The organism is Paratissierella segnis, assembly GCF_014385195.1.
In the GTDB taxonomy this organism is placed as follows: Bacteria; Bacillota; Clostridia; order Tissierellales; family Tissierellaceae; genus Paratissierella; species Paratissierella segnis.
The window spans coordinates 57,672-110,482 of sequence record NZ_JACRTG010000020.1 but is presented as its reverse complement, the minus strand read 5'-3'; the positions used below and the strand labels follow the sequence as shown (position 1 = coordinate 110,482).

Genomic DNA, 52,811 nt, shown 5'->3' with positions numbered 1-52,811 from the left:
AATAAAGCTGCGCTAATCGGATATTATGCGTTATAAATACGTGAGCGGAATGCGGTGAAAGTCGCACGTTCCGTTCTTAGGAGGGGGAAGGATTGAGAAGTCACTCCCCTATCCGACAGCTAAAGTTTTTTTTTAGTGAAGGACTGAACAATTAAAGAGCACAATACAAAATGGATGTAGCTTGGATAGTTTGATTGATACAGGTGAAAACGTACAAGGAACCCAAGGTCACTAAATTAAGATGTTTCCAAGCGAGCGAAAAGGAGTAGAATGCACATTATGAAATTACTAGACAAAATACTTGACCGACAAAATATGTATCAAGCCCTCAAGAGAGTATGTTCAAATAAGGGTACAAGTGGAGTCGATGGGATAACCATCGACGAAATTGATGAGTACATTAGAGAAAATTGGCAAGAGATAAAAGTCGAAATAAAAGAAAGACGTTACAAACCACAACCAGTATTAAGAGTAGAAATCCCAAAACCTAATGGTGATACAAGAAAGCTAGGAATACCAACAGTCATGGATAGGATAATACAACAAGCAATAGTTCAAGTAATAAGTCCCATTGCAGATAAGGGGTTCTCAGACTTCAGCTATGGATTTAGACCATGCAGAAATTGCGAAATGGCTGTATTAAAATTACTAGAATATTTTAATGATGGTTATCTATGGATTGTAGATATTGATTTAGAAAAGTTCTTTGACACTGTCCCACAAGACAAGTTGATGAGCCTAGTACATGATATCATAGATGACCCTGATACAGAGTCATTAATCCGAAAGTTCCTTCAAGCAGGAATAATGGATAGAGGTAAATATCTACCATCAGAAACAGGTACACCACAAGGGGGAAATTTATCTCCTTTGTTAAGCAATATCATGCTAAATGAACTTGATAAAGAGCTGGAAAGTCGTGGACTAAATTTTGTACGCTACTGTGATGACTGCATCATAACAGTAAAAAGTAAATCAGCAGCAAAAAGAGTCATGGAATCCGTAACCAGTTGGATTGAAAGAAAACTAGGACTAAAGGTTAATGCATCAAAGAGCAAAATTACTAGACCACCTAATCTCAAATATTTAGGTTTTGGGTTTTGGAAAGACGGAAGAGTCAACCAATGGAAGGCAAGACCCCACCAAGACTCAATCAGAAGATTTAAAGATAAGCTCAAAGTCCTAACACAAAGGAAATGGTCAATCAGTTTTATAGAGCGATTAAAGAAATTAAATCAAGTGATAAGAGGCTGGGTGAACTATTTTCTAATAGGTTCAATGAAAACTGCTTTAGCAGAGATAGACTCAAGGCTTAGAACAAGACTGAGAATGATAATCTGGAAAATGTGGAAAGTACCTTCAAAAAGACAATGGGGATTACAAAAGTTAGGAATTAGCAAAGACCTAGCAAAATTAACCTCATATTGTGGAGATAGGTACTATTTTGTAGCAACAAAAACCTGTGTATCAAGAGCAATATCTAAGAAAATATTAATCCAAAGAGGGTTAGTCAGTCCATTAGATTACTACGAACACAGGCGTAATGTTAGATTTAATTGAACCGCCGTATACGGAACCGTACGTACGGTGGTGTGAGAGGGAAAATTTATTTTTCCCTACTCGATTTAGAATAAAATCTGTTTAGAATAGTCAAATTTAATTTTATTTGTTGAATTAAACAGAAGATTATTGATTTTAAAATACAAATTATATAATATGTTGTTCTATTCCACAAGATTTACTTAATGTTGTAATGCTTTAACAGTATGGATTATTTGAATGTTTATTCATATGCAATGTTCGGGTAATTTATGATTACAAGAAGAAATTATTGATATATCAAGAACTTACTTCCTTGTAAAGTATAAACCGATAGCAGGTGGTCATTATTGAATCATTAGAGATTATTGCTTTGGCTATAGCAGCATCCCTTGATTTATTTGCAGTTATGAATATTGAAGGTGCTATGTTGTATGAGATAGATAAGAAAAAAGTCTTTAAAGTTTCCATATTCTTTGGAAGCTGGATGGCATTGTCGCTTTTATTAGGGAATATTTTGATGAATAAGATTATCGATATTGGCATTTTTGAAACCAAGATAAGTACAACACGAATATTCTTATCAATTGTTGCATCTGCAATATTCTTAGGACTTGGCATTAGGATGTTTAAAAAGAGTTTGGAAGAGGACAATATATTTGAAAGACGCTTAGAATCCATTAATACTAAGAGAATAGCTTTACTTGCCACAATTACCAGCATTGATGAATTCTTGATAGGAATAGGAATTTCGCTTATGGACATGAAGCTGAATACTATCATTATTCCAATATTCGTTATAAGTATAGCTTCTGTTATTGCAGGAATATATATTGGCTACCATTTTGGCTATGAGCAGAAAAGGAAAGCTTATATAACAAGTACAGTGATACTTCTAACGGTTGGTATATTACTTGTTATAGATGTGTTGAAGATGATTTTTTAAAATAAATTGTGAAAGGGGGGATTAAGAATGACAGAAAATAATAAAGTTGAGAAAAAAGAAACAAAATTTAATGACAAAACCGGTAAATGGTTAGGATGGCTAGCCATTATAGCTGCAGTTATTGCTTTCTTCTGGCAACCAACTGCAATGAGTATTATTGGTATTGTATTGGGAATCATTGGCTTATTTTCACCTCAAAGGACTCTCAATGGAATAGCAGTAGCTATAGGTGTTATTGCCCTAATAGTGGGTCTGGTATAACATAGATAGCAAATGTTTACAAAAGCTCTCTGCAATATTTTTGCAGAGAGCTTTTGTTGATTTTATATCAATCTTTATGGGTATGAAGTTATTGGTAACCAATATAGTGAAAGGATTATAGAGGAAATGAGCCAAAAAAAGATTGATATAAAGAATAAATTGGCACAGAGCTTTAAGGAACAAATGCTAAAACACCCTTTTGAAAAAATAACCATAAAAATGATTACGGACGATGCAGGTGTGATTAGGCCTACTTTTTATAATTATTATCAAGATAAAAATGCAGTTTTTGAAAACATTTTAAAGGAAGAATTATTTGATCCCTTATATGCTCTTGTCGACATTGGTATGGAAAGAGAAGCAATACGTATGATTTTTACTTACTTTGGTAAAAATCAGGAATTTTATAATCGTGCTTTTAAAACAACAGGTCAAAATTCTTTTGAAGAAATTTTGGTGAATATGCTAACAGAATTTCTATTTCATATTTTTGATAAACGAAGTAAAAAGATAAATAATAGCGTTAAATCACTTTCAAATAAAGACATTGCCGTCTATTATACCGTAGGTCTTGTCTATGTACTGAAAATATGGATGCTTCAAAATTCCAATAACGATAATTCAATAGACAAGATAATAGATGCTTATCATTTTTTAGTAAGTCATTCACTCACAGATATCTTTGAAATAGATTGAAATACATATGACTATAAAAATAATTATTTCCATTATTGATAAATGAAATTGTTTATAGTAAAAAATAATTATATGAATTATTTAGCCTAGAAAATTAATAAGAAATAGATATTATATTGTGTTATTATAAGATTATTACAAGTGGAGGTGTTATTTTGAAAAAATCTTTATCAATAATTTTAATAATTTCTTTATCCTTAACCTTTCTGATGATAAGCATAGAAAATAATGCTTACAATAAAAGCTATTATATAAAATCTTATTACAAATACAATATAGAAAATGAAACAGGAAAAGATATAAATGAATTAGGGAAAATTACAGACAATATCATAGTATATCTAAAAGGAAAGGGTAATGACGGAATACTGAGCCCCTACTTCAACGAAAGAGAAGTTCTACATATGAGAGATGTTCAAACGTTATTTAGATATGAAAGAATAGCAAAATATATATTTGGCATCATTTCCATTATAATTATGGGTTATTTTGGCTATAGAAAAGAGAATGCATTATTAGGTAAGACTTTGTCATTGGGATTATTTGCAAATCATGTTGTTTTGTTAGCGCTTATTCTATTGATTATATCATCTGACTTTAATAAATATTTTACGATTTTTCATCAAATCTTTTTTTCCAATGACCTATGGTTATTGAATCCTGAAACGGATTTATTGATTCAAATGTTGCCTGAACAGTTTTTCATTGGAATGGCTATGAAAATAGGCTTATCTTTCTTAATATATTTGTCAATACTACAGATAGTAGGCATTTATTATATTAAGAAAGGTAGAGAGAAATGGAAGGAATAATTAAGAAGTTAAAGGGAAAATATTCTCAAAATAAACAAGAAACTATAATTAGAAATTATTATTCAAAAGAAATTAATAAAGGGAAGACATATAGAGCTCAGCACTTGGATCATGTTCTATTTATTTTATTGCTATTTTTTATACTTACTTTAGTTTTAATAATAAGATCAAATAGAATATTGTTGCCAATTTATATTAGCTTGATATCTATATTTTTTATTGCCAATAGTGTAAATGTCCTAAATAAAAAGAAGATGAAAAAAAAAGAACTAGCTATCAATGAAGACTTAAAAAGCAGAAGGGTTATTAGAGAGCTGACTCAGTTAAATAGAGAAGAATTTATACTGTATGTTAAGGATTTGCTAGATGAATTTTATTCCACTGAATTTAGATTAGGTGAGGATGGTGTTGACTTTTCAGGATATATAAACAACAAAAATTATGGAGTTAAATGTATCAAATCTTCTTTAGAAGACAGAATTTTATCCAAAAAGGTGGGGGAGTTTAGCAATTTAATAAATAATTTAAATTATGATGAAGGTATTATTGTTACTAATTCTTATTTTCAAGAGGACATAAAAGATAATACTTCATTAATATTAATTGATTTTTTGGGTATAAAAGAAATACTAAAAAAAATTGATAAATTTCCATCTGACGAAGAGATCAGAAATTACATTATACATAGATATGATGACAGAAAAAGTACTGTTACAAGTCAATTGAAAACTATCACCTTTGGGAAAATTGTCAGACTCTATGGTACATTTGCAGTTTTTTATTTTATATCCTTTTTCGTTAGGTATGGATTGTATTATAAAATTATGGGAGTGGTGGTATTTATTATTGCGACAATATTAGGTGGTATAAAGTTTACTGAATACCAAAGAGTAAAGAAAAACAATCTTTACATAAGTAAATAACTATTATATAATGATTTTGTCCAAACTGACAGAGTAGGTAAAGAGCGTCAAGTGTTAAGGGATGGGAAGTTGCCCTTAAACGAAAGAAACGCATTCTGCGATTCTTTACCGCGTCCGCTGAGCATTAAAGAACTCTTTTCTTTAGTGTGACAGTATTCTGTCAAAATAAGAAAGGAGAATAAAAATGAATAAAAAAGTTTTTATGGACACAAAGACTATGGTAAAAGCAGGATTCCTAACTGCTATTTCTATTGTACTCACAAGGTTTGCTTATTTTTATGTACCGCTGGTAGGGGGTATACCCGCATTAAGGATTAGCTTCGGCGAAGCCCCTATAATGATGTCAGGATTTTTATTTGGGCCTGTCGTTGGTGGTATTACAGGTGTTGCAGCAGATATAATTGGTGTATTAATCAATTCTCAAGGTGCATTTCATCCGGGGTTCACTCTCAGTTCAATGTTGTGGGGAATGATTCCCGGCATATTTTTATATCTTTTTAAAAATAAGAAAGCATATGAAAAGATATACTCTTTTAAGAATGTTTTAGCGGTAGTTTTTACTTGTTATATTATAATATCGTTAGGGCTAAATACATTATGGCTGTCTACTATGTACGGCAAGGGCTTTTTTATTCTGCTTCCTGGTAGGATTATAGGTGCCGTTTTTAATATTCCAGTTCAAACAATTGTAATTACGACCTTATTGAAATATCTTAAAGGATTTGTAAGGGCTTAGGTGATTGGATGAAGAAAGTTTTTGCTTTGATGGGTAGCCCAAGGAAAAATAAAAATACCGATAAATTATTAAATTTTTTATTAGAAGGAATTAGAACCTTGGATTATGATATTGAGAAAATATATATTAAGGATTTGGACATACATTCATGTACTGGATGTGATCATTGCGGAAAATATGGAAATTGTGTTTTTAAAGATGATATGTCTATAGTATATGATGGATTTGACAATAGTGAAATAGTGATATTTTCGGCTCCATTATATTTTAATTCAATTAATGGAATGTCAAAGAATATAGTGGATAGATGTCAAAAATATTGGTCTATTAAATATTCCTTAGGTAAAAATTATAAGAGGAATGAAAGAAGAAAGGGGATATTTTTGTCCGTTGGAGGGGCACCTTATACTCACAATCATTTTGATGGAACTGTCGGCGTTATGGATTTGTTCTTTAAGGCTATCAATGTTGATTATATTGGCAATTATTTTATTTCCAACACAGATGAAACTCCGATAGAGGAGAGAATAGATGTAATTAATGAGATTAAAGAAATTGGTGAGAATATTGATAAAGTGGGAAATTTCTATATACATAGATAGAATTTTCCTATTTAATTTTATTACTCATGAGCTCGAGGCGTGGATTTCTCTTTATTCATTCACTTTAAATCATTTGATTTAAAGTGAATAAATTGTATAATATATATAGTATAGAAAATAACGAGGAGGATTTTATGAAGACAAAATTACCAATTGCATTATCCAATAAACATATCCATTTAAGTCAAAATGACTTAAATATATTATTTGGAGAAGGATATGAATTAACAAGATTTAAAGATTTATCACAACCGGGTCAATATGCTTGTGAAGAAAAAGTTGATATAGTAGGACCAAAAGGCACCTTAAAGGGTGTTAGAATATTGGGACCTGTTAGATCAGATACACAGATTGAACTCTCAATATCCGATTCATTTGCTTTAGGAGTTAAGCCTGTAGTTCGAAATTCTGGAGATATTTTAGATACTCCCGGTGCAAAGGTAGTAGGACCAAAGGGAGAAATTGAAATAGATAAAGGAGTTATAGTAGCTGCTAGACATATTCATATGTATACAAAAGACGGAGAGGACTATGGAGTTAAAGATAAAGACATTGTAAGCGTTAAAGTTTCAGGTCCAAGAGGGCTTGTGTTTGACAATGTTTTAGTTAGAGTAGCTGAAAACTTTGCACTTGAAATGCATGTTGATATAGAAGAAGGTAATGCTGCAGGCGTAAGAAACGGAGATATGGTAGAAATAATTAAATAGGAGGGTATTATGAACAATATATCGTCAATGATTGATCATACATTGCTTAAAGCTGATGCTACGAAAGAAATGATAGAAAAACTTTGTAGAGAAGCTATGGAATATCAATTTAAGGCAGTATGTATAAACCCGACTTATGTGGAGTATTGCACTCACCTCTTAAAGGACTCAGACGTCAAAGTTGCTACGGTTATAGGATTTCCTCTTGGAGCAAGCACCAAAGAGGCTAAGGCTTTTGAAACCTCAGATGCTATAAATAAGGGTGCAGAAGAAATAGATATGGTAATAAATATAGGTGCCTTAAAGGATAGAGACTATAAAAAGGTAAAAGATGAGATTGAAGCTGTAGTCGATGCCGCTAAAAGCAAAGCTATAGTGAAGGTTATTATTGAAACATGTCTATTGACGGAAGAAGAAAAAATAAAAGCATGTGAATTGTCAATGGAAGCGGGAGCAAATTTTGTTAAGACATCAACAGGCTTTAGTACTGGCGGAGCAACAATTGAAGATGTTAAACTTATGAAATCTGTAGTTGGTGATAGTCTTGAAGTCAAGGCTTCAGGCGGTATAAGGGACTTGCAAACAGCAAAAAACATGATAGATGCAGGTGCTACAAGATTGGGAACCAGTTCCGGGATCAATATTGTAAAGTCAATCTAAAAATTTTTTCATAAATTTTTCAATCCCTGTTATAAAATACTAATTATTTGTAAAACTATAATTGGGAGGGATTATATGAAAAAGAAAATACTGATACTAATTGTTTTGACACTAATTTTAAACATTGGATGTACGAATGATCAAGGCAGTTTAAAAGAAGAGCCTTTAGTTTCTACAGAGGCTCAAGATAGAGGAATCATTGAAAAGTCTGAGTCTATTTCTGATTTAGTTGTAGAACTGTATGGTGTAGACGATGCAACGACAGTTATATTAAATAATGTGGCATTGGTTGGCGTTAAATTATCCTATGATAATAAATTAGATGATGACATAAAAGTAACAATAACTGATGCAATTAAGGGATTCGACAGCGAAATAACTTCAGTTAAGATTACTCAGGATAATAAATTATTTAGACAGATTGACGATATTATGACCCAGCTGATATTAGGCAAGTCCTATGATGAATTAGTAGATGAAATAGGTAGAATTTCTGAAAAGATAAAATAATGTTTAAGCGGAGTAAATTACTATCATCCTATTATAAAGTTGAGATAAATTCTCTTTTATCTAGGATGATTTTTCTTTATCCGATTTATTAATTGAACTTAATTTGGGTATAGTAAAGGTATTGAAGGAGGTTTTTAAATGGATTTAAAAGTAGATAAAATAAAGCTTGGAAATGGCATCAACTTAAATTTAATATATACTGATAAATTTAAGTCTAATTTGTTGAGCTATTATATAGTAAGACCTTTAAACAGAGAAGATGTCACTAAAAATGCATTGCTGCCTTTAGTATTGAAAAGAGGCAATCAGAAATTGAATACTACATTGGAAGTTGAACAAAAATTGGATGAACTCTATGGATCCAATTTGAGTTTAACTGTAAATAAAAGAGGAGAAAAGCATGTAATTAGATTTACTCTTGAATGGGCCGACGGTAGTTATTTTAACGATGACAGTTACAATTTAAAGACCATTGATCTGTTAAATGACATAGTATTTAATCCATACTTAGAAAACGATTCGTTTAGTAAGGAATATGTACGTCAGGAGAAAGAAAATTTAAAGGATAGGATAGAAGGAAAAATAAATTCTAAAAGGTCTTATGCAGTAGATAGATGTATTGAGGAGATGTGCAAATCCGAGGCATTTAGTTTATACTCTTTTGGCTATGTGGAAGATTTACCATCAATTGATGAAAAGAATTTATATGAACATTACAAAAATGTTATAAATAATAGTCCTATAGAGATAATCTATGTAGGTAAATATGATGAAAAGTTGATCAGTCATATAAAAGAAAGCAACAAAATGAATAGGCAAAATATTATTTATTTATCAAGAGAAAAAATTGATTATGACATTGAAGAAGTTAATGTAGTCAGGGAACGATTGGATGTTAATCAGGGCAAATTGGTATTAGGATATAGAACGGGAATACCTTTTGAAGAAAATTTGTATAATGGACTATTAATTGCAAGTGATATTTTAGGAGGCGGACCTAATTCAAAACTCTTTAGGCATGTACGGGAGGAAAATAGCTTAGCATACTATATAGGCTCTATGGTAATAAAGTATAAATCCATATTACTCATAGATGGCGGAATTGAATTTGAAAATTACGACAAAACTACTAAGATCATAAATGAACAAATTGAAAAAATGAGAAACGGCGATTTTAGCGATGATGATATTGAAATTTCCAAAAAGGCAATAAAGGCATCTACTGAATCCATTAAAGACAGTACTTACTTGATTTCCGAATTCTTTTTTAGCCAGCAATTGTCGAATGACTTCAGAAGTTTAGAAGAGGTTTTAAATGATATTGATAACGTAAATAGAGAAGACATTATAGAGGCATCAAGACATATTGCATTGGACACAATCTATTTTATGTCTAAATAGTAATAAATAGTAATACTACGGAGGTGTTGAGTTGAATACTATAGTTAATTCAAGAATTGATGAAAAAGTCTTATATGAAAAATTAGATAGCGGTTTGAAAATATTTTTTATGCCAAAGCCAGGTTTTAGTAAAAAATATGCAGTATTTTCAACAAATTATGGCTCTATAGACAATAATTTTATACCAATCGGAGAAGAAGAAAATTTGGTGGTACCTGAGGGGATAGCTCATTTTCTTGAGCATAAATTGTTTGAGGAAGAAGATGAAGCTTTATTTGAGAAGTTCTCCAGACTGGGGGCTTCGGTTAACGCATTTACAAATTTTAACCAAACATCTTATCTTTTTTCAACAACAGATAATTTCTATGAGAGCTTGGAATTATTAGTAAAATTTGTTCAAAGCCCTTATCTTACAGATGAGAATGTGGAAAAAGAAAAGGGGATTATATCTCAAGAAATCAAAATGTATGATGACGATCCGGGATGGCGAGTATTTTTTAATTGTTTAAGAAGTATGTATGTTAATCACCCTATCAGGATAGATATAGCCGGTACCGTTGAGAGCATAAATACCATTACAAAGGAGTTATTATACAAAGCTTACAATACCTTTTACAATCCTTCAAATATGGTGCTGTTTATAATTGGAGATCTTTCTTTTGAAAAGATAATTGAGGTGGTCAAAAGCTCTGAAAAGAAATTTGAAAAGAAAGAGGAGAATATAAAGAGAATATATACAGACGAGCCAAAAGAGATAAATGAGAAATTTATAGAGGAAAAAATGGTGACATCAACGCCGCTATTTTATATTGGGTTTAAAGACTCTGATTTGAATTTGATGGGGAAAGATGCAGTTAAGAAGGATTTAATCACAAATATAATCCTTGATTTATTGTTTTCTCCAAGCTCATTATTTTATAATGAACTTTACAATGAAGGACTAATCACCAGCAATTTTGGAGCATATTTCACAGGGAAAAGAACATATGGACATTCATTAGTAATTGGTGAATCACATAAACCCAAAATAGTTTATGAAAAAGTATTAAACTTAATAGATAAAAGGGGCGAAGAAGTTCTAAAATTAGAGGATTTTAATAGAATTAAGAACAAAAACCTTGGAAATTTCCTTATGGGGCTCAACTCTATTGAATTTATAGCAAACAATTTTGTCGATTTATATTTTGATGATTTCATTATATTAGATTATTTGGATGTAATGGAAGAAATCCAGTATAATGATATATTAAAAAGATTTAAAAATCATTTTACAAGGGGAAACGTGGTTTTGTCAATAATAAATCCTATTTAGATTGATATTTTGTATGGTATAATGAAGACTGTAATTAGAAAGGTGGTTTTAGAATGGATCCAATTGCTTTTAAAATATTTGGAATACCCATTATGTGGTATGGATTGTTTATTGCCTCCGGGGTTCTAATAGGCACAATCCTCGCTTTAAAATCGGCAAAGAGAAAAGGGATAGATGAGGACACTCTGCTTGACTTCTTATTGTTTGTAATCCCCGGAGCTATAATTGGCGCGAGATTATATTATGTGATATTTAGTTGGGATACATACAGAGACAATCCTATACAAGCTTTAAATATAAGGGGTGGAGGACTAGCCATTCATGGGGCAATAATAGTCGGGGTTATTATAGCTATATTTTTCTGTAAGAAAAGAAAATTAAGTTTTTGGAAATTAGCCGATATTGTAGCTCCCAGCCTTATATTAGGACAGGCAATTGGCAGATGGGGTAACTTTACAAATGGAGAGGCACATGGGGGACCTACAGATTTGCCATGGGGCATTATAGTAGATGGAGTAAAGGTGCATCCAACATTTTTATATGAATCAATTTGGAATTTTTTAGTTTTTGGATTTCTTCTGTGGTATACCTATAAAGATAAATCTAAAGTGGATGGGGAAGTTTTTTTACTATATCTGATATTATATTCAGTTGCAAGATTATTTATTGAAGGGTTAAGAACTGATAGTTTAATGTTTGGTTCAATAAGAGTAGCGCAATTATTCAGTTTATCGGCTATTGTCATAGGTATAATCGTATTTTACAGGAGAAGAAAAAATTAAATTAAAAATAAATATTTTATAACAATTTATTTTGTGAAAAACAGAGAAAATTTTCTCTGTTTTTTTCTTTTTTTGACAGATGGTTTCGGATAAGGTCGATATATGTAAAAATAGGACTTAAGTCCTAAAATATTCAGAAAATAATTAAAAACTATAGAAGGATTTAATAAAATGGTATAGAATATAGTTAATGTGGAGTAAAGTGGAGTAAAGTGGTAAGCAAAAATATGAAAAGGGTGAATTTGTATGTTTATTGGAGAATATCAACATACATTAGATGATAAAAGCAGAATAATTATACCCTCTAAATTCAGGGAAGACCTGGGTTATGAATTTGTAATGACTAAGGGACTTGATAATTGCCTTTTTGTTTATCCAAAAAACGAGTGGAAAATACTCGAAGAAAAATTAAAAGCACTACCACTTACCAGCAGAGATGCCCGCGCATTTGTAAGATTTTTCTTTTCAGGAGCTACTGAATGTATATTAGACAAGCAGGGAAGAGCAATAGTTCCTGTAAATTTAAGAGAACATGCTCGGATTAATAAGGATGCAATTATTATCGGAGTATCTACAAGAATTGAGATTTGGGGTAAGGAAGAATGGGAAAGCTATAATAACGACGAAAATTTAAGTTATGAGGCAATCGCTGAAAAGATGGCAGAACTAGGAATTTAACGGAGGGATAAAATGGAATTTCACCATGTTTCCGTACTACTAAATGAAGTTATTGAAGGATTAAATATCAAAGAGAATGGAATTTATGTTGATGGTACATTAGGCGGTGCCGGACATTCTTTGGAGATAGTGAAAAGATTGAAAGACGGCAAATTGATTGGTATAGATCAGGATTTAGACGCTTTGGAAAAAGCCTCTAAGGTTTTAGAACCTTATCAAGAAAAAATAAATTTGATCCATAGCAATTATGAGAATATACAACAAGTATTAGATGATATAAATATACCTAAAGTAGATGGTATACTGTTGGATTTAGGTGTTTCATCTTATCAATTAGATGAAAATACGAGGGGATTTTCTTATAATAAGGATGCTCCATTGGACATGAGAATGGACAGTACAAGTGAATTTAGCGCATGGGACGTTGTAAATAAATATCCCAAGGAAGAGCTGGAAGGAATCATTTTTAAATATGGAGAGGAAAGATGGGCTAAGAGAATAGCCGAATTTATAGTAAATGAGAGAGAAATAAAGCCTATTAACTCAACTTTGGAACTTGTAAGTGTTATAAAGAAAGCTATTCCCAAGAAAGCGAGGATGGAAGGACATCATCCTGCTAAAAAAACATTTCAAGCAATACGCATAGAAGTCAATAGAGAACTTGAAGTTTTAGAATGTTCCATAGAAAACATGGTAAATTTGCTTAATTCAGGCGGGAGACTTGCTATTATAACTTTTCATTCATTAGAAGACAGAATAGTAAAAGATAAATACAAAGAACTTTACAAAGATTGCATATGTCCGCCGGATTTACCGCAATGTATATGTGATAAAAAAAGGGAGATTGAAATAATAACGAGAAAACCTATTGTTCCCAGTCTTGATGAAATTGAATCAAATCCTAGATCAAGATCAGCAAAACTTAGAATTGCGGAGAAACTATAGGTATAAAAACAGAAGGGGGAGAATAAGTTGTTAGTAGCTAAAGCTGAATATAATTATTACCCTGAACAGGTAGAAGAACAAGAGAGAAAAAGACAAGTTAAAGGGAAGAAAAAAATTAAAACAGTAAATAAAAGAATGTATATCTCAATAGCAATTATAATATTTATTACTTCTCTTTATATATTATATGGTTATTCAAAGATAACATCTGAAAGATTGGAAATAACAAAACTTGAAAAAGAAAAGGTAGAGTTAGAGAAAGTAAAGCAAGATTTGGTTGGAGAATTAGAAAATATTAAAAGCACAACTAAGATAAGTGAAGAAGCTATCTACAATTTGGGTATGACATATCCTGAAGAATCCCAAATAGTTTATGTGTCTGTAAATGAAACCACTAATGAAGAGATTGAAACATTTAGTATTTCAGAAAAATTGAAAAATATTGTGACCAATTTTTCCAGTTTGTTTTAGGGGGTATTAATTTGCAAACACCTAGTAAATCAACAAAGAACAGACTTCGATTCGTTTTAGGTGGGATTATTTTTGTTGGATTACTCTTGGCAGTTAGATTAGTTCAATTACAAATCTTTAAGAGTGAGGAGTTAAAAAAAGGAGCACTCGAACAATGGACTAGGGCAATCGATATAAAGTCCCAAAGAGGAATAATATATGATAGAAAAGGTAAAAAGCTAGCCGTTAGTGTCACTGCCTATACGGTATGGGCAACACCGGCTGAAATAAAAGAGCCAAAAGACACTGCAAAACAAATAGCCTCAGTATTGGATATGGATGAGGAGTTAGTATATGAAAAAATTACTAAAAATGTAAGTACAGAAAAGATTAAACAGTGGGTTACTAAAGAAGAAGCAACAGAATTAAGAAAGCTTAATATAAGGGGAGTTGCCGTTGTTGACGACAACAAGAGGTATTATCCATATGGCAATTTTGCTGCATATATTTTAGGATTTACCGATATAGATAATAATGGCCTTTATGGGGTTGAAAAAACATACAATAAATATCTTACAGGGATTCCCGGTAAATGGGTCAAGACCACAGATGCTGCAAATAGGCAGCTACCCTACGACGGAGAAAAAATATATGATGCTACAGATGGTTATTCAATAGTATTGACCATAGATGAGACAATACAGCATTTTGCAGAAAAAGCTGCTTATCAGGCATATTTGGAAAATAAGGCTAAAAATGTATCTATAATAGTTATGGAGCCATTTAGTGGGGATGTATTGGCTCTGGCCAATAAAAATGACTATGACCCTAATAATCCAAGAGAACCCTTGGATAAAAACGTCAAGGAAGAATGGGAAAAATTAAGTCAAGAAGAATTACAAAAAAAGTGGTTTGAGATGTGGAGAAATTTTGCAATAAATGATATATATGAACCGGGATCTACATTTAAGATGGTAGTCGCAGCAGCAGCTTTGGAAGAAAATCCTGATATAATAAATTCTCATTATTATTGCAATGGGTCTGTAAGGGATATAAAAGGTGTTGTGTTGAATTGTACAAGTAAGCATGGGTCTCAAACATTCTCTGAGGCCATACACAATTCATGCAACGTAGCCTTGGTAAATATAGGCAGGCAACTGGGAAAAGAAAAGTTGTTGGAGTATATCAAAGCATTTGGGTTTGGAGAAAATTCTGGTATTGATCTTAATGGTGAACAAAAAGGCATAGTACCTTCCGGACCTGAAACAATTAAAGAGGTTAATTTAGCTACTATGTCTTATGGCCATGGAATAGCTGTTACTCCAATTCAAATAATCAATTCGTTGTCGACTATTTCAAATGGCGGTAATTTACTTAAGCCGAGATTAGTAAAAGAGATCATTGATAGTGAGGGCAATAGCATTAAGTCATTTGAATCTGAAGTTAGGAGGAAAGTTATATCCGAGCAAACTTCCAAAACTATGTTAAATATACTTAGAGGAGTAGTTGAAGAAGGTTCAGGTAAAAGAGCATATATACCTGGCTATAGGGTTGGGGGAAAGACTGGTACCGCACAAAAAATTATAGATGGAAGATATGCTCCGGGTAAATATATCGCATCCTTTGCAGCAGTAGCTCCAACTGATGACCCAAAAATTGTTGTATTGGTCGTAATTGATGAACCGAGTGGTTCATATTATGGCGGGACTATTGCAGGCCCGGTTATCAAAAGTGTAATGGAGGATACTCTCAACTATCTAGAAGTAGAACCAATTTATGATAAAAAAGATGAAGAAGAAATAGAGAAAAAAATAACAGTGCCTGATGTTAGGAATAAGCCAATTGGTGAAGGCGGAAAAGAACTGGCTGATTTAGGTTTAAAATATATAACTGAATATCAAGAAATATCAGCTGATTCAATTATAGTAGATCAGTTTCCATTACCCGGAGTAGAAGTTATTAAAGGATCAATTATTGATCTATATTTGAATAAAAGAACTCAAATAGAAAGACTGATGCCGGATCTTATAGGAAAAACCAATGAGGGAGTTGTAAGTATATTGGATGATTTGGGTATTCAATATGAGTTAAAGGGAAATGGAAAAGCAATAAGACAGGAACCTGAACCTGGCGTTCAGATAAATGAAGATGTTAAAATTTTTGTGGAATTTTCTAGTCAATAACTTAAGGCAGCTTGAGAAAGTTGCCTTTTAATTAACTTTAGGAGGTAGGTTATGATTCTGAGAGATATTCTTGGAAACTACTTTACTAAAGAAAAAATAGGTAATTTGAGTATAAATATAGTTGATATAAATCACGATTCTCGTAAGGTTTATACAGACAATATGTTTATAGCCATAAAAGGCTTTAATTTTGACGGGCACGATTTTATTGATAAAGCTATTGCAAGTGGAGCAAGATGTATAGTTCATATGGATAAAGTTGATATTAAGGAGAATGTAACTTATATAAGAGTGGAAGATACCATAGATGCATTGGGCTTTTTTTCTTCCAATTTTTACAACCATCCGGCTCAAAAATTAGAGATAATTGGCATAACAGGTACAAATGGTAAGACATCTACGTCTTATTATCTAAAAAGTATATTGGATACTGCTAAAATAAAAACTGGTATAATAGGTACAACGGGTATTATAATAGAGGATGAAATTGTTAAAATGGATAATACCACACCGGATGCTTTGGCACTGAATAAAAATCTTGACAATATGATAAAAAGAAACGTTAAAGTATGTGTTATGGAAGTATCATCTCATGCTTTAGAACTCAATAGAGTCGACTATATTGACTTCAATATTGGAATTTTTACTAATCTAACAAAAGACCATTTGGATTTTCATAAAAATATGGAAAGCTATTTTAATGCAAAATTGAAACTATTTTATAAAACTGATGGTTTTAATATTGTTAATTTGGATGATAATTATGGTAGAAGAATTGTTGATATTGTTAAAAATAGGGCACAATTATTAACCTACAGTATTGATAATAAAGCTGATGTATACGCTTCTGACATTATATATTCTTTTAACAAGGTGGACTTTATTTTAAATTATAATGGAAATAAAATGGATATAAAATTAAATACACCTGGGAAGTTTACTGTTTATAATGCATTAGCTTCTGCATCATGTGCTATAGCATTGGGTTTGGATTTGAGCTATATAAAGAAGGGATTGGAAGATATAAAGGGTGTTAAGGGAAGGTTTGAGTTGATTCCAACGAATAAAGACTTTATGGTAATCATAGATTATGCCCATACTCCTGACGGACTAGAAAATGTGTTGAAAGCTATAAAGGATTTTTCATTAGGCAGGATAGTAGTAGTATTTGGAGCAGGAGGAAATAGAGATAAATCTAAAAGACCTGATATGGGAGAAGTTGTGGGCAGATATGCTGACTACTCAATAATAACTTCTGATAATCCAAGATACGAAAATCCTAAAAGTATAATCAATGATATATTAACAGGAATTAAAAATACTAATATCGAATATAAAATAATTGTAGATAGAAAAGAGGCAATAAAATATGCATTGTATAATGCAAAGCCTAAGGATATAATAATATTATTTGGTAAAGGGCATGAAACATATACCATAATAGATGGGAAAACTTATCCTTTTGATGAAAGAGAGATCGTATCAAATTGTCTAAAGGATATTTAACAAACACGGGAGGAATACATAATATGATATATTCACATATAATTAGAACTATAATAATTGCATTTCTAATAAGCTTATTTCTGGGACCTATTATAATTCCAATACTAAAAAAACTAAGGGTAGGTCAAAGTATAAGAGAAGAAGGTCCCAAGTCGCATCTTTCAAAGTCGGGGACACCTACTATGGGCGGAATTGTAATTATAATAGCCTTAATTTTGACAGTATTGTCATCGGGCTTAATAAATAATGATACGATAGTTCTAATAGCTGCAACCCTAGGTTTTGGGTTTATAGGATTTATTGATGATTATATTAAAATCATGAAAAGAAGAAACTTAGGACTAAAAGCTTATCAAAAATTATTAGGGCAAATAATTCTTGCAATTATTTTGGCTTTGTATCAATCAAATACTTCCGAAGTTGGGACAAAAGTGATTATTCCATTCTTAAAAAGTCAATACTTAGATTTGGGGATTGCTTATATACCTTTTATAGTTTTCGTGGTTGTTGGTACAGTAAACAGTGTTAATCTGACTGATGGATTAGATGGTCTTGCATCAGGTGTTTCTGTTATAGTGCTGTCTTTTTTTAGCTTAATCGCATTACATACTGGTGCAGATAGCGTTTCAATATTTTCAGCTGCTTTGACAGGAGCTTGCTTAGGATTTTTAATTCACAATGCTCATCCTGCAAAGATAATTATGGGGGATACAGGTTCTCTTGCACTGGGGGGAGCTATTTCCGGCATTGCAATATTATTAAACTTACCCTTATTTTTACCAATTGTAGGGGGTATATTTTTTATTGAAACATTGTCGGTTATTATTCAGGTAGCTTCTTTCAAATTAACTGGGAAAAGAGTATTTCTTATGAGCCCGCTTCATCATCATTTTGAACTTAAAGGCTGGAAAGAGACAAAGGTTGTAGGGGTGTTTTGGATTATTACAGTTATATTGTGCTTCATTGGAGTTTTAGGTTACAATTTATAAACGAAGATGAAATATATATGGGAACCTAGAGGAGAGGTGTTTTTGTGATTCTTAAAGATAAAAGGGTTTTGGTTTTGGGACTTGGAATTTCAGGATTGTCAATTATAAAAGCAATAAATAAATTAGGAGTAGATATTGTTGTATATGATGCAAAGAGTGAAGAGGAATTAAAAGAATTACTACAACAAATAAAAGACATAAAAATTGAATATTATTTAGGTAATGATGAAATCAAATTAGAGGGGATTGACTTGGCGGTTAAAAGTCCTGGGATACCTCCTTATGATCCTTTAGTTAAGAGGATAATTGATGAAAATATAGAAGTTGTTTCAGACATAGAATTGGCATATAGAATTTCGCCTACTCAAAATATAATTTCTATAACCGGAACAAATGGCAAAACTACTACAACAATGTTGACGGGTGAAATTTTCAAAAAGGCAAAGTTAAATACTTATGTTGTTGGAAATATTGGAGTAGGGATATTGGATAAAATTATTGATGCCAAAAAGGATGATGCTTTTATAGTAGAAACCAGTAGTTTTCAATTAGAATATACAAAATACTTCAAGCCTAAAGTGAGTACTATATTAAACATTACACCTGATCATATTGATTGGCATGGTTCTTATGAAAATTATAAACGTGCAAAACTCAAGGCAGTTAAGAACCTCAATTATGAAGATTTTGTAGTCTTGAATTATGATGATATTTATTTAAAATCAATCATTAATGATATAAAGTCAAATGTAATTTTATTTAGTACAAATAATCTACTAGATAAGGGAATTTATATAGAAAAAGAAAATATAATTATTAATAATGGTATAGATAAAACAAAATTAATGTCAATTGAGGATATTAAGTTAATTGGAAAACATAATTTGGAAAATGCTCTTGCCAGCGTTGGGATTGCTTTAGCAATGGGTATAGATATTGATATAATTAGAAAAACATTGTCCTCATTTGAAGGTGTAGAACATAGATTGGAGTTTGTGAGTCGTAAAAATGGCATTAACTTTTATAATGATTCTAAAGGAACAAATCCTGATGCCAGTATAAAAGCCATAGAAGCTATAGAAAAACCTATTATATTAATAGCTGGAGGGTATGATAAAGGTTCCTTATTTGATGAATTTATTAAGGTTTGTAAGGGAAAAGTAAAAGCTCTGATTTTACTTGGTCATACTAAGAGAAAAATAGAAGAAACAGCAATAAGGTATGGCATCGATAATATTCATTTAGTGGAAAACATGAAGGATGCAGTAGATTTAGCTTATAAACTTGGTATAAGAGGAGACAATGTATTGTTGTCTCCGGCATGTGCCAGTTGGGATATGTATAAGAATTTTGAAGAAAGAGGCTGTGACTTTAAAACTAACGTACACCAATTAATGGAGTGATTTTATGCAGAAAAGTAAGAAAAGTAAAAAAAGCAAAAGAGGTTCTTCGGATTTTTTACTATTGGTGTCTATTATAGCCTTGGTATTTATTGGAATTGTTATGGTGTTTAGTGCTAGTTGGCCTGAGGCAATGGTAGAAAAGGATGATGGGTATTTCTTTCTAAGAAAGCAGCTAATTTCTGCTATAATAGGATCCGTTGCAATGGTATTTTTTATGAATTTTGATTACAGAAGACTTAAGAAACTTAGTTTACCTATTTATATATTGTCATTAATCTCAGGGCTACTCATATTTTCCCCTTTGGGAAGTACAAGGAAAGGTGCGAGAAGGTGGATAAATTTAGGATTTACTACATTTATGCCTTCAGATGCGATTAAGGTTGGCTCAGTAATATTTTTTGCAGCATTTTTAGCCAATAAAAAGGATAAAGTTAGATCTTTTAAAGAAGGTGTAATACCTGCTCTATTATATATGGGTTTATCCTGTGGGTTAATTTACTTACAGAAGGACTTAGGTACTACCATAACTTTGGCTGCCACTATGGTTGGCATGTTTTTTATATCGGGCATGAAATTAGGTCTATTATTTGTATTTGGAGCTGCAGGAGCTTTAGTTTTGTATTTATCCAGTAGAGGTGAGGGAAATGAGTTTAGGGCAAATAGGTGGACTTCTTTTCTTGATCCTTTTAAAGATAAATTAAATACAGGGTGGCAAGCTGTACAATCACTATATGCCTTAGGGTCTGGTGGATTATTTGGCTTAGGATTGGGAAAGAGCAGGCAAAAGTTTTTTTACATTCCGGAAGCATATAACGATTTTATTTTTTCCATAATCGGGGAGGAATTAGGTTTAATTGGCTCGTTAATTGTTTTGTTACTTTTTATAATTGTTATATGGAGGGGGATACTTATAGCTCTTAAGACAGAAGACTTGTTTGGGTGCTATTTAGCATCTGGAATAGTTGCACTTATTGCTATCCAATCATTAATAAATATTGCCGTTGTTACATCTTCAATACCAACTACGGGAATCACATTGCCTTTTATAAGTTATGGCGGCACATCGCTTTTATTTTATATGTCTGCGGTGGGTATTTTATTAAACATTTCGAGATATGCAAAATTGGATAGGAGTTGAGAGCTTTGAACTTTTTAATTACCGGTGGAGGTACGGGAGGTCACATATATCCTGCTTTAGCCATAGCAAGTGAAATTAAGAGGTCATATAAGAATGCAAATATATTGTACGTAGGTACAAAAAATGGTTTGGAATCCGAACTTGTACCTAAGGAAGGCTTTGAATTCAAAACTATCAGAGTTAAAGGTCTACCCAGAAAAATAAATAAAAACTCTTTAATAGCTATTCGAGAATTATTTGTCGGATTAAAACAATCAAAGCAGATTATCAAAGATTTTAAACCGGATATTGTTATAGGAACAGGAGGATATGTTTCAGCGCCTATAGTATACATAGCTGCTAAAAACAAAATTCCGGCGATAATACATGAACAAAATGCTTTTCCGGGCATAACAAATAAAATCCTTTCCAGGTATGTAGATAAGGTATTGGTCACCTTTGACGAAGCTGGGAAGTATTTTAAACATCCTGATAGAGTTGTAAAAGTGGGAAATCCAATCAGAAAAGAAATGCTTGGAGTAAATAAAAATGATGCATATAGAAAGCTTGGTATAGATAAAAACATTCCCTTTGTTTTATCATTTGGCGGTAGCGGAGGACAGAAAAAATTAAATAACTCCATCTTTGATATTATTAAGAACAATGAACATAATGATAACTTCCAATTGTTGCATGTTACCGGAACCAGATATTATGATGATTTTATGAATAATTTAAAAAGAGAAAATGTAAAATTAAATGATAAATATAGAATATTACCATATTTTTATGATATGCCGGAAGCTTTAAATATAGCAGATATTGTTATTACCAGTTCCGGGGCTATAACCTTAGCAGAGATTTCTGCAATTGGCGTTCCAAGCATATTGATACCGAAAGCATATACTGCTGAAAATCATCAGGAATATAATGCCAGAGTGTTTGAAGAACAAGGAGCCAGTGTGCTAATATTGGAAAAAGATTTAAATGGTGATCATTTAGAATCTACACTTAAGTCTTTATTAAATGATAGAGAAAAATTGAGGGAAATGTCGAAAAATAGCAAAAAACTTGGGAAAACAGATTCTCTAAAGCTTATTTTACTTGAAATGGATAAAATAATTAAATAAAAGTAACCCTCATTTTAACCGTTGCATAGTATAAACATATAGTGCAATGGAGGTGGGTTAATGGAAAAGTATATTATCAATGGAGGTTGTAAGCTTGAAGGTGAGATTAACATTCCAGGCGCTAAAAATTCGGTTCTTCCTATACTAGCTGCTTCAGTTATTACTGGTAAAACTAGTACAATTTCTAATATTCCAAATTTAAAAGATGTTGATATAATGGTTAAATTACTATCACATCTTGGAGCGAAAGTTTATCATGAGGGTAATATTATTACCGTAGATTCTAGTGAAATAAATAAACTGTATTTGCCGGAAGATTTAGTTAGAGAGATGAGGTCATCTATAATTTTAATGGGTGCTATGCTTGCAAGATTCAAAGAAGTTAGAATAAGCTATCCGGGAGGTTGTGAGATAGGACCTAGGCCTATTGATTTACACCTAAAATTTCTTAGGCAAATGGGAGCAGAAATAGAGGAAGCACATGGATTTTTAGATTGTAAGACGACAGGGCTAAAAGGATGCGATATACAATTAGATTATCCGTCAGTAGGCGCAACTGAAAATATAATATTAGCTGCAGTAACAGCAGATGGTATTACAACTATAAGAAATGCTGCAAGAGAGCCGGAAATTATTGATTTACAAAACTATATCAATAAAGCAGGAGCAAGAGTAACGGGAGCCGGCTCAAGCGTAATAACCATAGAGGGAATTAAAAATTTGAATAGTTGCAGCCACCATATAATACCTGACAGAATTGTAGCCGGAACATATATGACTGCCGCCGCTATAACAAAAGGGGAAATCATAATAAAAAATATAATAAGTGATCATATACAAAGTATAATTGCAAAGCTAAAAGAAGCAGGTGCAATTATCTATTATAATGGTAACTCATTAAAAGTAATCGGGCCCAATAAATTAAATTCATTGGAGATGTTACAAACTCTTCCATATCCGGGATTTCCTACTGATATGCAAGCGCAGATGATGGCTTTGTTAACAATAGCAAATGGAACAAGTATTGTTAATGAAACCATATTTGAGAACAGGTTTAAACATGCAGAAGAACTTATAAAAATGGGAGCCAAAATAAAAATATTTGGAAATGTAGCTGTTATAAAAGGTGTTAAATCATTGACCGGTGCTAAAGTATTCGCTAGTGATCTAAGAGGCGGCGCTGCTTTAGTATTAGCAGGGTTAATTGCACAAGGGACAACAGAAATTGGTAATATACATCATGTCAACAGGGGATACGAAAATATGTTTTTAAATTTAAAATCTCTTGGAGCAAGTATAGAGATTGTCTAAGCAGCTTTTGCTGCTAGATGATTTTTGGACAACTACTGAGGTGAATAGGATGAAAAAGACAACTAGAGTTGAAAGAAAAAAAAGAAGAAAAAGGATATTTTTCAATGTAATTTTACTTATTTTAATAACTACAATTTTAATTACCTTTGCTTTAAATTCTGATTTGTTTAATATAAGTATGATAAATATTGAAGGAAATAATAAATTATCAAAAGATATTATAGAAAATGCGTCAAGCATAATAAAAGGTGAAAATATTTTTAAAGTAAATTTGCGTAATGGTGAAAAAAGCATAAAGAAATTATCATATATAAAAGATGTAAAGATTGAAAGAAAACTACCAAAAACAATTAATATAAACATAACTGAACGTGAAGCGGTAGTACAAATAAAGAATATCTCCAGCTATTTATTAGTTGATATTGAAGGATATGTTCTTGATTTTAAGGAAGATAAGGAAGAAAAATTACCAATTATAAATGGTTTTAATATAAACGTCTTGCCCAGTGAAAACATTTTTGAGATAGAGCATGGGCAAGAATTGAAAGATTTAATCAATGATGAAAAAAACATAGAAATAATTAGGAATTTTAGTGAAATTAATCTTGAAACAGACGATAATATAAATATTATATTAAATAATGGTATTGTTGTTGCCTTTGGACCTTTAGATGATGTAAAATATAAGTTAAGATATCTTGATGAAATATTAAAAGATATTGAAAAAAAACAAATATCAGTTAAAATGATAATAATGAATAAAGGAGAGAAGCCTATCATTGTGACCAACAATTAAGGAGGGATAAAATGAAAAAAACAAGGGACATGCTAGCTCTTTCTCTAGTATCTATCTTCTTAGGCTTGATTTTATCCATCCAGTTTAAAACCATCAGCAAAACCGTGGGTGAAGGAGTTTTACCTACTCAAAGAGCTCAGCAATTAGCATCAGAATTGAAAAAAGCTCAGTCAGAGAAAGAGACCCAAGCTAATAGAATTACCGAACTGGAAAATAAAATAAAGCAGTATGAAAAAGGTGGTTTAGAAAATAATACTTATGCAGAAAATTTATACAATGATGCTATGAAATATAGAACATTGGCAGGATATGTGGATTTAGAAGGTCCCGGGATTATTCTTGAAATCAATGATCCTCCTGCAGATTTACAATTTGGAGATGAGTATTCTATAGTAAGCGATTTGGATGCAATTTTACAAATCGTTAGTGTACTTAACGCTGCGGATGCAGAGGCAATATCAATTAATGATCAAAGATATACGGCTTTTACAGAAATAGTTAAGGCCGGAAATCATATAGAAATAAATGGAGTTTCTACTAGCTCTCCTATTATTATAAAAGCAATAGGTGATCCAAGTATATTAGAATCTGCACTGGCAATAAAAGGAGGCATTGTTTGGCAATTAAGGAATTATGATTATATTGTACATTTAACTCAAGACCAAAATGTCCAAATACCAAAATACAGAAAGATTAAGGAATTTATATATGCAAAACCTGTTGAAGAGAGCATAAATTGATTGGAGGAAAATAAATGAAGAAAACTAATCCAACAATCATAATAGCCTTATTTAGTATAATAATAGGTATATTTATTGCAACTCAAATGAAATTAAATGTAGATTCATATGCGCCTGCGACTTTAAAATCCATACAAAATATGAAGGATGAAATAAACGCAATTAATAATGAAATTGTGGAAATGGAAATGTTAGTCAATCAAAAAGAAAAGGAACTGGAAGTTTTAGAAAACATATCTCTTGGCAATGAAAATATCATAGACATTTTAGAAGCTGACTTAAAAATTAATAAAACGAGAGCAGGAAGAACAAGATTGGAAGGACCTGGAATTGTAATAACAATGTATGACAATATGGATGATGAAATAGTAGGGATGAGTATCGATGACGACATAATTCATGATATAGACATATTAAATATTTTAAATGATTTAAAATTGGCAGGAGCAGAATGCATTAGTGTAAATGATCAAAGAGTGGTATCAACTTCTGAGATAAAGTGCCGCGGACCGGTCATGGGGATTAATGATAAAGTAATTGGTATACCTTTTATCATAAAGGCAATAGGGGATCCAAAGTTACTTATGGCGTCGGTCAACGCTCCGGGGACATATGGAGATGCTTTAAAAAATGTTTATTTCATAGGTTTTGAACCTAGAATTGAGGATAAGATAGTCATACCTGCATATATTGGAGATTCAGGGTTTGATTTTGCCAAACCAGTAGGGGAGGAGGATTAAATGTTTTTTGCGCTTATAGGAATACTAATTGGAGCGATTATAGGATTTTTGTTACCATATACTTATAATACAGCTTATTCACTCTATATTTCAGTTGCTATTTTAGCTTGTTTAGATTCTGTCTTTGGAGGGATAAGAGCAAATTTGGAGGGTAGTTTTAGTACCAAGATATTCGTATCAGGATTTTTTGGGAATTCTATTTTGGCAGCATTTTTAGCATATATTGGTGATATACTGGGAGTTCCTCTTTATTATGCTGCTATCTTTACTTTTGGAAGTCGCCTATTTGATAATTTTGCTTCTATAAGGAGAATTTTATTGCAAAAGAAAAAATCAGTTTAATATATTATTAGCACAAAGATAAGGAGGAATTTAGATGTTTGATTTTGATATTGATGTTGATCAATTTGCGAAAATTAAAGTTATTGGCGTTGGTGGCGGGGGTAATAATGCCGTAAATAGGATGATAGAATGCGGCGTTAGAGGTGTTGATTTTGTAGCGTTAAATACGGATAGACAATCTTTATATGCCTCCAGAGCAGAGGTCAAGCTTCAACTGGGTGAAAAAATTACTAAGGGGCTTGGAGCAGGAGCAAACCCTGAAATTGGTCAAAAAGCTGCTGAAGAAAATAGAAATGATATTCTGGAATCGATTAAAGGTGCTGATATGATATTTATAACTGCTGGCATGGGAGGAGGAACCGGTACAGGCGCAGCGCCTATTGTAGCAGAAATAGCAAAAGAATTAGGGATACTTACCGTAGGAGTTGTGACAAAGCCTTTTACTTTTGAGGGAAAGAAAAGGCTGGTTCAAGCTGAAAAGGGTGTAGAAGATTTGAAAAATAAAGTTGATACCCTAGTTACAATTCCCAATGATAGATTGTTACAAATAGCTGACAAAAAGACTACGATGTCAGATGCCTTTATGATGGCAGATGAAGTTTTGAAGCAAGGCATACAGGGAATCTCAGACTTAATATCAGTTCCAAATCTTATAAATTTGGACTTTGCTGATGTTAAAACTATAATGTATGGTAAAGGTATTGCACATATGGGAATTGGACAAGCAACAGGAGATAATAGAGCTACTGAAGCAGCAAAACAAGCTATTAAAAGTCCTCTGTTGGAAACCTCAATTGAAGGCGCAAAATCTGTATTATTGAATATAACAGGTGGAGCCGATTTGGGAATATTTGAGGTCAATGAAGCAGCGGATTTAATAAGACAAGCCGTAGATCAAGATGCTAATATAATATTTGGAGCAGGAATAGATGAAGGGCTTCAAGATGAAATTAAAATTACTGTTATTGCTACAGGGTTTGAAGAAAAGCCAAATAAAAAATCAGATAAAAAAGACGAAAAAGACGGAGATATAGATTTTGAAGATCCATTAGGAGATTTGGATATACCGACTTTTTTAAGAAGAAAAGATAGAAAATAAATTTAAATTTAAAATAGAAAATTAGCAAAAACGTATCTTTTATTGTAGAGATACGTTTTTTTTAAGTACAAGTATCTACAAATTTTTCAATTTGAATACTTTATAATAAATATATTGGAGTTCTGAAATGAGGTTATATTATGTATATAATTCTAGAATATCTTTTATTAGAAAATTTCATAATTAATTATTTGATACTTAAGTTAACTAAAATATTGAATCAAATAGATGGAAGTAATTTAAGAATATTGCTGGCCGCTTTTGTATCATCATTTTATTCGTTAGTTTTTTTTTATCCCAAGCTTACTATTTTAACCAAGATTCCTTTCAAAATACTATTTTCGATATTAATCGTTCGATTGTCATTTAAATATTTAAATATAAGGTCTTTTTTAAGGTTATTGATGAGTTTTTATATCGGTTCCTTTATATTTGCCGGGGCAACAATGGGTGTTTTCTTTTTTAAGAACAATGGTTTTAAGATATTGGATAAGGCTTTAAAATCTATTAACAACTTTCCGGTTAAATATCTTGTAATAGGGGTTGGATTTAGTTCATTAATAGCAATTTTAGTTTTTAAATATTTTAATATACATAAGATGAAAAATTCCTTTATTGCAGAAGTAGAACTTTTTTATGAGAATAAAAGACTGGATTTTAAAGCGCTCATGGATACAGGAAATTCTCTAATAGATCCAATATCAAAAAAAAAGGTTATGATAGTTGAATATGAAAAATTGAGTGAAATATTGCCGGCAGAAACTAAAGATTTAATTCTTGCTGCAGATCATAACGATTATTTGGAAATAGAACAGATATTAGATGGGCTAAAGGATTATATAAAATTGATTCCTATACCATTTAAATCGGTGGGTAAATCAGGAATAATGTTTGGATTTAAACCCGATAGCATAATTATTAAATATATGAATAAAGTACTGATAAGACAAGATATAATAATAGGAATTTATAATAATACATTTCCAAAGGATTTGGGATACAATGGATTGTTGCACTATGAAATAATAGATGGGGGAGTAGAAAATGAGATTTGTAAAATACAGGCTTAAATTTTTTGTGTATAAAATTTTAAACAAATTAAATCTAATAGAAAGAATAGATTATATAGGGACTGGAGAATCGCTGCCGCCGCCATTGAGCGCTGAAGAAGAGTTATTTTATTTAGAGAACCTGAAGAAAGATGATTCTATTAAAAGTATCCTTATCGAGAGAAATTTAAGGTTAGTTGTATATATAGCCAGAAAATTTGAAAATACTAAAGTTTCTATTGAAGATTTAATCTCCATTGGAACCATAGGTCTTATAAAAGCTGTCAATACATTTGATCCTGATAAAAAAATAAAATTAGCCACATATGCTTCAAAGTGTATTGAAAATGAAATTTTAATGTATTTGAGAAAGACAAGTAAAATAAAAAATGAGATTTCATTTGATGAACCTCTAAATACGGATTGGGATGGCAATGAACTGTTATTGTCAGATATACTCGGTACAGATGGAGATGTTATATTTAAATATTTAGAAGATGAAGTGGATAAAAAATTGCTAAGCCAAGCAATAGATAAATTATCAAACAGAGAAAAAACTATAGTTGAATTAAGATTTGGATTAAGCAGCGGATTAGAACGGACACAGAAAGAGGTAGCTGATTTACTGGGGATTTCTCAATCATACATATCCAGACTTGAAAAGAGAATTATAAAGCGATTGAGAAAAGAAATAGGTAAACTTATGTAGGATACTATTGAATTACCAATAGTATCTTTTTAAATTAAAAATTAACAAATATGGACAAATTTATCAGAGTATAAAAAACTTTATATAGGATATAATTTTAAAACAGAAAGGGGCAAATCATCAAGAAAGGATGAACTAAATGCATATATCTAAGGTTGAAATTTGCGGAGTAAATACTGCTAAGTTGCCGGTATTAACAAACGATGAGATGCAGGAATTATTTGTTAAAATTAAGGCTGGTGATATGGAGGCACGAGAAAAATTTATAAATGGAAATCTAAGATTAGTCCTAAGCATAATTCAAAGATTTAATAGAAGAGGAGAACCTGTAGATGATTTATTCCAAGTAGGTTGCATCGGCCTAATAAAAGCTATAGATAATTTCGATTTGAGTCAGAACGTTCGATTTTCCACATATGCAGTACCTATGATAATTGGAGAGATTAGAAGGTATTTAAGAGACAACAATTCAATACGAGTAAGTAGATCTCTTAGAGATATAGCATATAAAGCGCTTCAAGCCAGAGATCAATTAGTCCATGCAAATTCAAAAGAGCCAACTATAAGTGAAATATCACAAGTTTTGAATATATCTAAGGAAGAAGTTGTTTTTGCATTAGAGGCTATACAAGAGCCAATATCCTTATTTGAGCCTATATATCATGACAGCGGAGATGCAATATTTGTCGTTGATCAGGTAAAAGATGACAAAGAAGAAGATGAATTATGGTTACGGGATATAACTTTAAAAGAAGCATTGGATAAGTTAAACAATCGGGAAAGGGAAATCTTGAATTTAAGATTCTATGAGGGGAAAACTCAAATGGAAGTGGCTGAGGAAATAGGAATATCACAGGCACAGGTCTCAAGATTAGAAAAAAATGCCCTTAGACAGATGAGAAAGCATATTTGAACGGTTTATTTTTTAGCTAGCTCCTCCAAATTAATGTAATATTTTTATAGCTTGTGTTATATAACTATAATAAAAGGTTAAAGAGGTGGAGCTATGATTAAACTAACAGAAATAAAAGAAAAAGAAGTAATAAATTTACACAATGGACAAAGGTTAGGCTATGTTTATGATTTTGAAGTAGATTTAGAGAAAGGATGTCTATCCGGAATTATACTCCCCAGTGGAGGGAAAATAAGTTTTTTCTCTAAGACTAATGATATATTAATTGAATGGAACCAGATTATAAAAATCGGGGTGGATACTATTTTAGTTGATATTAAAGATGACTAAAAGATTAGACAAAAATTCCTAATTATATTATAATTAAACTATCTGGAATTGGAGGTAAAATTATGAAATGCCCTTATTGTGAATACTTGGAGTCTAAAGTAATAGATTCTCGACCTACAGATGAAGGACAGGCTATTAGAAGGCGTAGAGAGTGTATGAACTGTGGCAAAAGATTTACAACTTATGAAAAAATCGAAGAAGTACCAATTGTCATTGTAAAGAAAGACGGGAACAGGCAAACTTATGATAGAAATAAGCTTTTAAATGGCATTTTGAAAGCTTGTGAAAAAAGACCGGTATCCATATCAACTATAGAAAAAATTGTAGATGATATAGAAAGAAGTATGTCCAATACTCTTGAAAAGGAAATAACTTCAGCGGAAATCGGTGAAATGGTTATGAACAAGTTAAAAAGCATTGACGAAGTAGCGTATGTTAGATTTGCTTCTGTATATAGGCAGTTTAAAGATGTAAATTCTTTTATGGAGGAATTGAAAAAGATTTTAGATGAAAATGGAAAATAATTTATTATGATAATGATAAAAATAGGATATATGCAATAGTATTTGTTTCTAATTCAAACATCTATTATTGCGTTTATTTATATCTAAAGGATACTGTTATTTTAGGATTAATCTCAATATAGTTAACAAGAACACTGAAACCTCAGAATAAGTTCAAGCAGTATTTATAGTTTTAAGAGTTTTAAGAGAAGGGACACATATTGTCCCAGAAGGAGTGATAGCAATGGATATGTTTACCATGGCAATGGAGGACAGTTTAAAAAGAAATGCTCCTTTAGCTGATAGAATGAGACCACAGACAATAAATGAATTTGTAGGGCAACAGCATTTAATCGGCGAAGGCAATTTTTTAAATAGAGCTATAAAAGCAGATAGAATTACTTCTATGATTTTATTTGGACCGCCTGGTACCGGAAAAACCACTTTAGCGATGATAATTGCCAATTCCACAAATATGAGATTCGAAAAATTATCTGCTGTTACATCCGGTGTTAAAGATATAAGAGAAGTGATTAATAAAGCAGAGGAAGATTTAAAATTTTACAACAAAAGAACAATATTGTTTATTGATGAAATCCATAGATTTAACAAAGCTCAACAGGATGCACTTTTGCCTTTTGTTGAGAGGGGAATTATTATTCTAATTGGTGCTACTACAGAAAACCCCTACTTTGAAGTTAATAAAGCTTTGTTATCAAGATGCATGGTTTTAACTCTAGAGCATCTGGAAAGGCAAGATCTCTTAAATTTGCTGAAAAGGGCATTAACCGATAAAGAAAAAGGTTTGGGAAATTATAATGTAGATATTGACCAAGATTCAATTGATTACCTTATAACCGTAGCCGACGGAGATGCAAGGGTGCTGCTTAATTCTTTGGAAATAGGAGTATTATCAACTCCTTCAGATGAAAAGGGATTAATAAAAATAGATTTAGGCACTATAAGGGAATGTATCCAAGTCAAAAAGGCAATATATGATAAAGATGGCGACGAGCATTATGATACAATATCGGCTTTTATTAAAAGCATGCGCGGTACAGATCCCAATGCAACTATATATTGGCTTGGTAAGATGATCAATGCAGGTGAAGATCCAAAATTCATTGCCAGAAGAATAATCATTTGCGCATCTGAAGATGTGGGGAATGCAGACCCTACGGCACTTCAAGTGGCTGTTGCAGCCTTCAATGCAGTTTCAATAATAGGTATGCCTGAGGGAAGGATACCTCTTGCACAGGCAGCTTTGTATGTAGCTACCGCTCCTAAGAGTAACAGTTCTATTGTTGCAATAGACGGAGCTTTAGATGACATTAAAAATCTTGAAACCGCTAGAGTGCCTTTGCATTTGAAAGATACCCATTATAAAGGTTCTGAGAAACTAGGTCACGGAAAGGACTATAAATATCCTCACGATTATCCTTTTAACTATATACCACAGGATTATTTGCCGGAGGGATTCAAAGACAAGGAGTATTATAAGCCATCCGAGAACGGCTTTGAGCAGGGAATTAAAGAGAGATTGGCTAAATTAAAAAAAGATTAAAATAAATCGATAAAATAAATCGTTTGACAATTAAGCATAATACCATTATAATAATCAATAAAAAAGCCTTGTATAAAGTATTTGGCTAAAAAATAAACGTGGACAGGAAGAGTAAATATAAAGTATTCGTTAAAGGGAGCCGGTTAGAAGTGGAACATCGGTACGAATCTTATATCGAAGAACATCCTTGAGTTTCTAACCGAAATCTTAATTAAGACAGTAGGCTTAGACGTGTTACTTACGTTAAAGGTAGATTAAAGTGGCTGTAGCAATTTAGGTGGTACCGCGGAAGTTAACCTTTCGTCCTTATTCATTAGAGGATGGAAGGTTTTTTAGTAAGTGTAATCGCTGATTTGAAGAATCTACTAATTTAAGAGTTATGGGACATAAGTATTATGATTGTGAAATGTGAATTATTGCATTAAGTATATAAAAATGGAGGGAAAGCTATGAAAACGGATGTTAAACAAATTTATAGAGGAAGTGAAAAATTTTTTAATCAAGAAGTCATAATAGAAGGTTGGATAAGAACATCTAGATCATCTAAGACATTTGGATTTTTAGAATTAAATGATGGGACATTTTTTAAAAATCTTCAAATTGTTTATGACGATAATTTAATAAATTTTAAAGAGATAGAAAAATTATCAATAAGTTCTTCAATAAAAGTAAAAGGTATATTGGTACCAACACCGGAAGCAAAGCAGCCTTTTGAAGTTAAAGCAATTGAGATTGAAGTAGAAGGGAATTCAGCACAGGATTACCCTATTCAAAAGAAAAGACATACAATGGAATACCTAAGGTCTATAGCACACTTGAGACCAAGAACAAATACTTATAGTGCTGTTTTTAGGACCAGATCTGTATTAGCTTATGCAATTCATAAGTTTTTCCAAGAGAGGGGATTTGTATATGTTCATACTCCTATAATTACAGCAAGCGATGCTGAAGGTGCTGGGGAGATGTTTAGGCTTACGACACTTAATCTGGACAATGTTCCAAAAACTGATGGTGGTAAAGTCGATTTCAGTAAAGACTTTTTTGGGAAGGAAACCAATTTGACTGTTAGTGGTCAATTGGAGGCTGAAGCTTATGCATTAGCCTATAAAAATGTATATACTTTCGGACCAACTTTTAGAGCTGAAAATTCAAATACAGCCAGGCATGCTGCAGAATTTTGGATGGTGGAGCCTGAGATTGCTTTTGCGGATTTACAGGATAATATGAAGTTGGCTGAAGATATGATGAAGTATATTATATCCTACTGTTTGGAAGAATTACCTGAGGAAATGGAATTTTTCGATAAGTTTATTGACAATACATTGTTGGAAAGATTGGAGAATGTAATTAAGTCAGATTTTGGAGTATTGACATATACTGAAGCAATCGACATCTTAAAAGAGTCTAAAGAAATATTCCAGTATCCGGCAGAGTGGGGTATGGATTTACAAACCGAACATGAAAGATATATTTCTGAAAAGGTGTTTAAAAAACCCGTATTTGTTATAAACTATCCAAAAGAGATAAAAGCTTTTTATATGAGATTGAATGATGACAACAAGACTGTAGCAGCTATGGATCTTCTAGTACCCGGAGTAGGTGAAATAATAGGTGGCAGCCAAAGGGAGGAGAGACTGGATCTACTTAAACAAAGGATTATCGAAAACGGGATGGATTTAGAGGATTATTGGTGGTATTTAGAGCTTAGAAAATATGGTGGTACAAAACATACAGGATACGGATTGGGTTTTGAAAGAGCAGTTATGTACATTACAGGGATAAACAATATAAGAGATGTAATCCCATTTCCAAGAACGGTCAAATCGGCAGAATTCTAAAATATGCTTGATTTGAGTGCATAGATTTGCTATAATTGAACTCAAATTGAGAAACTAGGAAGAGAAGCAGTAGGTTATCAATTATTTTAAGAGAGCTGTTGTATGGTGGAAAACAGTATTGATTGTGACTGAACTCGTCTTGGAGTTACTAAAATTATAAATTTTAGTCGGTTCGATACCGTTAATTATCTCAAAGAGGATTTTAAATCAATCAGAGTGGTACCGCGGATTAACCCTTCGTCTCTATTTTAGGACGAAGGGATTTTTATTTTAGGAGGGTTTTTTATGAGAGAGTATGAACATGGATTAATAGAAAAAAAGTGGCAGGATATATGGGATGAAAAAGAAATCTATAAAGCGTCAAACAATAGCGACAAACCAAAGTACTTTGCTTTAGTAGAGTTTCCTTATCCTTCTGCAAATGGTCTTCATGTAGGACATCCAAGACCTTATACAGCTTTGGATATCGTATCTCGAAAGAGAAGATTTGAAGGGTACAATGTATTGTTTCCAATGGGTTGGGATGCCTTTGGATTACCGACTGAAAACTTTGCAATAAAAAACAAAATACATCCCAAGATAGTAACGGAGAACAATGTTAAAAGATTTAAATCCCAACTTAAATCAATAGGTTATTCTTTTGATTGGTCAAGAGAGATAAACACAACGGATCCTAATTATTATAAATGGACTCAATGGATTTTTATAAAATTATTTGAAAATGGACTGGCATATAAACATGAAATGCCGATAAACTGGTGTCCTTCCTGTAAAATAGGTCTAGCTAATGAAGAGGTAGTGGGAGGAAAATGCGAAAGATGCGGCGGAGAGGTTATAAGAAAAGTAAAAAATCAATGGATGTTAAAGATCACCGATTACGCAGAGAGATTGTTAAATGATTTAGATTTAGTGGATTATATTGACAGGGTAAAAATTCAACAAAGAAATTGGATTGGAAAATCCGAGGGAATGGAGATTGACTTCAACATTGCCGGTGTAGAAGATAAACTTAGAGTATTTACCACAAGACCTGACACCATATTTGGAGCTACTTATATGGTCATCGCAGCAGAACATTCGTTGATAGAGAAATATAAAGATAGAATAGAGAATTTAGATGAGGTCTTAAAATACAGAAATGAAGTGAGCAAAAAATCAGATTTTGAAAGAACAGAGTTGTCGAAGGAAAAAACAGGGGTAGAATTGAAAGGGCTTAGAGCTGTTAATCCTGCAACTGGAAACGAAATACCTATTTGGATATCGGATTATGTTTTGATTACCTATGGTACAGGAGCAATCATGGCTGTTCCGGGGCATGATGAAAGGGACTGGGAATTTGCAAGCAAATTTAATCTGCCGATAGTAGAAGTCATACAGGGAGGAAATATCAAATTAGGTGCATATACCGATACTGAAACGGGTATTTTAGTTAATTCTGAATTTCTAAACGGCCTTGATGTAGATAAGGCTAAAAAAACTATTTCAGATTGGCTGGAAGAAAGAAATCTAGGGACAAGAAAAATCAACTATAAACTTAGAGATTGGGTATTTTCCAGACAAAGATACTGGGGGGAACCTATACCATTGGTATATTGTGAAAAGTGCGGATGGGTACCGGTTCCTGAAAGTGAATTGCCTGTTATGCTTCCGGAAGTTGAAAATTATGAGCCAACGGATACTGGAGAATCACCATTGGCAAATATTACGGATTGGGTAAATACCACTTGTCCGAAATGCGGAGGCCATGCACGAAGAGAGACTGATACTATGCCCCAATGGGCAGGATCGTCATGGTATTTCTTAAGATATACAGATCCGGATAATGATAAAAATTTAGCTTCAAAAGAAGCTCTTGATTATTGGATGCCTGTGGATTGGTACAATGGAGGAATGGAACATACAACTCTTCACCTTTTATATTCAAGATTTTGGCACAAGTTCCTTTTTGATTTAGGGGTTGTTCCGGGTCCTGAACCATATGCAAAGAGAACTTCGCATGGAATGATATTAGGAGACAATAATGAAAAGATGTCTAAATCCAGAGGAAATGTTGTAAATCCTGATGATATAGTAATGGACTATGGAGCAGATACCTTGAGAACTTATGAAATGTTTATAGGTGATTTTGAAAAAAGTGTGCCTTGGTCTGAAAATGGAGTTAAAGGCTGCAGGAGGTTTCTTGAAAGGGTTTGGAGATTACAAGAAATAGTCAAAGATGGAGATGAATATAGCAATAAGTTGGAGAGCAGTATTCATAAAACAATAAAAAAAGTATCCGAGGATTTTGAAACCTTGAAATTCAATACCGGTATTGCGGCTTTAATGTCTTTGTTAAATGAATTCAATGATGTAGGCAGTATAACTAAGAAAGACTTAAAAACTTATCTTACCCTTTTAAATCCTGTTGCTCCGCATATAACAGAAGAACTGTGGAAAATAACAGACTTAGGAGGATTTTTACATGATACTACATGGCCAATATATGATGAGAAGAAGTTGAAAGACCAGATTATTGAAATGCCTATTCAAATCAATGGCAAGGTTAGAGGCAAAATTGAAGTAAGTGTAGATGATACTCAAGACATGATAAGGGAAAAGATATTAAAGGATGAAAATATATTAAAGTTTATGGATGGAAAGGAAATCGTAAAGGAGATATTTGTAGCGGGCAAAATTTATAATATAGTTGTAAAGTGATTAAAAATATGAAATAATATAGTTCTGTCATATCTGTGACAGAACTATATTAATATTAGAAAGGGAGTGTATTATGAGAAGAATTAAAATTGTTACAGACAGCACCAGTTATTTCTCAAAGGAATTTTTAAAAAACAAGGATTTATCAATTGTTCCACTGAATTATGTTTTTGACGATAAGTCCTATGTGGAAGGATTTAAAGGAGAGTTTGATGAGTTTTTCAAAATGCTTGGGAGAAGTAAATTGTTTCCGACAACATCTCAGCCTGCAGTAGGAGATTTTTATGAAGTGTTTAAAAAGGCACTGGAGGATTATGAAGAGATAATAGCGATTGTTTTATCTTCTAAACTAAGTGGGACTTACAATAGTGCTATACTAGCTAAAAATATGTTAGAGGATAAAAAAATTACTATCATTGATTCTGAAACATCTGCATCAAATTTAAGGTATTTAGTTGAAGATGCACTTCAAATGTCAGAGGAAGGGAAGACATCAAAGGAAATTGAAGATTTTATTAATGATAAAAAAACTAAGATGAACATCTATTTGACTACTGATACATTAGAGTATCTAAGTCGTGGGGGAAGATTAAGTTCTTTTCAGTCTGCAATAGGGAATTTTTTAAATGTAAGACCTATCATAGAATTAAGAGACGGCGAATTACAATTATTAGAGAAGATAAGAGGGAAAAATAAATCAATCCTCAGATTGATTGAAAAGATACCTGAAAATGTTCAAAAAATTTCTATTTGCCATATATTAAATTTGAGCGAAGCAAAAAAGCTTCAGGACATTTTAATTAAAAAATTTCCTGATGCGGATATATCAGTAGATGAATTAGGACCTGTAGTTGGAGCACATTTAGGACCAAAAACTTTGGGAATATGCTTTTATTAATTTCTATTTTTGTGATATTTATATCATTGATTGTGATATAATAAAAGAAATAGCTGTTATAAGCTAATAAATATGGAGGTGTTTCCAATGAGGAAAATATTGGTTACTGGCGGATTAGGTCAAATTGGCTCCGAACTTATACAAAGACTGAGAGAAGTATATGGCACAAACAACATAATAGCAAGCGGAAGAAGGAAAAAGCCCGGGCATGAAGAACTTATTGAAAGTGGTCCTTTTGAGATTGTCAATGTAAACAACCCTATAGAATTAAGCAATGTTGCTAAAAAGCATAACGTAAATACTATCATTCATTTAGCAGCTATACTTTCCGCTGTAGGAGAGAATAATCCACAAGCTTGCTGGGATGTTAACATGAATGGACTATATAATGTACTTGAAGTAGGCAGGGAAGAAAACTTGTCTATATTTACTCCCAGCTCTATAGCTGCTTTTGGTCCTTCTACGCCACCTGATAAGACACCACAGGATACTATTCAAAGGCCGACAACAATGTATGGTGTTACAAAGGTTGCAGGTGAATTATTATGTGATTATTATTTTAAAAGATTTAATTTAGATACTAGAGGAGTACGCTTCCCGGGGCTAATTTCATATGAGACTTTGCCGGGTGGAGGAACTACGGATTATGCAGTTCATATTTATTATGATGCAATAAAACATAAAAGATACACAAGTTTCATAGATAAAGGCACAAAGATGGACATGATGTATATGCCTGATGCTCTTGATGCCATAATAAACCTTATGGAAGCAAATCCAAAGAGATTAATTCATAGAAACGCTTTCAACATTACAGCGATGAGTTTTGAACCCGAAGAGATAAAAGACTCTATTAAAAAATTCATACCTGAGTTTGAGCTTATGTATGACGTTGATCCTGTAAGACAACAAATAGCTGATTCATGGCCAAATTCATTAGATGATTCGGCTGCCAGAGAGGAATGGGGTTGGGATCCGAAATATGATTTGGACTCTATGACAAAGGACATGTTGGAGAAATTGAAAATTAAATTGAATAAATAGGATTAGAAGCTTCTTGATTCCTATAATAATTAGGAACAAAAAAGTCCCTTCAGAATATTCTTATACTGGAGGGATTTTTTATGGCTATAAATGATTATTATCTATTGGTACTTGAAACAAGAAATAAAATCTTATATTTGCAATCAAACCTAGAAAGTAAAGGAAAAAATTATTTTCAATTGGTTTCCGCGCCTATATTCAAGTCCGGGAATGGATGCAATTATGCATTAAAGATTCCTAATAGAAATTATTTTCAAATGTTAAAAGATGAAATTCAATTATTAAATTTAGGCGATTCAAAGATGTATTTGGCTGAAAAAAAAGATAATAAATTGAAATATAGGGAAATAGAATTCTAATTCAATGCACAGTTCACAATTCAAACATAGATGTTATTGACATAGTCAGCTCAGCTAAATAATCTTTTAAAAAAGGAATTCTTATTGCTGTTTTCTTCTATTTCTGCAATTTTAGCTTTAATAACAGCTAAATCCTCAATAATATCTTTAAATTGTATTTCTAAATTCTTTTGATTAATGGTTATTTGATTTAACATATCTGCAATCATATCATCCTTAGATACTATCGGAGTTTTTTCTGTATTATTTTCATCCGGTATTTCTTTGGTTTTGATATCTGATACTTTATAATTGCCTATGGGTTTATAGCTCAGCCCATAGTCAATGCTATTTGCGATGAAATAATTGCTTTCATCACCATATATCAAACTAATTATATTATCATTTTCTTTTAATATTTCATCGGGAACAGAAGATTCGACTTTTAGTGAACTAACCTCAGACCATTTGAATCTTTCATTACCTGACGAGCTCATTCTATAATATTTTAATACATATAAATTTGACATATCTTCCCACCAAATGCCATGGATATTGTCTTTAGAATCAACGAAGATAAATGGATTTTCATTATATTTATCATTTTGAGACATTTTAATTGGATCTCTTAACCAGCTATTTTTATGACAATTATAATAAGTATAGAATATATAAGAAATATCATTTGCCAGAGTATTATATAAAAGGTGAATATTACCATATGAGTCAAAGTCAACTGAAAAGGAAGCTGTAGTTTTTTTAGAGATATATCTTATAATTGTGAATCTGCTTTCTATATTATCTTTGTAGATTATATGGTGTAAGGTAAAAATATTGGAATTTATAAAATTTGAATATGCATAAAATATATTCAATTTACCATTTATATACAAGATTTCAAGTTGATGATAATAATTTGATTTAGTATCAAATTTACCTATTTGTGATTTTTTTAAATCTCCATTCGAAAATGTACTGTAAATTAAATCCCCATCATTTAGTAAATATATTAAATGGGTTACTTCTTCATCAAAAGCATATCCATATATAATCACATCTTCTTTATCCAAGATTTCCCGCAATGTATCATCTAAAGGTGATAATTCATATTTTAAATTTTTCATTAAATCCCTCCATTTTTATCACATTAATTTCTTCATTACATAATATGATATTAGCCAGGAAATTATTAAAATTAAGGAGTGAAAAATATGGTTGATAGATTAGACGTCGATAACAAATTACTTGATGATGTTTTAAAAATGCTGGACCGAGATTGCATTATAGTAGACAAAGTATTTGCTAGCTGCCAACAAAGAGAATGTTTTCCAAATATTGAAGTGAATATAGAAGAAAAAAATTTTGGGAGGATTAGATTTAAACCTGGATTCATAGTTCCTAATACGTTAAAAGTAACTGATATTCCAAATCAGCCAAATTTTAGAAGAGTAAGATTTACATCCAGAATCCCCTATCAAATATTGGATGAGAATTGTGATAAATTGAAAGAAGACTTTTTACCTGATATATTTAAGGATATAATACTTTATATCCCTGAATCAAGGGATGAATTTGAATTCAGAATAGTAATTGAAACCCAATCGGTAATATTAGCGCCGCCGGTAGTTACAGGAAAAACTATTAGCTTTACAGTAGGAGTATTTCTAATTACAAAGGTTGTAGGGACTGTGCAGTTATTGATTCCAGCCTACGGTTATTGCCCAGAGCCACCTTTCTGTGATGAATTCAGCCCGGAGGACATATGTGAAGCTTTTGATACTGCTGATTTTCCAGAATTCTTTCCTCCACAATTAAAATGTATACCTTAATTTAACGAAGGAGTCAACCTAGAGGTTGGTTCCTTTTTTTATTCCTTTTTATTTAAGATTGTTGACAAAAAAACTTGGGTATAATATACTATGATAGAAATCCAACCAAGTGGGTTGGGATTGCAAAGGGGTGTGAAAATATGCGTTTATCTACAAGAGGAAGATATGGGCTTATGGCTATGCACCAATTGGCTTTGGAGTTTGGACAGGGACCTATATCTTTAAAATATATTGCTGAGAAACAAGAGCTATCAGAAAACTATTTAGAACAATTATTTTCTTCATTGAGAAAGGATGGGCTAATAAACAGTGTGAGAGGTGCACAAGGAGGATATATGTTGTCGAGGTCTCCTAGTGAAATTACTGTTGGTCAAATCTTAAGATCCCTAGAGGGTAATCTAGCACCTGCTGATTGTATAATTGAGGATTTGAATGAATGTACAAAGGTAGATAATTGTGCTACTAAACAAGTTTTAATGAAAATCAAAGACAGTATTGATGATGTTGTAGATTCAATAACATTGGAAGATATGATAGATGATACTATAAATGCCAATGCTTAAATAAAATAATAAGGAGGAATTAAAAATGTCTAAATATATATATATGGACAATTCAGCAACTACACCTGTCAAAAAAAAAGTATTGGATGAAATGATTCCTTATTTCACTGAAAATTTTGGCAATCCGTCAAGCATCTATTCATTGGGCTCGAATTCAAAGGTTGCTGTAGAAAAAGCAAGGGAACAGGTAGCGAGGGCTTTAGGCGCTGATAAAAATGAAATATATTTTACTGCAGGAGGTTCCGAGTCAGATAATTGGGCTCTAAAGGGAATAGCTAGTAAACATAAAAATAAGGGCAATCATATAATAACCACAAAAATAGAGCATCATGCTGTATTACATACATGTGAGTACTTGCATAAAAATGGATTTGAAATAACATATTTAAATGTGGATAAAGATGGTTTGATTGATTTAAAGGAATTAGAAAGTGCAATAACCGATAAAACTATATTGATTTCAATTATGTTTGCAAACAACGAAATAGGAACTATTCAACCTATTAAAGAAATAGGTGAAATTGCAAAATCCAAAAATATAATATTCCATACAGATGCTGTTCAAGCTATAGGAAATGTAAGAATTGATGTCAAAGAGCTAAATATTGATTTGTTGTCGTTATCTGCTCATAAATTTTACGGACCTAAAGGAATGGGTGCCCTGTATATTAGAAAAGGACTTCAAATAGATCCTCTAATAGCAGGTGGCGGACAGGAAAGAAACAAAAGAGCGGGTACGGAAAATGTCCCAGGTATTGTAGGATTGGGCAAAGCTATTGAACTGGCTTATGAAAATTTAGAAGAACATAATGAAAAGCTTATAAAACTTAGAGAAAGATTAATAAATGGAATACAAGAAAACATAAAATATACTAGGATCAATGGGCATAGAACAAAGAGATTACCGGGGAATGTAAATGTGTGCTTCGAGTTTATAGAAGGGGAATCTTTATTGTTAAGTCTTGATATTGAAGGAATTGCAGGGTCAAGCGGTTCGGCTTGTACTTCCGGAAGTTTAGATCCTTCTCATGTCCTTTTGGCAATAGGGCTGCCTCATGAAATTGCACACGGTTCTTTACGGTTAAGTTTAGGTGACTTTAACACCGAAGAAGAAGTTGATTATGTAATTGCAAAATTGGTAAAAATTGTAGATAGATTAAGGAATATGTCACCACTTTATGACAAAATCAAGGAGGCAAAATAATGTATTCGGAAAAGGTTATGGAACATTTTAGAAATCCAAGAAATGTTGGAGAAATATTGGATGCGGATGGAATTGGTGAAGTTGGCAATGCTAAATGTGGAGACATAATGAAAATGTATTTGAAGGTAAACGACGGTATTATAGAGGATGTAAAGTTTAAAACATTTGGATGTGGATCGGCAATTGCATCTTCAAGCATGGCTACAGAATTAATAAAGGGAAAAAGCATAGAAGAAGCTATGGGACTTACCAACAAAGCGGTAGCTGAAGCATTGGATGGTTTGCCACCAATAAAAATGCATTGTTCGGTTTTAGCAGAGCAAGCAATTAAAGCTGCTTTATTAGATTATTCAAAGAAACATAATGTCCATATTGATGGTCTTGAGGATTTTGATTTTGAAGAAGACGGTCATGAAAATGTAGATGATGAAGATATTTAAATAGGGGTGTTAAATATGTCAATAAACCCACCGCCGGATTTATTTGTTAAGGCTGTATGGTTACTATCAACTATATTATTATCGCTTGTTATTTATTATTTGATAAATATAGGAAACAATTTTGTACCTGAAAAAAAGAAAATAAAATTTAACAATACTAGGGTTTTACCAATATTTTTTGTAGCACTTATTCTTTATGTTATATATGCATTATTTAAGAAATATCAAGTATTGTCTGATACGGTTACTACTATTATTATATCTATAATGTTAGCTTTTATATTTGACCCTATAGTTAACTATTTTGAATCAAAGGGTATGAAACGTATATTTGCAGTAATAGCAATCTATTTTATTATATTGGGAATTATATTCATATTAGCATTTTTAGTAATTCCAAGGTCTGGAAGAGAAATAAAAAGGCTTATGACATATTTGCCCACTGTTATTACAAATTTGACAAATTATATAGATACATTATATGCGAAATATTTAACGACATTCGGAGGGCTTCCTTCTATATTTCAAGGCTTTGAGGGAATAATTCAAGATAATTTAGTAAAATTGCAAGAAGTTGTAATGAATGGAATGGATATGTTCTTTGACTGGATAGTGAATTCTTTTTCAAAGATAATAAATATAGTTCTAACACCTATATTAACATTCTATTTCTTGATTGATAAAGATGAATTTATTAGAAAAATTAAATCGTTAATACCTAAAAAATATAAAAGAGATGTCCTGACGATAGCTAGGGAAGTAAATGTTTCTGTAACCCAATTTATAAGAGGAAGACTTATAATGGCAATTTACGTAGGCGTCGCTACGACTGTGTTACTGATGATATTGGGTATTGATTTTGCTGTTGTAATAGGATTTGTTACAATGATTGCGGATATTATTCCCTATATAGGTCCATTTTTAGGATTTATTCCTGCATTTCTTTTAGCTATTATGACAAGTCCTATAAAGGCACTATGGCTTACAGTTTTCTTTATTATAATCCAATGGGTGGAGAATAATATACTGGCTCCCAAGATTTTAGGAGAAACTACCGGTATGCACCCTTTGACAATATTGATATCAATTATAGCAGGCGGTGCAATATTTGGGGTCTTGGGTATGGTAATATCAGTGCCTCTTGTAGCTTTATCCAAAATTTTATTTTCATTTTTCAAAGAAAAATACGATAATAAAAAAGGATTTATATAGTATATTTTAAGATAATTGACAAAATATTCATGTTACCTTAAAATACTTATAGGTATAATACGATACCTCCCTTCATAAGGGAGGATTTTAACTAATAGATGGGGTGTTTTTATGAAAAAAATCGGATTACATGAAATTAGAAAAGAATTTTTAGATTTTTTTGAAGAAAAAGGGCATCTGGTTGCCCCAAGCTTTTCCTTAGTTCCCAAAAATGATAAATCACTTTTACTTATAGGTGCGGGAATGGCACCGCTAAAGCACTATTTTACAGGGGAAGCTATTCCGCCTAGAAATAGAATGGCTACATGTCAAAAATGCATACGTACAGGTGATATAGATAATGTAGGAAAGACTGCCAGACATGCTACTTTTTTTGAAATGTTGGGAAACTTTTCATTTGGTGATTATTTCAAAAAAGAAGCCATTTCATGGGCGTGGGAGTTTTTGACAGAGAGAATGGAAATAGATCCACTAGATCTATGGGTTACTGTATATAAAGATGATGATGAGGCTTTTGAATTATGGAATAAAATGATTGGTTTACCTGAAGAAAAAATAGTACGTCTGGGAAAAGACGATAATTTTTGGGAGTTAGAGGTTGGACCTTCCGGACCATGTTCTGAGATTTATGTTGACAGAGGTATAGAATATGGATGCGGCGATGAAAATTGCAAACCGGGTTGTGAATGTGATAGATTCCTTGAAATTTGGAATCTGGTATTTACTCAATTTGACAAAGATGAGAATGGTGTATATCATCCGCTTCCAAATCCTAATATTGATACCGGAATGGGATTGGAACGTATGGCAACAGTTATGGAAGGCACTAACAATATATTTGAAATAGGCGCTATTAGAAGCATTTTGAGAAAAGTGGAAGAAATCAGCAAATACAATTATGGTAGCGATGAAGAAAAAGACGTATCGGTTAGAGTTATAACTGATCATGCCAGAGCTATGACATTTTTAGTATCGGATGGAGTATTGCCAAGCAATGAAGGAAGAGGATATGTTCTTCGAAGATTGATTAGAAGAGCTTCAAGACATGGAAAACTACTAGGTATAAACGGTGGATTCTTATCGGAAGTTGTTGATGTTGTTATAAATTCATGGCAAATTGAATATAAGGATTTAAAAGAGAAAGATAAAGAAATAAAGAAGGTTATCCAGGCTGAAGAAGCAAAATTCCAGGAGACTATAGATCAAGGTATATCAATATTAGAAGATTATATAAATGAGATGAGAAAAAAGAAGAAAAGTGTATTAAGCGGTGAAAAGGCATTTAAGTTATATGATACCTATGGTTTTCCATTGGATTTAACTAAAGAAATATTGTTGGAAAAGAATTTAAGTTTAAATGAAGAAGAGTTCAAACTAAATATGGAAAGACAAAGAAGAAGAGCTAGAAATTCCAGAGATAGCGGAGATAGCGGATGGGGAGGCAAAGAGAGTAAGGAATTATTTAAAGATATTAATTCAACATTTAAGGGATATGAAACTGTTAAATTAGAAACTGAAATTATTTCTTTGATTAAAGATAATACTAAGGTAAATGAATTGTCTAGGTTTGAAGAAGGGGTGGTCATTTTAAAAGAAACTCCATTCTATGGAGAATCAGGCGGTCAAGTAGGAGATAAAGGTAAAATATCAGGTGATAACTTTACTCTTGAAGTATTGGATACAAAGTTATATGATGATTTAAGGCTCCATAATGTAAAGGTTGTAGAAGGCGAGGTTAAATTAGGAGATAAAGTTACCGCCAGCGTTGATGTTCTGCGACGTGACGCAATTAGAAGAAATCACTCTGCAACTCATTTGCTTCATAAAGCGTTGAAAGAAGTTTTGGGAGAACATGTAAATCAAGCAGGCTCTTATGTTACACCTGATAGATTGAGATTTGATTTTACTCATTTTGAAAGCATTACACCAAATGATTTAAAAAAAGTTGAAGACAGAGTAAATGAAATGATATTTAAAGGACTTGATGTGGAAACAATTGAAACGACATTGGATGAAGCATATAAATTGGGCGCAATAGGTTTATTTGAAGAAAAGTATAAAAATGATGTCAGAATAGTAAAAATGGGGAACTACTCTCAAGAGCTATGTGGAGGAACTCATGTTGTGAATACATCCAATATTGGATTGTTTAAGATAATTTCAGAGACCAGTATAGCCTCTGGATTTAGAAGGATTGAAGCTATTACAGGATTATCGGTTTTAAATTTTCTAAATTCGATAGAAAGAGAATTAGATGAATTAAGCAATATTTTAAAAACAAATAATACCAATATAATTGAAAAGGCAACACAAATTGTTGAAGACATTAAGGAAAGGGATAAAGAGATTGAAAAGCTGAAAGGGAAATTATCATCCAATATAGCTGATGAAATCATTGATAGTAAAAAGGAAGTTAAGGATATACAATATATTGTTTATAAACTAAAGGATATGGATATGAATAGTTTGAGAAACCTAGGTGATGAAATTAGAAATAGGTTAGGTTCCGGTGTTGTGGTTTTAGCATCGGTATTAAATGATAAAATATCTTATGTTGTGATGGTTACTAAGGATATCAATAAAAAAGGTATCCTAGCGGGTAATATCATTAAGGAAATAGCGAAAGTATCCGGTGGAAATGGTGGTGGGAGAGCGGATATGGCACAAGCAGGAGGGAAGGATATATCCAAAGTAGATGAGTCTTTATTAATAGTAGAAGGATTGATAGAAAAACAAATGAATAATTAAGAGGTAAGGTATAGCAGTAAAATCAATCAACATGCATTAAAGTTCAATCAAAATTTATTCTTAGGGTAAATTAATGACGGAAGAATCTTATCTTTTCAATTGTGAACTGTGAATTGTGAACTGAAATTGAATTAAGTTGTGAATTATGAACGGATTTGTTATAATAGATACAGGGGTGTTGTTTATGAACAATAATTTTGATGAAACAATGAAGTTTGAACCACCAAGAGACAATCAAACAGATCCAAGGGAGATCCTAATGTCAGTATATAAAGCGTTGGAAGAAAAGGGATATAACCCAATAGATCAAATAATCGGTTATATTTTATCCGGAGATCCTACATATATAACCAGTCATCAAAATGCGAGATCTTTAATAAGAAAGATAGAACGAGATGAATTATTGGAAGATATATTAAGATCATATTTAAATGAAAGTAAAGAAAAATAATCTTAGGATGGATGGTGTATTTCTTTATACTATCCATCTTATTATTTAATTTAAGGAATTTAGGAAGTGTCATGTTGGAAAAGGTAAAACTAGGGAAAAGTCAAATTGAAGTATCAAGATTATGCTTTGGTTCTTTGACAATGACTCCATTTCAAGCAAATCTGTCTGTTAAAGAAGGAGCATATCTTATTGATTATGCCTTTGATAAAGGTATAAATTTTTTGGACACTGCAGAAATATATGAAAACTACAATTATATAAGAGAGGCTTTAAAAGGCATAAATAGAGAAGAATATGTAATAGCCACAAAGACATATGCATATACCAAGGAAATGGCTGAGAAAAGTCTGGAACTAGCCCTAAAAGAGATAGGGACGGATTATATAGATATATTTTTACTACATGAACAGGAAAGCATTTATACTATTAAGGGACATTATGAAGCAATTGAATATTTTTTAAAGGCTAAAGAAAGAGGTAAGATTAGAAGCTTCGGTATATCTACACATAAGATTGCCGGTGTTCGTGGTGCAAAAGCGTATGATGAAATTGAGATTGTCCATCCGATAATAAACAAATACGGTATTGGAATACTGGATGGAACTATAGATGAAATGTTAAAAAATGTAGAAGAACTGAATGCCTTGGGAAAGGGCATCTATGGGATGAAACCTTTGGGCGGAGGTCATTTAATTAAAAACGCTGAAGAAGCCTTCAAATTTGTAAAAGAAATTCCCTATCTGCATTCTATTGCAGTAGGATTACAATCAACAGATGAGATAGATGCAAATATTAGCTTGATTGAAAATGGGTATATACCAAATGATATAAAAATGAAGCTAAAGAATAAAAACAGGAAGTTAATAGTTGCCGATTATTGTATAGGGTGTGGAAAATGCGTTAAAAGATGTAAGCAGCATGGCATAACACTAATAGATAATCATGCTGTGCCAAATGAGAATTGTATTTTATGCGGATATTGTGCAACAACATGTCCTGAATTTTGTATAAAAGTAATTTAATGAGGAATGAAATGGAACGTATATTAGGATTAGATGTGGGAGATAAAACTATAGGAGTTGCACTTAGTGATCCATTGCAGCTTACAGCGCAAGGATTAACTACTATTAGAAGAGAAAGCAAGGTAAAGGATTTTTCTGTCCTTGAATCATATATAGATGAATTTCAAGTAAAAAAAATAGTCGTAGGGTTACCTAAAAATATGAATGGCACCATCGGTCTGCAAGGAGAAAAAGTAATTAAATTTGCAGATATGGTTAAAAATAAATTTAAAGTTGATATAATATATATAGATGAAAGGCTAACTACAGTTGCTGCGGAACGGCTCCTAATTGAAGGCGATGTTAGACGCGAAAAAAGGAAAAAGGTAATAGATAAAATAGCCGCTACATATATATTACAAACTTATTTAGATATGGAAAAGGAGGTTTAGTTTTATGGGTGAGCGACATTTGTTTTATGATGAATTAGGAAATGGAATAGAATTTATCATAAAAGCTAAATTTAGCTTAGATGATACGGATTATGTAGCGATGTTACCTACGGATGATATTGAATCGGCTACCTATATTTTAAGGGTGGAAATGGATGATGAGGGCGATGAAATTTTAGTTGGTATAGATGACGATGAATTAGAAGAGGCGCAAGAGGCTTATGAGGAATTAATAAAAGAGTATCTGCAATAAATATTAACCTTGAATAGGTGATAAAATGAATATTAATGGATATAAAGAGACCTTACAAAAAGAGGGCTATAAGTTAACTAATCAGAGAAAGGATATTTTAGAGACATTACTTAATAATAATAGTGAACATTTAAGTTGTGAAGACGTTTTTAATATTGTCTCAAAAGAAAATCCTGAGATAGGGATTGCAACGGTGTATAGGACTTTACAACTCTTTGAAAAATTAAATATCGTATATAAAATCAACTTTGATGATGGTGTAAGTCGTTATGAATTGAATTTGGGAGAGGAAAATCACCAGCATCATCATTTAATATGCTTAAATTGTGGAAAAGTAATTGAAGTTAAATTAGATTTATTGGAAAGTTTAGAGAACAAAATCGAGAAAGATGACAAATTTAAAATTCTAGACCATAATGTGAAATTTTATGGTTATTGTAAAGAGTGTTTAGATAACAAAAATAAGGAGAAGTGATATAGATTGGCGAAAGCGAATAAACTAAAAATAATTCCTCTTGGGGGATTAGGTGAAATTGGAAAAAACATAACTGTTTTTGAATATAAAGAAGATATAATTATAGTGGATTGTGGTATGACATTCCCGGAAGATGAGATGTTGGGTGTAGATATAGTAATACCTGATATTACCTATCTAATAAAAAATAAGGATAAAATAAAAGGTCTGATATTGACACACGGGCATGAAGATCACGTAGGTGCTATTCCATATGTTTTAAAGAAAATAAATATTCCAATTTATGGTACTAAATTGACGCTGGGTTTACTTAGTACCAAATTAAAAGAACACAATTTAGGTGATGTCGAATTAAATACAGTAAAAGCAGGGGATACAATAAGATTAGGAGAATTTCAAGTAGAATTTATTAGAACCAATCATAGTATTCCTGATAGTGTTGCTTTGGCAATAACTACAAATATAGGGACAATAATTCATACAGGTGATTTTAAAATAGATTACACACCTATTTCCGGTGAAGTAATTGATTTAAACCGTTTCGCAGAGTTAGGTTCACGTGGAGTGTTAGCTCTTTTATCTGATAGTACAAATGTTACAAGACGCGGATATACTATGAGTGAGAGAAGTGTAGGAGATACATTTAAGGATTTATTTTCAAAGGCTGACAGCAGAATAATTGTAGCTACTTTTGCATCGAATGTTCACAGGGTGCAACAAATCATTGATGCAGCGGAACTTTATGACAGGAAGGTAGTTGTATCCGGCAGATCTATGGTAAATACCGTAACGGTAGCTACTGAATTAGGGTATTTAAGGATGGAAGAGGGAACTCTTATAGATATAAACGAGATGAATAGATATAGAAAAGATGAACTGGTTATAATTACTACAGGGTCTCAAGGAGAGCCTATGTCAGCTTTGACTAGGATTGCATTTTCAGAGCATAGAAAGATTGAACTTTTTCCTGATGATTTAGTAATAATTTCTGCATCTCCAATTCCTGGGAATGAAAAAACTATTTCCAGAATTATTAACAAGCTAATTGAAAGTGGGACACGAGTGGTTTATGAAGATTTAGCGGAAGTCCATGTATCAGGACACGCTTGTCAAGAGGAATTGAAATTAATTCATACATTGGTAAAACCTAAATTTTTTATGCCTGTCCATGGAGAACAGAGACATCTAAAAATGCATGCTGATATAAGTCATTCATTAGGGACACCTAAGGAAAATATATTTATTCTGGAAAATGGGCAAACTCTTGAACTTACTAAGAATACTGCTAACATAGGACCCAGTGTTCAAGCCGGAAATATATTAGTTGACGGTTTAGGAGTAGGCGATGTTGGCAATATAGTTCTAAGGGATAGAAAGCATTTATCGGAAGATGGGCTTATAGTAGTAGTAGTAACTATGAGCAAGCAGGATGGTGCCGTAATCGCCGGGCCGGACATTATTTCCAGAGGATTTGTATATGTAAGAGAATCTGAAGACTTAATGGAAGAAGCTAGGTGTGTTGTTAAAAAGGTTTTAAGCGAGTGCGAGAAAAAGAAAATAACTGATTGGGCAACTCTTAAATCAAATATCAGAGAATCTTTAAGAGATTATATTTATGAAAAAATAAAGAGGAACCCAATGATTTTACCAATTATAATGGAGGTTTAGTAATGTCCCTAGGATACTAGGGATATTATTTTATTCTTTATTCTTTGCTTATTTGTGATATAATGGTTTGGAAAAGATGTCATTTGAAGGATAATTTTTTTGCTCTTCACTCTTCACTATCTTTAAAACCGGAGATCCTTCGAAAGCAGTACTTATACTGTCCGTCTCACCCTTAGACTACAAAGGGTACACGGCAGGACGACCCAAGGGTCGATTGTGAATTGTGAACTGTGAATTGACACCAACAATTGTGAATTGTGAACTGTGAACTGATCAGGGGGTTATTATGAATATAAGATATATCACCAAGGCTAGTTTAATAGCTGCTATATACATAGTTCTAATTATAATACAGGTATTGCCTGTACCCTTTGCGAACCTTACATTCGGTCCTGTTCAATTGAGGTTAGCAGAAGGCTTGACCTTATTGCCGATGGTAGAATCAGCAGCAATCCCAGGCTTATTTGTGGGTACTTTACTGGCAAATTTAATACTGGCACCTTATTCGGGATTTGGACTTTTGGATATTGTAGGAGGCAGCCTTGTTACATTAGTAGCAGCTTTCCTTACTTCAAAGATGAAAAACAAGTTTCTTGGGATGATACCACCGGTAGCTTTGAATGGGTTAATAGTTTCAATTTGGGTTTCTTATTTTACAAAAGTGCCATATTTTTATACCGTATTGGGTATAGGTATAGGAGAATTAATTTCTGTATTGATATTTGGATCTGTGATATTATATGTATATAAAAAAGCAACAAATATAAAAGAATGGTAATAAAGGTGAGATAGAATGGAAATGATTAAAAAAAAGAAGAAAATTTCATTTATATTAATTATAATTATTTTGATATCTTTGGCAATATATTCTTGGAGAAGCCATTATAAAAGCAGTCTTGAACCTATGACAACGGATGATTCCAATGAAATAGTCATTGATATACCTCAAGGGAGTTCAATCAATAAGATATCTGATTTGCTATACGAGAATGGATTGATTAAAAGCAAATTTGTTTTTAAACTCCAGGCGAGATCCTCAAATGTGGCTAGCAAATTAAAAGCTGGACAATATGAATTAAATACCAATATGGATTTAAATACAATAATTGAGCATCTGACAAAGGGAGGTAAATCCGGAGATACTATTAGATTTACTATTCCAGAAGGATATGAGCTTGTTCAGATTGCTGATAAGCTATCTGAAGAGGGATTTGTAAATAAGGATAAATTTATTGAATTAACAAGCAATAAGGATAATTTTGAGGATAGATATGAATTTTTAAAGGAATTAGATGAAGGACAAAGCTTAGAGGGAT

General features: G+C 32.1%; 55 protein-coding genes, 1 riboswitch and 2 other annotated features (1 of these 58 only partly in view). Of the genes, 54 read left to right on the top strand and 1 reads right to left on the bottom strand.

Features of this window, described 5'->3' with window-relative positions:
• Positions 1–279: 279 nt before the first annotated feature.
• The 40 genes from ltrA (at position 280) to H8707_RS09605 (ending at position 39,220) form a co-directional block, all read left to right on the top strand.
• Positions 280–1,560 carry a group II intron reverse transcriptase/maturase gene (gene ltrA, locus H8707_RS09800; RefSeq protein ID WP_262429974.1) on the top strand — a complete coding sequence of 427 codons (1,281 nt, stop codon included), beginning with the start codon at positions 280–282 and terminating at the stop codon, positions 1,558–1,560.
• 352 nt (positions 1,561–1,912) lie between these two features.
• Positions 1,913–2,485: a manganese efflux pump MntP gene (locus tag H8707_RS09795; RefSeq protein WP_262429973.1), complete on the top strand. Its 573-nt coding sequence runs from the start codon at positions 1,913–1,915 to the stop codon at positions 2,483–2,485.
• A 27-nt stretch (positions 2,486–2,512) separates the two neighbouring features.
• Positions 2,513–2,746: a hypothetical protein gene (locus tag H8707_RS09790; RefSeq protein WP_262429972.1), complete on the top strand. Its 234-nt coding sequence runs from the start codon at positions 2,513–2,515 to the stop codon at positions 2,744–2,746.
• A gap of 126 nt (positions 2,747–2,872) precedes the next feature.
• Positions 2,873–3,442: a TetR/AcrR family transcriptional regulator gene (locus tag H8707_RS09785; RefSeq protein ID WP_262429971.1), complete on the top strand. Its 570-nt coding sequence runs from the start codon at positions 2,873–2,875 to the stop codon at positions 3,440–3,442.
• Between the two features lie 155 nt (positions 3,443–3,597).
• Positions 3,598–4,254 (top strand): TIGR01906 family membrane protein, encoded by a 657-nt coding sequence (locus H8707_RS09780; RefSeq protein ID WP_262429970.1) that lies wholly within the window; start codon positions 3,598–3,600, stop codon positions 4,252–4,254.
• Positions 4,242–5,177 carry a hypothetical protein gene (locus H8707_RS09775; RefSeq protein WP_262429969.1) on the top strand — a complete coding sequence of 312 codons (936 nt, stop codon included), beginning with the start codon at positions 4,242–4,244 and terminating at the stop codon, positions 5,175–5,177. Before H8707_RS09780 ends, H8707_RS09775 begins: the two co-directional genes overlap by 13 nt.
• Positions 5,178–5,204: 27 nt before the next feature.
• Positions 5,205–5,299, top strand: a riboswitch (THF riboswitch).
• 62 nt (positions 5,300–5,361) lie between these two features.
• The gene (locus H8707_RS09770) at positions 5,362–5,913 is read left to right on the top strand and encodes a folate family ECF transporter S component (RefSeq protein ID WP_262429968.1); all 552 of its coding nucleotides are present in this window, start codon (positions 5,362–5,364) and stop codon (positions 5,911–5,913) included.
• A gap of 8 nt (positions 5,914–5,921) precedes the next feature.
• Entirely contained in the window at positions 5,922–6,515 is a 594-nt protein-coding gene (locus H8707_RS09765; protein ID WP_262429967.1) for a flavodoxin family protein, read from the top strand.
• Positions 6,516–6,649: 134 nt separating this feature from the next.
• Positions 6,650–7,222 carry a phosphate propanoyltransferase gene (gene pduL / locus H8707_RS09760; RefSeq protein WP_262429966.1) on the top strand — a complete coding sequence of 191 codons (573 nt, stop codon included), beginning with the start codon at positions 6,650–6,652 and terminating at the stop codon, positions 7,220–7,222.
• A 9-nt stretch (positions 7,223–7,231) separates the two neighbouring features.
• A complete protein-coding gene (gene deoC / locus H8707_RS09755) occupies positions 7,232–7,882 on the top strand; it encodes a deoxyribose-phosphate aldolase (RefSeq protein WP_262429965.1) in 651 nt (216 codons plus the stop codon).
• A gap of 75 nt (positions 7,883–7,957) precedes the next feature.
• On the top strand, positions 7,958–8,392 hold the full coding sequence (locus H8707_RS09750) for a YhcN/YlaJ family sporulation lipoprotein (RefSeq protein ID WP_262429964.1): 435 nt from the start codon (positions 7,958–7,960) through the stop codon (positions 8,390–8,392).
• Positions 8,393–8,530: 138 nt separating this feature from the next.
• Positions 8,531–9,793 carry an EF-P 5-aminopentanol modification-associated protein YfmF gene (gene yfmF / locus H8707_RS09745; RefSeq protein ID WP_262429963.1) on the top strand — a complete coding sequence of 421 codons (1,263 nt, stop codon included), beginning with the start codon at positions 8,531–8,533 and terminating at the stop codon, positions 9,791–9,793.
• A 31-nt stretch (positions 9,794–9,824) separates the two neighbouring features.
• On the top strand, positions 9,825–11,105 hold the full coding sequence (yfmH, locus tag H8707_RS09740) for an EF-P 5-aminopentanol modification-associated protein YfmH (RefSeq protein ID WP_262429962.1): 1,281 nt from the start codon (positions 9,825–9,827) through the stop codon (positions 11,103–11,105).
• A gap of 53 nt (positions 11,106–11,158) precedes the next feature.
• Positions 11,159–11,887: a prolipoprotein diacylglyceryl transferase gene (gene lgt, locus H8707_RS09735; protein ID WP_262429961.1), complete on the top strand. Its 729-nt coding sequence runs from the start codon at positions 11,159–11,161 to the stop codon at positions 11,885–11,887.
• A 246-nt stretch (positions 11,888–12,133) separates the two neighbouring features.
• The gene (gene mraZ, locus H8707_RS09730) at positions 12,134–12,565 is read left to right on the top strand and encodes a division/cell wall cluster transcriptional repressor MraZ (RefSeq protein WP_262429960.1); all 432 of its coding nucleotides are present in this window, start codon (positions 12,134–12,136) and stop codon (positions 12,563–12,565) included.
• Between the two features lie 12 nt (positions 12,566–12,577).
• Complete coding sequence (gene rsmH / locus H8707_RS09725) at positions 12,578–13,510, top strand: 16S rRNA (cytosine(1402)-N(4))-methyltransferase RsmH (RefSeq protein WP_262429959.1); 933 nt, start codon at positions 12,578–12,580, stop codon at positions 13,508–13,510.
• A gap of 27 nt (positions 13,511–13,537) precedes the next feature.
• On the top strand, positions 13,538–13,981 hold the full coding sequence (locus H8707_RS09720) for a septum formation initiator family protein (RefSeq protein WP_262429958.1): 444 nt from the start codon (positions 13,538–13,540) through the stop codon (positions 13,979–13,981).
• Between the two features lie 11 nt (positions 13,982–13,992).
• Positions 13,993–16,143 (top strand): penicillin-binding transpeptidase domain-containing protein, encoded by a 2,151-nt coding sequence (locus H8707_RS09715; protein WP_262429957.1) that lies wholly within the window; start codon positions 13,993–13,995, stop codon positions 16,141–16,143.
• A gap of 51 nt (positions 16,144–16,194) precedes the next feature.
• The gene (locus H8707_RS09710; RefSeq protein WP_262429956.1) at positions 16,195–17,649 is read left to right on the top strand and encodes a UDP-N-acetylmuramoyl-L-alanyl-D-glutamate--2,6-diaminopimelate ligase; all 1,455 of its coding nucleotides are present in this window, start codon (positions 16,195–16,197) and stop codon (positions 17,647–17,649) included.
• Positions 17,650–17,672: 23 nt separating this feature from the next.
• Positions 17,673–18,638 carry a phospho-N-acetylmuramoyl-pentapeptide-transferase gene (mraY, locus tag H8707_RS09705; RefSeq protein WP_262429955.1) on the top strand — a complete coding sequence of 322 codons (966 nt, stop codon included), beginning with the start codon at positions 17,673–17,675 and terminating at the stop codon, positions 18,636–18,638.
• A 44-nt stretch (positions 18,639–18,682) separates the two neighbouring features.
• Entirely contained in the window at positions 18,683–20,041 is a 1,359-nt protein-coding gene (gene murD, locus H8707_RS09700; RefSeq protein WP_262429954.1) for a UDP-N-acetylmuramoyl-L-alanine--D-glutamate ligase, read from the top strand.
• 4 nt (positions 20,042–20,045) lie between these two features.
• Positions 20,046–21,179, top strand: coding sequence for a putative lipid II flippase FtsW (ftsW, locus tag H8707_RS09695; RefSeq protein WP_262429953.1), 1,134 nt, complete (start codon positions 20,046–20,048; stop codon positions 21,177–21,179).
• Between the two features lie 5 nt (positions 21,180–21,184).
• On the top strand, positions 21,185–22,288 hold the full coding sequence (gene murG, locus H8707_RS09690; RefSeq protein WP_262429952.1) for an undecaprenyldiphospho-muramoylpentapeptide beta-N-acetylglucosaminyltransferase: 1,104 nt from the start codon (positions 21,185–21,187) through the stop codon (positions 22,286–22,288).
• 60 nt (positions 22,289–22,348) lie between these two features.
• On the top strand, positions 22,349–23,599 hold the full coding sequence (gene murA / locus H8707_RS09685; RefSeq protein ID WP_262429951.1) for a UDP-N-acetylglucosamine 1-carboxyvinyltransferase: 1,251 nt from the start codon (positions 22,349–22,351) through the stop codon (positions 23,597–23,599).
• 49 nt (positions 23,600–23,648) lie between these two features.
• Positions 23,649–24,395, top strand: coding sequence for a cell division protein FtsQ/DivIB (locus H8707_RS09680; protein WP_262429950.1), 747 nt, complete (start codon positions 23,649–23,651; stop codon positions 24,393–24,395).
• Between the two features lie 11 nt (positions 24,396–24,406).
• Complete coding sequence (locus H8707_RS09675) at positions 24,407–25,135, top strand: DUF881 domain-containing protein (RefSeq protein ID WP_262429949.1); 729 nt, start codon at positions 24,407–24,409, stop codon at positions 25,133–25,135.
• 14 nt (positions 25,136–25,149) lie between these two features.
• Complete coding sequence (locus H8707_RS09670; RefSeq protein WP_262429948.1) at positions 25,150–25,875, top strand: DUF881 domain-containing protein; 726 nt, start codon at positions 25,150–25,152, stop codon at positions 25,873–25,875.
• Complete coding sequence (locus tag H8707_RS09665) at positions 25,876–26,217, top strand: small basic family protein (protein WP_262429947.1); 342 nt, start codon at positions 25,876–25,878, stop codon at positions 26,215–26,217.
• Positions 26,218–26,251: 34 nt separating this feature from the next.
• Positions 26,252–27,316, top strand: a complete 1,065-nt coding sequence (gene ftsZ, locus H8707_RS09660) for a cell division protein FtsZ (RefSeq protein WP_262429946.1) — start codon at positions 26,252–26,254, stop codon at positions 27,314–27,316.
• A gap of 140 nt (positions 27,317–27,456) precedes the next feature.
• Positions 27,457–28,386, top strand: coding sequence for a sigma-E processing peptidase SpoIIGA (locus H8707_RS09655; RefSeq protein ID WP_262429945.1), 930 nt, complete (start codon positions 27,457–27,459; stop codon positions 28,384–28,386).
• Positions 28,361–29,074, top strand: a complete 714-nt coding sequence (sigE, locus tag H8707_RS09650) for an RNA polymerase sporulation sigma factor SigE (RefSeq protein WP_262429944.1) — start codon at positions 28,361–28,363, stop codon at positions 29,072–29,074. Before H8707_RS09655 ends, sigE begins: the two co-directional genes overlap by 26 nt.
• Positions 29,075–29,213: 139 nt before the next feature.
• Positions 29,214–29,987: an RNA polymerase sporulation sigma factor SigG gene (sigG, locus tag H8707_RS09645; RefSeq protein ID WP_262429943.1), complete on the top strand. Its 774-nt coding sequence runs from the start codon at positions 29,214–29,216 to the stop codon at positions 29,985–29,987.
• A gap of 93 nt (positions 29,988–30,080) precedes the next feature.
• Positions 30,081–30,317: a YlmC/YmxH family sporulation protein gene (locus H8707_RS09640; protein WP_262429942.1), complete on the top strand. Its 237-nt coding sequence runs from the start codon at positions 30,081–30,083 to the stop codon at positions 30,315–30,317.
• 62 nt (positions 30,318–30,379) lie between these two features.
• Positions 30,380–30,841, top strand: coding sequence for a transcriptional regulator NrdR (gene nrdR / locus H8707_RS09635; RefSeq protein ID WP_262429941.1), 462 nt, complete (start codon positions 30,380–30,382; stop codon positions 30,839–30,841).
• Positions 30,842–31,064: 223 nt separating this feature from the next.
• Positions 31,065–32,384 (top strand): replication-associated recombination protein A, encoded by a 1,320-nt coding sequence (locus tag H8707_RS09630; RefSeq protein ID WP_262429940.1) that lies wholly within the window; start codon positions 31,065–31,067, stop codon positions 32,382–32,384.
• A 90-nt stretch (positions 32,385–32,474) separates the two neighbouring features.
• Positions 32,475–32,695: a binding site (T-box leader), on the top strand.
• A 138-nt stretch (positions 32,696–32,833) separates the two neighbouring features.
• The gene (asnS, locus tag H8707_RS09625; protein ID WP_262429939.1) at positions 32,834–34,222 is read left to right on the top strand and encodes an asparagine--tRNA ligase; all 1,389 of its coding nucleotides are present in this window, start codon (positions 32,834–32,836) and stop codon (positions 34,220–34,222) included.
• A gap of 47 nt (positions 34,223–34,269) precedes the next feature.
• Positions 34,270–34,470, top strand: a binding site (T-box leader).
• Positions 34,471–34,507: 37 nt separating this feature from the next.
• Positions 34,508–36,919: a leucine--tRNA ligase gene (gene leuS, locus H8707_RS09620; RefSeq protein WP_262429938.1), complete on the top strand. Its 2,412-nt coding sequence runs from the start codon at positions 34,508–34,510 to the stop codon at positions 36,917–36,919.
• Positions 36,920–36,992: 73 nt separating this feature from the next.
• Positions 36,993–37,817 (top strand): DegV family protein, encoded by an 825-nt coding sequence (locus tag H8707_RS09615; RefSeq protein WP_262429937.1) that lies wholly within the window; start codon positions 36,993–36,995, stop codon positions 37,815–37,817.
• A gap of 87 nt (positions 37,818–37,904) precedes the next feature.
• Positions 37,905–38,861, top strand: a complete 957-nt coding sequence (locus tag H8707_RS09610; protein WP_262429936.1) for an L-threonine 3-dehydrogenase — start codon at positions 37,905–37,907, stop codon at positions 38,859–38,861.
• Between the two features lie 80 nt (positions 38,862–38,941).
• The gene (locus H8707_RS09605; RefSeq protein WP_262429935.1) at positions 38,942–39,220 is read left to right on the top strand and encodes a hypothetical protein; all 279 of its coding nucleotides are present in this window, start codon (positions 38,942–38,944) and stop codon (positions 39,218–39,220) included.
• 50 nt (positions 39,221–39,270) lie between these two features.
• Here the strand turns inward: H8707_RS09605 and H8707_RS09600 are convergent, their stop codons facing one another.
• Positions 39,271–40,323, bottom strand: a complete 1,053-nt coding sequence (locus H8707_RS09600; RefSeq protein ID WP_262429934.1) for a hypothetical protein — start codon at positions 40,321–40,323, stop codon at positions 39,271–39,273.
• A gap of 87 nt (positions 40,324–40,410) precedes the next feature.
• Here H8707_RS09600 and H8707_RS09595 point away from each other — a divergent pair, with 87 nt between their 5' ends.
• The 14 genes from H8707_RS09595 to mltG all read left to right on the top strand — a co-directional run.
• Positions 40,411–41,028: a hypothetical protein gene (locus H8707_RS09595; protein WP_262429933.1), complete on the top strand. Its 618-nt coding sequence runs from the start codon at positions 40,411–40,413 to the stop codon at positions 41,026–41,028.
• A gap of 140 nt (positions 41,029–41,168) precedes the next feature.
• Positions 41,169–41,591, top strand: coding sequence for an RrF2 family transcriptional regulator (locus tag H8707_RS09590; protein ID WP_262429932.1), 423 nt, complete (start codon positions 41,169–41,171; stop codon positions 41,589–41,591).
• 25 nt (positions 41,592–41,616) lie between these two features.
• Positions 41,617–42,795: a cysteine desulfurase NifS gene (gene nifS, locus H8707_RS09585; protein ID WP_262429931.1), complete on the top strand. Its 1,179-nt coding sequence runs from the start codon at positions 41,617–41,619 to the stop codon at positions 42,793–42,795.
• Positions 42,795–43,235: a Fe-S cluster assembly scaffold protein NifU gene (gene nifU, locus H8707_RS09580; RefSeq protein WP_394354657.1), complete on the top strand. Its 441-nt coding sequence runs from the start codon at positions 42,795–42,797 to the stop codon at positions 43,233–43,235. The genes nifS and nifU overlap by 1 nt, the downstream gene beginning before the upstream one ends.
• A 15-nt stretch (positions 43,236–43,250) precedes the next feature.
• Positions 43,251–44,447, top strand: a complete 1,197-nt coding sequence (locus H8707_RS09575) for an AI-2E family transporter (RefSeq protein WP_262429930.1) — start codon at positions 43,251–43,253, stop codon at positions 44,445–44,447.
• 111 nt (positions 44,448–44,558) lie between these two features.
• The gene (gene alaS, locus H8707_RS09570) at positions 44,559–47,195 is read left to right on the top strand and encodes an alanine--tRNA ligase (protein WP_262429929.1); all 2,637 of its coding nucleotides are present in this window, start codon (positions 44,559–44,561) and stop codon (positions 47,193–47,195) included.
• A gap of 184 nt (positions 47,196–47,379) precedes the next feature.
• Positions 47,380–47,646: an IreB family regulatory phosphoprotein gene (locus H8707_RS09565; protein ID WP_262429928.1), complete on the top strand. Its 267-nt coding sequence runs from the start codon at positions 47,380–47,382 to the stop codon at positions 47,644–47,646.
• Between the two features lie 74 nt (positions 47,647–47,720).
• A complete protein-coding gene (locus H8707_RS09560) occupies positions 47,721–48,668 on the top strand; it encodes an aldo/keto reductase (RefSeq protein ID WP_262429927.1) in 948 nt (315 codons plus the stop codon).
• A gap of 11 nt (positions 48,669–48,679) precedes the next feature.
• Positions 48,680–49,099 (top strand): Holliday junction resolvase RuvX, encoded by a 420-nt coding sequence (gene ruvX / locus H8707_RS09555; RefSeq protein ID WP_262429926.1) that lies wholly within the window; start codon positions 48,680–48,682, stop codon positions 49,097–49,099.
• Between the two features lie 4 nt (positions 49,100–49,103).
• A complete protein-coding gene (locus H8707_RS09550; RefSeq protein ID WP_262429925.1) occupies positions 49,104–49,352 on the top strand; it encodes a DUF1292 domain-containing protein in 249 nt (82 codons plus the stop codon).
• Between the two features lie 25 nt (positions 49,353–49,377).
• A complete protein-coding gene (locus H8707_RS09545) occupies positions 49,378–49,827 on the top strand; it encodes a Fur family transcriptional regulator (protein ID WP_262429924.1) in 450 nt (149 codons plus the stop codon).
• Between the two features lie 6 nt (positions 49,828–49,833).
• Positions 49,834–51,495 carry a ribonuclease J gene (locus H8707_RS09540; protein ID WP_262429923.1) on the top strand — a complete coding sequence of 554 codons (1,662 nt, stop codon included), beginning with the start codon at positions 49,834–49,836 and terminating at the stop codon, positions 51,493–51,495.
• A 286-nt stretch (positions 51,496–51,781) separates the two neighbouring features.
• Positions 51,782–52,273 (top strand): QueT transporter family protein, encoded by a 492-nt coding sequence (locus tag H8707_RS09535; protein ID WP_262429922.1) that lies wholly within the window; start codon positions 51,782–51,784, stop codon positions 52,271–52,273.
• Positions 52,274–52,288: 15 nt separating this feature from the next.
• Positions 52,289–52,811, top strand: partial view of an endolytic transglycosylase MltG gene (gene mltG, locus H8707_RS09530; RefSeq protein WP_262429921.1) — the 5' portion only. Its footprint extends 512 nt past the window's final position; the window shows 523 of its 1,035 coding nt (coding positions 1–523); its start codon is at positions 52,289–52,291; its stop codon lies beyond the right edge, outside the window.

Excerpts from the sequence above, each read along its gene's own strand:
- ltrA (WP_262429974.1), top strand. The coding sequence starts at position 280 with ATGAAATTACTAGACAAAATACTTGACCGACAAAATATGTATCAAGCC.
- H8707_RS09790 (WP_262429972.1), top strand. The coding sequence starts at position 2,513 with ATGACAGAAAATAATAAAGTTGAGAAAAAAGAAACAAAATTTAATGAC.
- H8707_RS09785 (WP_262429971.1), top strand. The coding sequence starts at position 2,873 with ATGAGCCAAAAAAAGATTGATATAAAGAATAAATTGGCACAGAGCTTT.
- H8707_RS09775 (WP_262429969.1), top strand. The coding sequence starts at position 4,242 with ATGGAAGGAATAATTAAGAAGTTAAAGGGAAAATATTCTCAAAATAAA.
- H8707_RS09770 (WP_262429968.1), top strand. The coding sequence starts at position 5,362 with ATGAATAAAAAAGTTTTTATGGACACAAAGACTATGGTAAAAGCAGGA.
- H8707_RS09765 (WP_262429967.1), top strand. The coding sequence starts at position 5,922 with ATGAAGAAAGTTTTTGCTTTGATGGGTAGCCCAAGGAAAAATAAAAAT.
- pduL (WP_262429966.1), top strand. The coding sequence starts at position 6,650 with ATGAAGACAAAATTACCAATTGCATTATCCAATAAACATATCCATTTA.
- deoC (WP_262429965.1), top strand. The coding sequence starts at position 7,232 with ATGAACAATATATCGTCAATGATTGATCATACATTGCTTAAAGCTGAT.
- H8707_RS09750 (WP_262429964.1), top strand. The coding sequence starts at position 7,958 with ATGAAAAAGAAAATACTGATACTAATTGTTTTGACACTAATTTTAAAC.
- yfmF (WP_262429963.1), top strand. The coding sequence starts at position 8,531 with ATGGATTTAAAAGTAGATAAAATAAAGCTTGGAAATGGCATCAACTTA.
- lgt (WP_262429961.1), top strand. The coding sequence starts at position 11,159 with ATGGATCCAATTGCTTTTAAAATATTTGGAATACCCATTATGTGGTAT.
- mraZ (WP_262429960.1), top strand. The coding sequence starts at position 12,134 with ATGTTTATTGGAGAATATCAACATACATTAGATGATAAAAGCAGAATA.
- rsmH (WP_262429959.1), top strand. The coding sequence starts at position 12,578 with ATGGAATTTCACCATGTTTCCGTACTACTAAATGAAGTTATTGAAGGA.
- H8707_RS09710 (WP_262429956.1), top strand. The coding sequence starts at position 16,195 with ATGATTCTGAGAGATATTCTTGGAAACTACTTTACTAAAGAAAAAATA.
- mraY (WP_262429955.1), top strand. The coding sequence starts at position 17,673 with ATGATATATTCACATATAATTAGAACTATAATAATTGCATTTCTAATA.
- ftsW (WP_262429953.1), top strand. The coding sequence starts at position 20,046 with ATGCAGAAAAGTAAGAAAAGTAAAAAAAGCAAAAGAGGTTCTTCGGAT.
- murA (WP_262429951.1), top strand. The coding sequence starts at position 22,349 with ATGGAAAAGTATATTATCAATGGAGGTTGTAAGCTTGAAGGTGAGATT.
- H8707_RS09680 (WP_262429950.1), top strand. The coding sequence starts at position 23,649 with ATGAAAAAGACAACTAGAGTTGAAAGAAAAAAAAGAAGAAAAAGGATA.
- H8707_RS09675 (WP_262429949.1), top strand. The coding sequence starts at position 24,407 with ATGAAAAAAACAAGGGACATGCTAGCTCTTTCTCTAGTATCTATCTTC.
- H8707_RS09670 (WP_262429948.1), top strand. The coding sequence starts at position 25,150 with ATGAAGAAAACTAATCCAACAATCATAATAGCCTTATTTAGTATAATA.
- H8707_RS09665 (WP_262429947.1), top strand. The coding sequence starts at position 25,876 with ATGTTTTTTGCGCTTATAGGAATACTAATTGGAGCGATTATAGGATTT.
- ftsZ (WP_262429946.1), top strand. The coding sequence starts at position 26,252 with ATGTTTGATTTTGATATTGATGTTGATCAATTTGCGAAAATTAAAGTT.
- H8707_RS09655 (WP_262429945.1), top strand. The coding sequence starts at position 27,457 with ATGTATATAATTCTAGAATATCTTTTATTAGAAAATTTCATAATTAAT.
- sigE (WP_262429944.1), top strand. The coding sequence starts at position 28,361 with ATGAGATTTGTAAAATACAGGCTTAAATTTTTTGTGTATAAAATTTTA.
- sigG (WP_262429943.1), top strand. The coding sequence starts at position 29,214 with ATGCATATATCTAAGGTTGAAATTTGCGGAGTAAATACTGCTAAGTTG.
- H8707_RS09640 (WP_262429942.1), top strand. The coding sequence starts at position 30,081 with ATGATTAAACTAACAGAAATAAAAGAAAAAGAAGTAATAAATTTACAC.
- nrdR (WP_262429941.1), top strand. The coding sequence starts at position 30,380 with ATGAAATGCCCTTATTGTGAATACTTGGAGTCTAAAGTAATAGATTCT.
- H8707_RS09630 (WP_262429940.1), top strand. The coding sequence starts at position 31,065 with ATGGATATGTTTACCATGGCAATGGAGGACAGTTTAAAAAGAAATGCT.
- asnS (WP_262429939.1), top strand. The coding sequence starts at position 32,834 with ATGAAAACGGATGTTAAACAAATTTATAGAGGAAGTGAAAAATTTTTT.
- leuS (WP_262429938.1), top strand. The coding sequence starts at position 34,508 with ATGAGAGAGTATGAACATGGATTAATAGAAAAAAAGTGGCAGGATATA.
- H8707_RS09615 (WP_262429937.1), top strand. The coding sequence starts at position 36,993 with ATGAGAAGAATTAAAATTGTTACAGACAGCACCAGTTATTTCTCAAAG.
- H8707_RS09610 (WP_262429936.1), top strand. The coding sequence starts at position 37,905 with ATGAGGAAAATATTGGTTACTGGCGGATTAGGTCAAATTGGCTCCGAA.
- H8707_RS09605 (WP_262429935.1), top strand. The coding sequence starts at position 38,942 with ATGGCTATAAATGATTATTATCTATTGGTACTTGAAACAAGAAATAAA.
- H8707_RS09600 (WP_262429934.1), bottom strand. The coding sequence starts at position 40,323 with ATGAAAAATTTAAAATATGAATTATCACCTTTAGATGATACATTGCGG.
- H8707_RS09595 (WP_262429933.1), top strand. The coding sequence starts at position 40,411 with ATGGTTGATAGATTAGACGTCGATAACAAATTACTTGATGATGTTTTA.
- H8707_RS09590 (WP_262429932.1), top strand. The coding sequence starts at position 41,169 with ATGCGTTTATCTACAAGAGGAAGATATGGGCTTATGGCTATGCACCAA.
- nifS (WP_262429931.1), top strand. The coding sequence starts at position 41,617 with ATGTCTAAATATATATATATGGACAATTCAGCAACTACACCTGTCAAA.
- nifU (WP_394354657.1), top strand. The coding sequence starts at position 42,795 with ATGTATTCGGAAAAGGTTATGGAACATTTTAGAAATCCAAGAAATGTT.
- H8707_RS09575 (WP_262429930.1), top strand. The coding sequence starts at position 43,251 with ATGTCAATAAACCCACCGCCGGATTTATTTGTTAAGGCTGTATGGTTA.
- alaS (WP_262429929.1), top strand. The coding sequence starts at position 44,559 with ATGAAAAAAATCGGATTACATGAAATTAGAAAAGAATTTTTAGATTTT.
- H8707_RS09565 (WP_262429928.1), top strand. The coding sequence starts at position 47,380 with ATGAACAATAATTTTGATGAAACAATGAAGTTTGAACCACCAAGAGAC.
- ruvX (WP_262429926.1), top strand. The coding sequence starts at position 48,680 with ATGGAACGTATATTAGGATTAGATGTGGGAGATAAAACTATAGGAGTT.
- H8707_RS09550 (WP_262429925.1), top strand. The coding sequence starts at position 49,104 with ATGGGTGAGCGACATTTGTTTTATGATGAATTAGGAAATGGAATAGAA.
- H8707_RS09545 (WP_262429924.1), top strand. The coding sequence starts at position 49,378 with ATGAATATTAATGGATATAAAGAGACCTTACAAAAAGAGGGCTATAAG.
- H8707_RS09535 (WP_262429922.1), top strand. The coding sequence starts at position 51,782 with ATGAATATAAGATATATCACCAAGGCTAGTTTAATAGCTGCTATATAC.